This window comes from Hymenobacter glacieicola (genome assembly GCF_014640315.1).
GTDB classification, from domain to species: domain Bacteria; phylum Bacteroidota; class Bacteroidia; order Cytophagales; family Hymenobacteraceae; genus Hymenobacter; species Hymenobacter glacieicola.
Window position 1 is genome coordinate 1 of sequence record NZ_BMGS01000018.1, and the last position, 40,448, is coordinate 40,448.

A 40,448-nucleotide genomic window follows, 5' to 3' on the forward strand; every position below is an offset into this window, starting at 1 on the left:
TTTACCGGGCGCCAGAAGCTGCACTACGCCACCCTGCCCCTGTACTTCCTCTCCGGCCTGGTGACGCTCATTGATATTGCCGTGCCCATTGCCTCCCTGGTACTGGTGGAGTTTCCCTGGCATTTGTCGTTGCTGGAATTCGCCCTGCACCTCACCCCAGTGCTGATGATGTCCCTGCTGATTCGCTACAATGCCCAGCGGTGGCTGCGGGAACCCCACGAGGCAGGCCTGCACCTGGTAGGCGGGCTGCTGCGCACCAGTACCTGGTGGATATACTGCCTGGGTTTCGTATACACCTTGTTGCGGGTACGGGTGCCCTACATTCCAACCCCGAAAGAAGGCCACAGCCGCAACGAATGGCAGCTCAGCCTACCTAATCTGGTGCTGGCCGGCATCTGCATAGCTGCCGCCCGCTACGGCCACTACGTAACTCAAACGCCCTACGCTCTGCTGATGATGGCGCTGGCCCTGACGAATGCGGCCATCCTGTTGGCGTCGGTGCTGATGGCCCAGCACGCCCTGCTCAAGCGCCTACGGCAGCTGGCTATTTCCCGCCGCCCCTTGCAGTGGCTAGTGCTTAAGGCGGAAGAGCTACTGGTACATCAGGTGGGCGCCCGGCTGCCGCGGTTGCGGACTGCCGCCGTATTCATGGCCTTTTTTCTCTTTACAATTCACTCTCTCATCAGCCTGGGAATAAGCCTCTGGCAGAGCCGAAATACTCCTTCCGACACTTTGATTTGGGCCCACACGGGGGTAGGTGGCGTACGAATTGGCCAAGCTGCTCCCTCCCCAACGCCCACAATGTGGCCGGCTTCCGTCTCGGCCGGGACCACGGCAACTCCGGCCGTGCTGGAGCTGCACCTACCGCCCGCGCTAGGGCCGCAGGTAGCCCCAGCCACGTTAGCCGCGCTGGACAAGCAAGGCAGCACGCCCCTGCTGAGCTGGGAAGTGACGGGCAACAGCTTTCAGACCGCCGCGTGGCAGCGTAGCGTAACCGCTATTCGGGAGCGAAACAAACCGATTCTGCTGCGGCCCTTGCTCAAAGCCCGCACGCCGGCTGCCTACCGCCAGGCCTGGCGCGAACTGGTTACCCGGTTCCGGGCGGCCGGGGATACCAGCGCCGCCTGGGTCTGGACCCCGCCCCGCCCCGATTCTGTGGCCGCCTACTTTCCCGGCGCCGCATACACCGACTGGGTGGCCGCCGACTATCTTGCCTCCGAACTGGTTCACCCTGCGCCGCTAGCTCAGCAGTACCCAACGCTGCGGCTGCAACTGGCCGAGCGGGCGGAACTGAACAGTAAACCTATCCTGCTGCTGGTACCTAGTCGGCCTAACCACCCACTACCAGCTCAGGCGCGGCAGCTTGCACGCACGTATCCGGAGGTAAAGGCGGTAGTTTTTGGCCAGCCCCAACCCAAACAGCCCGAAGTAGCCGAAAGGTAGGCCAGCTACTGGTTAGCTAGCTTATTACCCCCTCTTAAACTGCAGTAGCGCGAACTGTTGAGCAATGAAAAGTCCCTCCGGAATAGCTCCGGAGGGACTTTTTACGCTGTAGTAACTGGCAAATCTAGAAGCTCTGCACGATACTATTGTGCAAGGTACGGGGGCTCCAGTAGCCGCTGGCAATAATGCGGCGGATGGTGTAGAGTGGATCCTGCTGGTCGCGCTTTTCAGCCAGAATGAAGGCCGCGTCCATGCCGCGCTTCTTCAGCTCCGGAATAGCCTCGGGGCGCCACAGGCCGAAGGGGTAGGCGAAGTAGTTGATTTTCTTGCCCGTAATTTCTTCCAGCTGCTTGGTAGGCTTCTCAATCTGGGTTACCCAATCCTCACCTTCGTACTTTTTCACGTTGTGGTGGTCCCAGGTGTGGGAGCCGATAACGTTGCCCTCGTCGGAAAGCTGCTTGACCTGGGCTTTGCTCATGTAGTTGGGTCGGCCCAGGCTCACGGTCATAATAAAGTAAACCGCCTTGAAGCCGTACTTGTCCAGGGTAGGCCGGGCCACCGTGAACTGGTCAAGGTCAGTGTCGTCGAAGGTCAGCATCACGGGCTTGCTGGGCAGCGGGGCGCCGGTGGTGAGGTAGGCGTAGAGCTGGTCGGGCAGAATGGTGTGGTAGCCCGAGTCGGCCAGCATCTTGATCTGGGCCTTGAACTGCTCCACCGGCACGATGTAGTCCTTGGCGCCTTTCGAGTCGCGGGGGCGCCAGTCGCGGATTTGGTGGTAGCACAGAATGGGCACCTGGGGCCGGGCCGTGATAGTGGCGGCATCGGCGCGCTGGGCGGCCGGAATAGTGGCCGGGCTGCCCGTATTGCCGGTGTTGGCGGCCGTGGCATTGCCCGCCGTGGTAAGGGTGGCCGTTTCCGCCGAGTCGGCAGCAATGGCGGTGGAGCTGGCGGCCGTTTCGGCGGCGGTAGCATTTTTAGCGTCGTTGCAGGCGGGCAGCGCGCCGAGGCTGGCCAGAGAAGCCGCGGCCAGCAGCGGGTAACGAGTGAATTTCATGAAGTGGGATAACGCAGGCGGCGAAGGAGGTAGCCGTACTTTTGAGGGAAACGGGCCGACCTTCGCCGCCGGTATTGTACCTTCGCCGCGGGTCTTCCCATTACAAATCAACCGCTAATTTCCCGCATGGACAAACTACGTGGCACCGGCGTAGCCCTCGTTACTCCCTTCACTCCCACTCCTGAGCGCGCCGTGGATTACGCCGCCCTGCGCCGCCTCGTCGACTTCACCCTGGAAGGCGGCGTGGAATACCTCGTTATCAACGGCACCACGGCCGAGTCGGCCACCCTGACCACCGAAGAAAAGGCCGAAGTGCTGCGCGTCGTGCGCGAGCAGGTAGCCGGCCGGGTCCCGCTCGTGTACGGCATCGGCGGCAACGATACGGCCGCTACCGTCCGTACCATTCAGCAAACCGACCTGACGGGTATTTCGGCCCTGCTTTCAGCTTCGCCCTACTACAACAAGCCCAGCCAGCGCGGCATCGTGGCCCACTACCGGCAGCTAGCCGACACCTCGCCGGTGCCCGTGCTACTCTACAACGTGCCCGGCCGCACCAGCTCCAACATGACGGCTGCTACTACCCTGGAGCTGGCCCAGCACCCTAACATCATCGGCATTAAGGAAGCCAGCGGCAACCTGGAGCAGTGCATTGCCATTGCCGCCGCTAAGCCCGCCGACTTTCTGCTGATTTCGGGGGATGATATGATGACCACTTCGCTGATCAGCTTCGGGGCCGTGGGCATCATCTCGGTGCTGGCCAACGCCTTCCCGCGCCGCTTCTCCGACATGACCCGCCACGCCCTGCAGGGCAATTTCCAGGCTGCCAGCCAGTTGCTGTTCGGCTTCACGGAACTGAACCCGCTGATGTACGAGGAAAGCAACCCCGTGGGCGTGAAAGCCGCCCTGGCCGCTCAGGGCCTCTGCGCCGACGCCGTGCGCCTACCCCTCGTGGAAGGCTCAGAAAGCCTGAAGCTACGGATTGGGCAGTTGGTATAACCTCAACCCAAGGCATAGAAAAGCGTGCCTCTTTACGTAAAGAGGCACGCTTTTTTTGTGCGCCTCTTACTGCTTACTGAAGTACGTTGCCGCATCGAATTCATTTACGACACCAACGGAAAGCAGCTGAAACCGCACCTGCCCGCCGTCGATATTCACGTAATCGAGCTCCACAAACCCATGTTGCGGATGAAACAGCAACGACACCTTAGCCTGCCCCGCTGAACACCGGGCTACAGCATTTACTTGCTGGCATTCGAGTTTTCCCAAAGGGGTAGCAACACGCTGCTGGCCTACCGATTTGTAATGGGTTTTCACTGGCATCTGGCCCTGCCACATCGCCCAGGCCGGGTTCGACCAATAGGAACCAACATCCAGTTCCCAATCCCACACTTGTCCGGGCTTGAATGGTAGCCGTATTTCGGGGAACGGACTGAGCTCCAGAATAGCATACTCGCCGAAACGCGGTGGATGAATCCAGACGCCGCGTGGACTTTCAGCACCGCCGGTGCCGCTTCTAGCCCCGGCGGTGCGGTTACTCCAACCAATGTTCTTCTGGGTAGCATCCCGGTCCCAGATTCGGCCCGTTGAAGTCAGCACAATGGTATCGGTGGGCACCAGCTGCTGCCCATCAGAGCGGCTGACCAGATACGTGAATTCCTTGTTTCGCGTGAAGATTTCTGTCTGAATTGCCCCTAGCGGCTGGCGTTCCGTTCGCCCGCATGCCACCACTGATAATGCCACGAGCCATACCCCAACACTGTATCCAGTAACGTGCGCGTTGCATATAGTATTTACCACCCCTAGAATCCGTGCAATCCGATGAATCCGTCTAAATCCGTGATTTACCAGCCACTAGCCAGCACATCGGCCACGTGCAGGGTTTTGAGGGGCTTTTTCTCGCGGCGGATGTAGGCGTCCAGGTGCATGAGGCAGCTGGTGTCGGTGCTGATGAGGTAGTCGGCGCCGGTGGCCAGGGCGTGCTCGACTTTCTGCTCGGCCATGGCCACGGAAATGGCCTCGAACTTCACGGCGAAGGTGCCGCCGAAGCCGCAGCAGGTTTCGGTTTCGGCCATTTCCAAGCGTTCCAGGCCCGCAATGGCGTCCAGCAGCTGGCGCGGAGCCTCCCGGATGCCGCACTCGCGCAGGGCCGAGCAGGAATCGTGGTAGGTGTATTTGCCGGTGAGTTGGGCCCGGGGAATGGCCGTTACGCCCAGCACATCCACCAGAAATTCCGTCAGCTCGAAGGCCCGGCGCTGCACCCCGTGGTAGCGGCCTGAGTCGGCGGTACCTTCAAACAAATCGGCGTAGGTATTGCGCACCATGCCAATGCAGGAAGCCGAAGGACTCACGATGTAGCGCTCCTGCTGGGTCGGGAAGTCGTCGAGGAATTTGCGGGCTACCTCGCAGCTTTGCTCCTTGTAGCCCGCGTTGTAAGCCGGCTGCCCGCAGCAGGTCTGGTTGGCGTTGTAGTGCACCTGGCAGCCCACCGATTCCAGCACCTTCACCATGTTCAGGGCGGTCTGGGGGAACAGTTGGTCTACAAAGCAAGGAATAAACAGGTCGACTTGAGGGGCTGGCATAAGGCTGAAGAGGAAATCAGGTCAAAACATCTGTCATCCTGGGCTGGTGAAGAACTTTGTCGCCGTAAACTGAAATCGGTTTACAGGAATCAATGCGCAAAAAATCCTTCGTTCCCGTTAACTGCGCGGCATACGCAGGATGACGGATGGCAAAGTACGGGTTAATGTCCCATAAAAATGCGCTGATTTAATTGCATTGCTGCCGGCAGGGCCTCCAGCCTGAGGCTTGGCTCGGCACCTACCTCGCGGGCAAAGTCCAGCAGCCGCTCGGTGGGCATGTTGCCGGTAAGCTGGTCGGCGGCCATGGGGCAGCCGCCGTAGCCGCCCAAAGCTCCGTCGAAGTGGCGGCAGCCGGCCTCGTAGGCCGCCTGTACTTTTTCGCGCCAGGTGTCGGGGGTAGTATGCAAGTGGGCGCCGAAGCGAATCTGGGGGAAAGCGGCCGTCAGCTCCCGGAACGCCGGACCGATGGTGGCCGGCGTGGACACCCCAATGGTATCGGACAGGGCCACGATGCCCACCTTTAGGTCGGCCAGCTTCTGGGTAAACTCGCCCAGCACGGCCGGGCTCCAGGCGTCGCCGTAGGGGTTGCCAAAGCCCATGCTCAAATACACTACCTGCTCCTGCCTGGTGCGGGCGCACAGCTCCTGCATACGGGCCACGTCGTCGAGGGCCTCAGCAATGCTTTTGTTGGTGTTGCGCTGCTGGAAGGTTTCAGACACGGACAGCGGGAAGCCAATAAACCGAATCTGAGGGTGTTGGGCGGCCGTTTCTGCCCCCCGCAGGTTGGCCACAATAGCCAGTAGGTGGGTAGCCGAATGCCCAAGGTCGAGGGCCTCGAGCACCTGGGCCGTATCAGCCAGCTGCGGAATGGCTTTGGGCGACACGAAGGAGCCAAAGTCCAGGGTATTGAACCCCACCCGCAGCAGGGCATTCAGGTAGGCAATCTTGTCGGCCGTCGGAATAAACGTTGACCAGCCCTGCATGGCGTCGCGGGGGCACTCGGTGAGATGGAGCATGGGAAGTTGGGTGGGTGGCAGGTATGCAGGTGCGAAGTTGTGAAATAGAATGGTGATTCGGTGAATGAGTGAGTTGGTGAATGATTTGGTGAATGAGTGAGCCGCGCGCCGCCATCCGTCCATCATTAGGTGCTGCCCTCCAAGATGTGCCCAGCCTGTGACGTCCGAGCGAGCGGCGCGGGCTGATCATGATAAAAGGCTCGTTACCAAGAAGTGGACGAACGGCGACGTGCGGTTCGCCAGCACAACTCACTCATTCACCGAATCACCAACTCACCGAATCACCGCAGCGAACTACTCGCGCTAGTCTGGGGTTTATCCAATTAGCTCTTCCTACCGATCCAACCTCGTTCAATGCTGCTTCGCTTTCGGGCCTTACCGGCCGTTTTATTCGTCCTATTTCTTACTGCTTGCAGCCAAAGCCAGACCCTGCAAGGCATCTTCCAGAAATCAACGCCTCACGAAGCCTACGCCCGCAAGCTGAAACAAGCAGGCCTGGCCGAAACAGCCCTGGGCCGCGACTGGCTGCGAGCCGCTGACCAGGCCCTGCGCGATTCGCTGGTGGTCACGCTGCCCTTCCAGGAAAGTGGCTTTTTCCCCGCCGACCGGGCCGTGGCCACCGGCCTGCGCTACCCCGTCCGGACCGGCGAAACCATCCACATCAGCCTGACCCTGGCCCCGGGCACGCAGGCGCCCAAGGTGTTCGTAGACGCCTATGAGCTCAGCCCTGACCGCCGCACGCCCCGCTACCTGGCCTCCGCCGACACTACCGACCTTTCCTTTCGCTACGTAGCCGAAGCAGACCGCCAGCACATCTTGCGGGTGCAGCCCGAGCTGCTGCGCGGCGGGCGCTACACGCTGCGTATCCGGCGCGAGCCGAGCCTGAGCTTTCCGGTGCAGGGCAAGAACGATGTGGCAGTGGGTTCCTTTTGGGGCATGCCGCGCGACGGGGGTGCCCGCCGTCACGAGGGCATCGACATTTTTGCCAAGCGCGGCACCCCGGCCGTGGCCTCATCGCACGGCTACATCACGCGCGTAAACGAAACCGCCCTGGGCGGCCGGGTGGTATGGCTGGCCGACACCGACCACGGCCAGCACCTCTACTACGCCCACCTCGATAAGCAGCTGGTGCAGCCCGGCCAGCAAGTAAAACCCGGCGATACGCTCGGGCTGGTAGGCAACACGGGCAATGCCCGCACTACGTCGCCTCACCTGCACTTTGGGGTGTACCGCAATGGAGCCGTTGACCCCTTCCCCTTCGTACGCCGCGCCGATGCCCTGGCGCCGGCCCCGAAAGTGCTACCCGCTCGGCTGGGCCAGTGGGTGCGGGCCAAGGAAACCCGCCTGACGCTCCGGCGCACGCCGGCCGCCACGGGTGTAGCAGCCGCTACGGCCTCGCGCCCTACGCCGCTGCTGGTGCTGGGCGCCACGGCGGAGTGGCTGCGCGTGCAGCTGCCAGCGGGCGGTACGGGCTTCGTGCCGGCCAAAGCCGTGCTGACGGCCACTCCTCTGCGGCGTGAGAACCTCACCGCTCCGGCTGACTTACGCGCCCTACCCTACGCCGGCGCCCTGATGATTGCCGCCCTGCCGGCCCAAACGGCCGTGGCCGTGCTGGGTGAATTCGGGGGGTTCCGGCTGGTGCGCCAGCCCGACGGACGCACCGGCTGGCTGGCTGCTTCGTAACTCACGCCCGAAATGTGCTACCCGGCCCAGTGGGCTTGGTGCCCAAAACGCCCGGGGTACGTTGTAATTCTTGGATGCCGCTCCTTTATTCCCAAGGAATCGGGCGTGCTTCAGTGAATAAAAAGAAGATGCGGAGTAGCTTATACGGGAGCTACTCCGCTTTTTTCACTTTTACGGGCAGGATAGTCCCTGTTTATTAGGTTCTGCTTGGAGTTTTTTCCGTCCTTCGCCCTACATGCGCACTCCCCTCCTCTCGCATGCCTGCTGTCAAGCAGTAGCGCACAAAAAAGCCGCCGGATGCACTATCCGGCGGCTTTTTTCTTATCTGGGTAATCTAAGGCGGGCTACTCAGCAATAACAACGGCGCGGCCTAGCTTTTTGGAGTAGGCTACGCGCCGCTCACGGCCATCGGCGGCGGGGTAGTCGAAGCCAACGGCACGGGCATCTTCCTTGACCGAGCTCCACGACTGCGCATCCACGTTTTCGGGTTGGGTGGCAGCGCGTGGTACGGCGGGCTGCACAAACCGGTCTTCCTTAAAGAAGGCATTCATGCCCTGCAAAATGGCAATTTCCTTGTCGCGCACGGTAGCGGCCTGGGGGTCGTCCAGGTCCCGCTCATTAATCAGGGCCGAAGCCGGAATAATTTCCTTGCGCAGCGTGTCGCCGGTGCTGCTGATAATCATGAAGTAGGCCTGGGCGTTGGCAATTTTCGGTCCGCGCAGCTGCAGCACGAAATTATCCTTGGTTCGGGCGTTGGAGAAGGCGTGGGTGGTGTTCACGGTGCGCAGTACCGTGCGCTCCGATACGCGGCCCCGGTTTGCCTCGGGAGTGGGCGTAAACACGCGGTCAGCGTTCTTGGAGGTTCCTACTTCGCGTTCCGTATTGATGCACGAAGCCAGCTGGAGTAAAAACAAAGCCCCGGCGGTGGGGAGTAAAATCTTTTTCATGAAGGGAAAGTCAACCATCATCTATTCGGTACGGCAAATTACGAAACTACCGACAGCTCAGAACTAAAGCGGCTGATTTCGGTGAGGTTCCTGTCGGGGTGGGGTAGTGACACATGTACCGCAAAAGCGGGCGGCAGGTTGTGCAGAAATTAAAGGAAATTACGAGGAAAAAACGCTCAACAGCAACCAGCCGACGTGCTTCCGCAATAATCGGGCTACGGGGCATGACTTGGGGTAAAAAACCGGAAATAGTGGCCCCACTCCTATCCAAATGTACGCGGCAAAACCAGGTTAAAAAAGGCCCAGCTCCAGCCCCACTACCCACCGGGGCAGCTCCACGTAGGCGGGGCTAGCCTGGGAAGTAAACGTGTCGGAAAGCCGGTAGTGGGCCGTAGCCACGTAGCGCCCGCACCCCAGGCGGGCGCCCACTCCAAAAGGCCACCGCCGCACGTAGCGCAGGTCGCGCTCCACTACTACTGTACGCTTGCCGCCGCCGGTGCCGGGCCGGTCTTCGAAGTGGTGAGAGGCGCCCATGGCCCAGCCCCCCCACCCGCTCACATCCAGGTAGTTGCCAATGACGTTGCCGCGGCGTCCGAAGCTGAGCCGCAGGTAGGGCTCCAGCTGCACTTGCGAGAACACCAAGGACTCGGAATGGTGAAGCGTGGCAGTGGGCAGCACTTTACGGCTGTTTTGGCGCAGATGGTAGGCCAGGCGGGCGTAGCGCACATCGAAGCCAGTGGCCAGGGCTTGGCTGAGGCGAAACTTATGCCGCACCCCCAGGAAGAACTCAGCGGATTTAACAGGACGCAGATCAGCCCCCGGCCCGGCTGGCGCGCCTACCACGGGAGCATACCCAATGAAAAGGTGGCGGTAGATAGCCCGGTTAGGGCCGTACCGGGCGCGGGCCGTGTCGGTGGCTGGGTCGGCCCGCAGTACCACCCGCTGGCCCTGAGCCTGCTGCCCGTGGCCCCACAGCAGCAGGCTCAGGCCGGCCGGCAATAAAAGTTGCTTCATGAAGCGGGGTAGGTTTGGGTATAACCACGATAATGCACGCGCAGGGCGTCGCCGGGGCGCAGCAGGCGCAACGGAATGCGCAGCACGGCGCGCTGCTTTACTTCCAACACTTCGTAGCGCCGCAGCTGGCCGCCGCGGTCCAGCAGCTGCCAGTACAGGTACTGAGGCGGCGAGGAAGGCACCAACTCCTCGGCGGGAGGCGCCGCCTCGCGCGGCTGCTCCTTTCCGACCGCAGCCACGGCCGGAGCCCCCGCCGCCGTAATGGCCTGCGCAGAATCGGCGAACAAGGGTAGCGTGTGGGCCGGCACGTAGGCCGCTTCCGGCCGAATCAGCACGGCCAGCATTGAATCCTGCCGCACCAGGTCAAACGAGGCCGGAGTGGGCAGTGGAGCGGATGTCGTGGTGAAGAAAGCGGCGCGCGGCAAACCATAGCCGTGGGCGTAATCAAAATACGGATACAGGCTGGCCGACTGCTGAAGCAGGGCAAACAGCTGCATGGCCGTGAGGTTGCGCTGCTGCTGCCAGACGCAGGCGGCAAAGCCAGCCACCAGCGGACTAGCAAAGGAAGTGCCTTCGGTGCGCACGTATCCGCCGGGGGCCGCCGCCACGACCACCCCAAACGCCGAGACGTTGGGCTTGAGCCGCTGCCCCGGCGCGGGCCCGTAACTGCTGAAGTCCAGGTGCAGGTAGGTGTCGGGGTCGATGCCACCAACGGCCAGCACGGAGTCGCCATCGGCGGGCGTGCCCACGGTGCGCCACTGCGGGTCGTCGCCGTCGTTGCCGGCGGCATTCACCACCAGCATGCCTTTGCGGACGGCCAGCTCCGCCGCCCGGGCCACCAGGCTGGTGCGGCCGTTCATCTGTTCAGGAAAGTAGCGCCGGGTAGTGTAGCCCAGGGAGGAGTTAATGATGTCAGCCCCGTTCCGGTCGGCCCACTCGGCGGCGGCCAGCCAGGCCTCTTCCTCGGCGTACTTTTCACGGTACATCTGCTCGGTGCGGGCCAGCAAAAATTCGGCGCCCTCCCCCAAGCCCAGGCGGGTGCTGTCCGGCAGGCGGCCGGCAATGCACGAAAGCACCTCCGTGCCGTGGTTGCCGCCCTGGTACACGGAAGTAGTGCGCCGCAAAAAGTCGTAGGTAGCAACAATGGCACCCCGGCGCCGCAAATGGGCAAAAGCCGGGTGCTCGTTGGCCCCGTTAAATCCCACGTCGAAAATAGCAATCCGAAGCCCCCGACCGTTGAGTTGAGCCCGCCGGAAGTCGGCCGCGCCCAGGCTGGCCGCTTGCCGCCGCGCCAACGACCGGTCGGCGGAGGTAAGCGGCCCGCCCGCCCCGACGGCGGTAGCCGGGCGGCGGGCGGCGGGCAGTAACGGAGCTTCCGGCCAAGGAGTTACAGTTTGTACGCCGGGTAGTTGCCGCAGGGCCGCCGCCTGGGCCGCGGTGGCTCGGCAGGCTACAGCGTTAAACCACCGGCTCACCAGCGTTACGGTGTCGGTGGCGGCGCGCACGGCTGCCACGTAGTCGAGCCGCACGGGAAAGTCGGTGCTATCGGCGGGCGGTAGGTGCTGGCGCTGGCGGCGGGCCTGGGCGGCAGCGCTGAAGTAGGCACGGGGCCGGAATTGCTGGCCGGCTTTGTCGCGGAAGGTAACCCAGTAGCGGGTGGCAGGTACCGTGGCCCGCACCGGTTTTTTTACTCCGACAACGATGGTGCCCGCAACCAGCAGCGCTAGTAATTGAATATGATAACGCAAGCGAAAATTAGAATACTGAAGAAACCATATAGCCTCCAAGGTACGATAAACCCGGCCCCAAACGATACTACCCGGAGAATTTCTGCGGGTGCTACGCGTGCCCGTAACTCCGAACTGTTGCGTTCCGTTTCATGGCTACTTCCATTGTCACTTCGTATTTCCGCTTCATGAAATATTTATTTGCTTCTCCCGTATTCGCAACATGGTGCAGTGCTACCCTACTGATTGGGGCGGCGGGCTGCGTTTCACAAAAAAAATACACCGCGCTGCAAACCCAATACACGGATGCCTCCCGTTCCCGCGATCAACTGCAAGCCGAAAAAAATGCACTGCAGGAGGAAAAAGCCCGCAATGAAGAAGCACTGCGAACTAGCCTTTTGACGAAAAATCAGCAGGTAAATCAGCTTAACGCCAGCCTGAGTGGGGCCCAGCAGGAAAACTCGCAGCTTTCAGCAGATTTGCGCGGCAAGGAGCAGCGGATTGCCGATATGCAGCGCATTCTGGAGCAAAAAGATGCGGCGGTAAAGGCGTTGCGCCAGAAAGTTGGTGACGCATTGCTAGGCTTTAATTCCCAGGATTTGCAGGTAAATGTTCGGAATGGTAAAGTATATGTGTCCCTTTCGGAACAATTACTTTTTAAATCCGGCTCTACCAAAGTAGACCCGAAAGGGCAAGAAGCATTAAGCAAATTGGCAACCGCCCTCAAAGGCAACCAAGATGTAAACGTACTGGTAGAAGGCCACACGGATAACGTCCCGATTGCGAAAGGCACGGCCGGTATGCGCGACAACTGGGACCTGAGTGTACTGCGAGCCACGGAAATTACGCGAATTTTAACGCAGGCGGGCCTGCCAGCCTCCCAGGTTACTCCTTCGGGCCGGGCCCAGCACGTACCGGTAGCCCAAAATGATTCGCCTACCAACAAAGCATTAAACCGCCGAACGGAAATTATTTTAACGCCGAAATTGGACGAGCTATTTCAGATTTTGGAACAGAATTAAGCGTTCCTGCGGGCGGCAATAATGGAAGCCGAGCGTTGGCTATTCGTAGCTGGCGTTCGGCTTTTTTATTCAAGCTACAGAAAACACCCTTATCAATCAGGCATTTATACTGGCGTTTCAGCGCACTAATTTTTTTAACTACTGTAAGACAAAGTAGCTGTTATGCAACAAGGCGCATAGTAATAAAAATGCTTTTCTTAGGCTAGCACCAACAAAGTTTAGCACCTGGTCGTATGGAATTCACCAGACTGCTATTTCTCGTGTTAATAATGTGCATGGTAGCAGCTGCTCGTAATCCAGAAAGTACTTACGCATTATTTAAAATTGGCGGAGTATTTAGTTGGGCCAAAGGAAAAAATTTTCAACTTTGAGTATTATTCGTCTTCCCAAAGATTTAAAACTAATCATGGCAACTGCTGACCTCAACAAATTGCAACAGATTTTGGCTAATGCCGAAGAAAACGACGCGGTTTTAACCCAAATTCGTAAGCACGTCGTGAAAGTAAATGAGCTGATGACGGAGCTGAATGCCATGCTGGAGCCCGGCTTCCGGGTAGAGAAAAAGGAGCGCAAGCCCCGCGCCGCCAATAGCACCGGCAAGCGCCCCGGCCGCCCCAAGAAAAACGCCAGCGCTGAGTAATTCAGCCTACACTAGAATATAGAAACTGCCGCCGCTTGATTTCAAGCGGCGGCAGTTTTGTTTACTCCCCAGCAGCATCCCCGGCCGGCGCCAAATGCACGGTTTCCCGCACCTGCCATCTGCGTCCATCGTGCTGGTAGAGTATTAGCTCACTCCACGCGGCAGTAGCGCTGTAGCGCCGCGCCGCAAACTCAGCGCGCAACTCCGGCACGGCAGCGGGCGGTAAATCACGGGTGGCGAGGGTAACATGGGGCACGAAGGGCCGGGTAGGCGTGGGCACGACCGGCAACTGCGCGGCGCACCAGTGGTACAGGGCCTCGTGCAGCTGCCGCACCGCTTGCGCCTGCGCCACGTGCACGTACAGCGTGCGACTCTGAAACCAAGCGAAGTTTTCCAGCCCAACCAAGCAGGCGTTTTGCGTGGGGCCAAACGCGCGCAAGCTGACTGCCGCGGCCTCGGCAAACTGCGCCGGCTGCCGCAGGGGCGGAATTAGGGTAATGTGAGGAGGTAGGTTTACGGCGTTGCGGCTACCCGTGCGCTGGTGCAACTCCTGCTTCATGGCCCACACCTCACTCCGGACAGGCTCCGGGGGCAGCAGCGCGACGAGAAATAAGTCCATACTCAACAGGAAGCGTAATGCGGCAAAGGAAAAAGTCCCGGTGAAAGGCAACAGCCTTTCCACCGGGACTTATACGAACGCGCGGGCACTAGTGCCGCAATTTTCCGGCGCAGTTTCCGACCCCTGTCCTACAGACCGTACTTGCTCAGCAAATAAATCAGGGCGGCCATGCTAGCCCCGCCTAGCTCCAGCTCACGGCGGTTCACCTTGTCGAAGGTATCGGCGGCGGTGTGGTGAATGTCGAAGTAGCGCTGGGAGTCACAGTCGTAGCCGATGAGGGCTTTGGCCTGGCTTTTCAGGGGGCCGATGTCGGTGCCAGCATGACCAGCCACGAATTCGCCGCTGCCGTAGGGATGTAGCAGCGGGGCCCACTGCTGCACCTTGCGCACGGTGGCGGGGTCAGCCTCAATGTTGAAGCCCCGGGGTGTAAAGCCTCCCCCATCTGACTCCATGGCGGCCAAGTGCTTTTCGCCGGCGGCCTTGGCAAGCTCGGCGTACTTGTTGCCGCCGCGCACACCGTTTTCTTCGTTCATGAACAACACGGCCCGTATGGTGCGCTCCGGCCGCAGTCCGGCCGCTTTCAGCAGACGTAGAGCTTCCATGCTTTGCGTGCAGCCGGTGCCGTCGTCGTGGGCACCCTGGGCTAGGTCCCAGGAATCAAGGTGGCCGCCTACGGCAATGATTTCGTCGGGATATTTCGAGCCCTTGATTTCGCCCACCACGTTGTAGCTTTTCACTTCGGGTAGCTGCTGGCAGCTCATTTCCAGCTCTACGGTCAGGTTAGGGTCGGCTTTGAGCAAGTGGCTGAGCTCATCGGCGCCGTTGGTGCTCACGGCGGCGGCTGGCACCTTGGCCACTTGGTCGTTGTAGCTCATGGTGCCGGTGTGGGGAAAGTCGTCGTGGGCCAGGGTCAGGCTGCGCACCAGTGCGCCCACGGCCCCGCGCTTGGCCGCTTCCACGGCCCCGATGCGGCGCTGGTCGCCGGCTTCGCCGTACGCGCGGCCAGTCTCCACGTAAAGCGGGTTCATGGGGCGGTTGAAGAAAACCAGCTTACCCTTCACTTTATCAGCGGGTAATGCGGCTAGCTCCTGCATGCTATGCACTTCCACCACCTCGGCCCTGAGTTTGCCGTTGGTCCCGACGGAACCGCCCAGGGCGCACACGTTCAGGTTCACGCCCTTGCCTTTGGCCGGCTTGATTTGGGCCTTCTCCTGGGCCCCGCGCACCCAATGCGGCACCATTACCTCCTGCAGGTACACCCGGTCGAGGCCCATCTTTTCCATTACCGTTTTGCCCCACTGCACGGCCTGTTCAGCCTGGGGCGAACCGCTAAGCCGCCCACCAATGGTAGTGGTCAGGTAGCGCAGGTTCTCGTAGCTCTGGCCGCGGGCCAGGGCTTCATCGTAAATTTTACGAATGACGACGGAGTCAATTTTAGAGCCGGCGGTTTGAGCAGTGGCGGCTCCGGCGGAAGTCAGTAGCAACAGGGCGCCCAGGGTAAGGCAGCGAAAGGAAGTGCGCATGAATAGGAAGAGAGAAACAAGACAACGCCGCCCGACAGAGCCAAGGCTCCCGCAGGCAGCTTAAAAGTAGCAGAAAACTACCGCAGGTTGCAACCCGAGCGAGCGGGGCTACCGCACCCCGTAGCGCCGGGCCACCGCCGTAGCCGCCTGGGTTGAATCCTGCGGAAGGCGCACTTCCAGCAGGTAATCATACTCACTGTCTTGCACGGCTGGCGCCGGACGCGGGGCCCCCAGCGCTTCCACGGTTTCCAGAATGGTATTGGAGTGGCCCACCACCAGTACCGCTTGGCCTTTATATTCCCGGCGGATGCGGGCCGCCAGGGCCCTCAACTGGCGGGCATCGTAGGGTTGCACCGTAAGCTGGCGGGCGGTAGCCAGGGGCTCGGCCGTGCTGCGGGTACGCGTGGTGGCCGTCGAGAAAATGGCCGTTATGGGCGCCTTGCGCAAGGTATCAACCAGGGTTTGGGCGCGTTGCTTTCCAGCGGCCGTGAGCGAGGGGTCGAGCAAGCTAGGGGCCGGGTCTTTTTCAGCGTGACGCACCACGTACACTGTAGTAAAAGTGGGCTGGCTGGCTTTCCGGGGCTCCACGGAAGCGCAGCCGCTACCCAGCAGCACTACGCACACAGGCAGGAGCCATTGCCACAACCGCAGGGAGAATAAAGACGAAAACAGCATACTTAAGCAATGAAATCAGGGTAGAAAAAATCAGTGAAACCGTGAGTAGTAGAGCCTTATTTAGCCGCCAGAATTTGCTTCAGTTCCGTCGCGCTGACGGTGAGCAGGCCGACCTTGGGCAGGCGCTGAGTTAGTGTGCGCCAGTTGGCATCTTGCCGGAAAATAGGCCCCAGCAGCTTGATGGCCTGGGGCACCTGCTGCTTATTGGCCAAGCTGATGGCGTGCCAGTACTTCATTTCCAGGTTCTGCGGAAACAGCTTTTCGGCGGCCTCGTACTCGCGGATAGCCCCGGGTACGTCATTCTTTTCCACGGCCAGGTCGCCGGCGTTCATGTGCTCGTAGGCGCGGTGCAGGCGCAGCAGGCGGGCCAATTCCTTGAGGGGCTCAGCGGCATCATCTACCCGCAAATCAATGGCGCGGTCTTCCCAGACGCCCGCGCCGGGCGTGGCCCGCACCACTAGCAGCGCCGCCGACTGCCGCCCCCGGATGTCGCCGCCGGCGGCCTGAGCCGCCTCCAGGGCCGCCACTACCCGCTCGGCGAAGGGGAGCTTGGTGTTTTGCTCGTAGGCCTTGGCCATGGCGGCGGGCACCGTGTTAGTGAGCATCATGTTGGCCTGCACCGAAAACTGCGCACCCTGCTGGTGGCCGGCCATGTCGATGCACTTGCTGCCAGTGTGGGTAGCAACGCGGCCCTGGTTGTCGATGATGGCCACCTGCCGCACGTCGCGGCCTTCGTCGGTGCGCAGCAGCTCATCCAGGGCCTGCTGGGCCGATTTTCCGCTTTTCAGCAGGGCCAGCCCCCGCGGACCAAAGGATTTGTTGGTGAAGGACTGGGTGGCCACGGCCCCTACCCCCGCCTCGGCCCAGCTAACGCTGGTACCCACTGAAAACCAATGGCTTTGCACGGCCACGGCCAGGTCACCGGTTTGTGGGTCACGGGCCACAATGCTGTAGGTGTGGGCCAGTGGATCGGAAGCGGTGTATACTTGGGCGGCCGCGGGGCGGGTTAGCAGCGTCAGGACCAGAGGAAAGAGAAAAGCGAGTCGTTTCATAGGCTAAAGCAAGGAAGAATAGCGGCACGGCGCAAATTCCAGAGCTCCTATCCTTCCCCGCAAGCAAACACCCCGTGTCAATGCGGCGCTGCACGCCTGAACCGACAACCTCTGGGCACTGAAACGGTAACCATTAGGGGCCGAGCTGTTTTCGCTACCTTCTGGTCTGTCGCGCTACTTCGTTGGCAGGCCCGAGCCAAGCTGCTGTTCACCCGTAATGCCTGCACAAGCTGGCGTATTTCTTGGGTAGTGGCGCTCACTGAGTTTCAGCCCTAAAGGCGCATTGTTGTGTTTTGACCCTACCTTGAGGCCATGCTCCCAATTACCCCCGTGATTGAGGCCCGAGGCCTTACCAAGCACTACGGTCCGCAGGTGGTGGTGCAGGACGTGTCCTTTGCCCTTCAGCCCGGCGAAACACTGGTGCTGCTGGGGCCGAGCGGCTGCGGCAAAACTACGTTGCTGCGCATGCTCAACCGCCTGGTGGAGCCCGATGCCGGCTCTGTGCTGGTGCACGGCCGGGATGTGCAGGCCCAGCCCGCCGAGCAATTACGCCGCGGCATCGGCTACGTGATTCAGCAAGTGGGGCTCCTGCCCCACTACACGGTAGCGGAAAATGTGGCGGTAGTGCCGCGCCTGCTAGGCCGGCCGCCAACGGAGGTAGCGACCCGCACAACGGAGCTGCTCACGCGCCTGCATCTGCCGCCCGAGCGTTTCGCCGGGTTGTACCCGCACCAGCTTTCCGGCGGGCAGCAGCAACGGGTGGGCTTGGCCCGCGCCCTGGCCGCCGACCCGCCCCTGGTATTGCTGGACGAACCCTTCGGAGCCCTTGACCCCATCACCCGGGCCAGCATCCGGCGGGAGTTCCGGGAACTGCCCGAGCTGCAGCGCAAAACCGTGGTGCTGGTCACGCACGATGTCACGGAGGCCTTCGAGTTGGCCGACCAAATTTTGCTGCTCGAGGCGGGCCGGGTACAGCAGCTGGGTGCCCCGCGCGACTTACTTTTTCGGCCGGCCAATGGCTTTGTGCGGAGCTTCTTCGCCACTGAGCGCCTGGGCCTGCAACTGCGCACTATCCAGCTAGCCGACATAATGACAGATGTACTTACGCAACCTACTACTCATCGTATAACTAATTATAAGTCAGATGTAAATATAGTTTCACCTAGTGTATCAGTTCATTCCATATTGGAGCTACTGAGCCAGCCTAGCGCCTCCCCAACCAGCCCCGAACTGTCGCCTACCACCCTCAGTCCGGGCGCGGCAACGGAGCCGGCCCAATGGTTTCAGCTTGCCCCACCGACTGATGTAGCGGGTCCGTTTCTGCTCTCCTACTCGAGTGTGATGTCGGCTTTTGGCCGCGCGCTCCACCGCCTAACCACCGCATGAACATTCTGACGGAGCTATTTACTTTCTGGCAGGCTCAGGCCGATAAGCTCGGTCAGCAAACCCTGCAGCACATCGGGCTAACGGCCCTGGCCCTGGTGTTGGGCGTAGGGGCCGGGGTGCCGTTGGGGGTGCTGCTCAGCCGCCGGCCCGGGCTGGCGCCCTGGGTGCTGGGCGGGGCCGGGGTGCTGCAAACAGTGCCGAGCATTGCCCTGCTGGGCTTCCTGATTCCGGTGCTGGGCATTGGGTACCGGCCGGCTCTGCTGGCCCTATTTCTATACTCCTTGCTGCCCATCATCCGCAACACCCTGGCCGGCCTGCGCGGCGTGGATGCCGCCGTGGTAGACGCGGCCCGCGGTCTGGGCCTGACGGAGGGCCAGATTCTGCGGCAGTTAGAGCTGCCGCTGGCTCTGCCGGTGCTGCTGGCGGGCATCCGCACGGCGGCCGTTATCAACGTGGGGGTTGCCACGCTGGCCGCCTACGTGGCGGCCGGGGGCCTGGGCGAGTTTATCTTCGGCGGCATTGCCCTAAACAACCCGGCTATGATTCTGGCGGGCGCCATTCCGGCCGCCGGGCTGGCCCTGCTGTTTGATGCGGCGCTGGCCGGCGTGCAGCATCTGACGGGCCGGCGCCTGGTGCGGGCCGGCCGAATTCTGCTGCTACTCTTACCCCTGCTGGCGGGCCTCTACGTGCTACCCCGGGCTACCAGCAAGCTGCTGGCCGGCTTCAGCCCCGAGTTTGTGGGCCGCTCCGACGGGCTGCCCGGCCTGCGCCGCACCTACGGGTTACGGCCCGCCTCGGTAGTGCTGGCCCCGGCCCTGGTCTACGAGGCCGTCCGCCACGGCGACGTGGACCTTATCGACGGCTACTCCACCGATGGCCGCATCCGGGCCTACGACCTGCAGGTGCTCCGCGACGACCGCCACGCCTTTCCGCCCTACCAGGCCGCGCCCGTGGTGCGGCAGCAGACGTTGCGGGCGCACCCGGAGCTGGCCGCCGTGCTGGGCCGCCTGGCCGGGCAGCTCTCCGATTCGGTGATGACGGAGCTAAACTACCGGGTTGACTACCGCCACGAAACGCCCCGGGCCGTGGCCGAAAGCTTTCTGCGCCGCCGCGGCCTGTGGCATCCGGCCCAGCTGGGCAACGGCGCTACCATCAAGCTGGGCTCCAAGATTTTTGGCGAGCAGTACATTCTGCTCGAACTGTATTCGGCTCTAATTCGGGGCTTTACCAACCTGCAGGTGGAAGCCAAAACCGGCTTGGGTGGCACCACCATCTGCGCCGAAGCACTCCGCACGGGCGCCATCGACATGTACCCGGAGTACACCGGCACAGGCCTGCTGGTGGTACTGCAGCCCTCCGCAGCCCTGCTCGACTCCCTGGGTCCCGACCCGGCCGCCGTGCTCAACTACGTCCGCCACGAATACCGCCGCCGCTACCACCTGGAATGGCTGGCTCCTATCGGCTTCAACAATACTTACGCCCTGCTCATGCGCCGGGAACAGGCTCGAAAACTCGGTATTACTTCCATTTCTGAACTGAGTGCGTTTTTAGGTAGTAGCAGGAAGTGAGTTATTCTGGCTCGGAGGCAAGACCGTTCACAGCTTACTTAGCACTACTACCTTTCTGCCTAATAAAACGTCGGTATAGCCGGATTAGGGTAGGTTGGGAAGCGCCTGCCCAGTGCAGAACGGTAATTAGCGTGAAAATGGACTGGAGGCGGAAAACCCCGTTTTCCCGGTACTTGCGGGCGGAGGTGACTACGGGCTGGGGCAATACTCGAAACGGGGCCTGCCGGCGCAGGCGGCCAATGATTTCCTGATCTTCCATGACGAGCAGCTGCTCCCGGTAGCCGCCGGCCCGCTCGAACACGGACCGTTCGGCAAACAGGCTTTGGTCGCCGAACCGGATAAGGTCCACATCGAAGCGGGTAAACCAGGCATTCAGGCGCAGAAACCAGTGCGCATCATCGAACTGGAGGCGGAAGCAGCCGCTGCCCACGCCCCCGGCCACCGCCGCCCGAATGTAAGACAGGAAGCCCGGCGGCGGGTAGGTGTCCGCGTGCAGGAAGTACAGGATCTGCCCCTGGGTGTGGGTCGCGCCGTGATTGAGCTGAGCGGCCCGTCCCCGCTGGGGGCACTGCAGCACCCGTGCCCCGGCAGCTTGCGCCACGGCCGCGGTACCGTCGGGGCTGGCGGCATCCACCACCAGCAGTTCGGTGGCTGGGCCGGCGGCCGCGCGCAGGTAGCCTAGCAGGTGGCTCAAACCCGCAGCTTCGTTGTAAGCCGGAATAATGATGCTGACCGAAGCAAGGGGCGTGCTCAAAAGAAAGGAAGCGGGTGAGGGCACAAGAACCGATATTTTGCCGTACCAACGCAAGCCCGCCCCCCTACCCTTGCGGACCGTTCGGTACGCCACCTTCTTGCTGGTTTCCTCACGACCGAAGCTTGTACGTTACGTTCCAGGCTTACCACTGCTATGCGCTGATTCTGAAAGACGATAGAAGCCTGCGCCTGGCAAGGCAGCCGTTTGGCTGCCCCAAATACCTCGCTAACTCGGCCCACGCCCCCATCGAGGCGACAGAAAAATTCTTGCGAATAGCTACCGTTTTGCGCCCCTGTATCTGGGCCTACCCAGCAACAACGGGCTGAACCTATACTTCGTTACTTACTGCATCCCATGTCATCCGGAGCCGCGCCAAGGACCCTATCACACGTAAACGGTCATCGTGACAACGACTCGTTCAGGCGTGATAAGGTCTTTCGCCCGGCTTCGGATGACAGCTTCCATAGGACGAGACCTACGAGAATGGGGCGGTAGTCAAGTTTAGTGCTTTATCGTATGCCTTGCACCCGCTATTCACTCCAACCAACGCTCTACCGCCCTGCTCAAGAGCATGTGCCAGAACTCTAGGCTGCAACAGGCGCCATTCAGGCTAACTAGCCTAACCCTTCCGCCGATTCGCCTGACTCGGGCTGGGCGCTGCCCAGGTGCGGGGCCTCAGCGGCAACGCCTTGCGGGGTGGCGCTGAGCTGCCAGGAGGTGTTCATTTCGCGCAGGGCGTAGAGGGCCGTGAGGTCGAACTGGCAGGGCACAATGGAAATGTAGTTGTGGGCCAGGGCGTACTCGTCGGTATCCTGGCCTTGGTCCTCGTTCACGAAGTTGCCCAGCAGCCAGTAATAGGGCCGTTTATAGGGGTCGTAGCGTAAGTCGAACTCTTCCTGCCACTTGGCCCGGGCCTGGCGGCACAGCCGTGCGCCGGCAATGGGCTCCGCCGACTTCTTCGGAATGTTCACGTTCAGGGCCGTACCCTGGGGAATGCCGTGCGCCAGGGCCTGGCGGCACAGGTGCTCTACCCACTCCTCCACGTGGGAAAAATCGGCCCCGTGGCCGTAGTCGCACAAGGAAAAGCCAATGGCGGGCAGCCCCTCAATGGCCGCTTCAATGGCCGCCGACATGGTGCCGGAATACAGCACGTTCACGGAGGAGTTCGAGCCGTGGTTGATGCCCGACACCACCAGATCGGGGCGGCGGTCCTTGAGTACGTGGTGTTTGGCCAGCTTTACGCAGTCGGCGGGCGTACCGCTGCATTCATAGGCTTCCACTCCTTCGAAAATAGTGTTTGGGTCGAGGCGCAGGGAGGAGCCGATGGTAATGGCGTGTCCCATGCCCGATTGGGGCGAATTGGGTGCCACGACCACCACCTCACCGATGCGGCGCATCACGCGCACCAGCGTCGCAATGCCGGGGGCCGTGATGCCGTCGTCGTTGGAAATCAGAATAAGCGGTTGGCGGGTTGCAGCAGACACGGGCAAAAACAGTCAGTGAAACAAGTGGCAAGAGCGGGTAAAAGTAGGCCGAGGCCGTTGATCGGCCCAGCTCATCTGAACGTGCTAACGCCCCTCACGCCCACCGGGTTTTCAACACTGCATTGTGCGCCTGCGTATAGCCCCCATGCAACACCGCCTAGTTCCAGCCGTTAGCACCTTGGCTATTAGTCTATTAGTCGCCGGCCTGACCGGGTGCGACTCTACCACCACGCGCAACGCTACCGACCCGGGCACGCCGCCTTTTACGTCGGCGACGGGGGCGGCCGGGGCCTCGCCCGGTGGCGCTTCTGTAGCGCAGCAGGCCAGCGCCCCTACCCCCACGCCCGGTGCTCCTGTCCCCGATTCCCTGCACCTGCTAAGTCCGGGGCGGGCGGGCCGGCTGCGGCTCGGGATGCGGGAGGAGCGCCTAAAGGAAGTGGTGCCGGCCAACCTGCTGCGCGCCACTACCTACCAGGACCAGGGTAAGACCCTGCCCGCCTACGAAATGCGCGACGCCCAGCGCCCCGAGGCACCGCCCACGGTTCTGCACCTCATCGGCGACTCTTCCGCCGGGTTTCGCCTGCGCCGCATCCGCATCTACGATCCGCAGTATCGCACGGCCGAGGGCATTGGGGTGGGTTCTCCGTTTGGGGCGGCCCGTCAGAATTTGGGCCTCACCAAAGTGCGCGACACGCCAGCAGGCTTTGCGGCCGTATCGGGCGAGGTGCAAATGGCCTGGCTTATTGACCCAAAGTCGTTGCCAGCCAAGCACCCGGCGGAAATCAGCTCGGCCGAAGTTCCGCCGGCCGCCCGAATCACAGGGGTATTACTTTACCAGTAGCTGCGTTGGCGGGGCAGTTGCATTCCGCTGCAAATATTGTACTTTGGCAACGCCGGATGTAGTCGCTTACTTCCCCATTGTTGAACTTATTCCGCCCCGGCTCGCTCCCAACTCGCCTATGGCACTGTTTGCAAACCGCTACCGCACCCACGACCTAGGCCTGCTGCTGCTGCGCGTGGGCATTGGCGTGATGTTCACTATCCACGGTTACCCCAAGCTAACGGGCGGCCCTGAAGCCTGGACCCAAGTTGGCGGGGCCATGAAGCTGGTGGGCATTAACGTTGCTCCGGCCTTCTGGGGATTCCTGGCAGCCGTAGCGGAAGCCGTGGGCGGGCAGCTGATTGCCATTGGCCTGTTTTTCCGCTTTGCCTGCGTGCTGCTGCTAGGCACAATGATTATGGCCACCATCATGCACCTGAGCAGCGGCCACGACTTCAACACCTACTCCCACGCCCTGGAAGCGGCTTTCCTGTTCCTGGGCCTGGCCTTTGCCGGCCCGGGCAAATACAGCGTGGATCAGCTGCTGTTCCCGGCCCCGCGCCGCTTGTACTAGTGCTTGCAGCGCGCCTGATTGCGTTGCCCGGTTGTCGTTGCTGACGACGGGCACAAAGCAACGACGATTGGCAACGAGGCGCGGGCAGTTGCGCGCTACCCGCCTGCATAACGAAGCAAACGGCGGTAACCAGCCGCCAGCACGAAGGCCCGTAAATCAGGCCCGCTATCCGACTAAGGGAGCGGGCCTGATTTACGGGCCTTCGTGCTGGCGGCTAATTACGCAGGCAACTACGAGGCTCAGGGGGCAAAGACGACGCGGATGCACTCGTCGGTTTTCTTTTTGAACATCTGGTAGCCCTCCGGGCCCTTGTCCAGGGGCCAGCGGTGGGTCAGGATGTAGGCCGGGTCCACGTCGCCGCGCTGCACGTACTCCAGCAGGCGGGGCATGTACTTCTGCGGGTGCTGCTGGCCCATCTTTAAGGTGAGGCCCTTGTTCATGGCCGCGCCCATGGGCACTTTGTCGATGTAGCCGCTGTACACACCCACGATGGACACGGTACCGCCCTTGCGGCAGGCCAGAATGGCTTGGCGCAGCACCGCTGGCCGGTCGGTTTCCAGCCTAAGCTGCTGCTTCACCAGGTCGTAGTAGTGCTCTGGGCCGGTGGTGTGGGCTTCCATGCCCACGGCGTCGATGCAGCGGTCGGGGCCGCGCCCGCCGGTCATTTCCTTGAGGGCTTCCAGAATATCGACTTCGGTATAGTTGAGGGTTTCGGCCCGGCCGTGGGTGCGCGCCATTTCCAGGCGCTCCGGAAACCGGTCGATGGCAATGACGCGGCTGGCGCCCAGCAGGAAGGCGCTACGGATAGCCATCTGGCCCACGCCCCCGCAGCCCCACACCACCACCACGTCGCCGGGCGCAATGTCGGCCATGTCGGCGGCCATGAAGCCCGTGGGAAACGCATCCGACACGAACAGGGCCGACTCGTCTTTGACGCCTTCCGGAATCTGAATCATGGTTTTATCGGCGAAGGGCACCCGGATAAGCTCGGCGTGGCTGCCGGCGTAGCCCCCAAACGCGTGTGAGTACCCAAAGATGCCGGCCGGCGAGTAGCCGTAGGTTTTCTCGGCCAGGGCGGCGTGGGGGTTGCTGTTGTCGCAGAGCGACCAGGCATTCTGCTGGCAGAACCAGCAGTCCCCGCACCCCAGAATAGAGCCCACTATTACCCGGTCGCCCTTGCGGAAGCGTTTTACGTTGGGGCCGGTTTCCACCACTTCGCCCATAAACTCGTGGCCGATGATGTCGCCCTCCCGCATAGTGGGCACGTAGCCATCGAGCAGGTGGAGGTCGGAGCCGCACACGCAGGAGAGGATGACCCGCACAATGGCGTCCTGGGGGTTGATGATTTCGGGGTCGGGGACTCGTTCGACGTTCAGGTGGTTGGTACCCACCCAGCACAATGCTTTCATAGTCTTGGGGTTATGGAGTGAACTAGTTCGACGAGGCACCGCTAGCCTTTATCGTGGCCGCGGCCCGAGGGCTGCCCCTGGATGGTGGCTATTTCGCCGGCTTCGAGCAGTTGCTTGAAGCGGCGCAGGTCGGAGCGGACCATTTCTGCCAGGGCCGGGGTCAGCAGCTTCGCCAGGCCCTGGCCCAGCCCGCCGGCCGGAGCCCGGTAGTGAATCACGGCCTGCACCTCCGTGCCTTTGTCGCCGGGCGCCTCCGTGAAGCGCACTTCCCCGGCATTGTCTACCTGCGAGTCGGGCAGGGACTGCCAGGCCAGCAGCAGGTTGGGCTCATCGGTCACGATTTCCGCTTCCCACTCCACCGTGCCCATGCCGCCGGGGATGGCAGCTTTCCAGCGCGAGCGGCGCGCGTCGAGCTGCTCCACGCTTTCCAGGTGCTGCATAAAGCGGGGCAGGTTTTCGAGGCGGCGCCAGAAGTCGTACACTTCCCCCACCGCCTTGTTGATGGTGAAAGTCTGCACGATTTCGATGGGCCGGGTAGCGGACGAGGCGGAGTTGCGACCCACCAACTGGTTTACCGGGCAGTAGCCCGTAGCTCCGCGCAGCACCAGGCTGCCGCCCAGCACCGCCAGCCCGGTGCCCAGCGGCCCAGCCGTAGCCCGTTTGCGCAGGCCGTAGTACGTGAGCAGGGCGCCCCCGGCGGCCGAGAGCAGCCGTTCGGTAGGGCCCACGTTTACCCGTGCCGTGCCCCTAGCCCACCGCGGCTCCGGGAGCTATTCGCCGCATTCGGTTCGGGGCCAGTGGGGCCATGGGGTGGTCGACGGCGCTTTTTCCGCGGTGGCCCTTCCTTACTTACCGGGCGCCGCCGCTGAGAGTTGCCGGGTTTGAAACTCACTTTTTAGCCCTAGTTTCGGGCGATTTTGCTGTTTCCCGCGCCTATGTTCGCCTTCCTGGTTTCCGCCCTGCTGCTGCCCGCCCCTTCACCCGCCGCCCCCGCCCCCGCCCCCGATTGGCGCACGCCCTTCGAGAAGGGCAACGGCAACACCACCACTACCCACGCCGAATGCATCAGCTACTACCAGCAACTGGATGCCGCCTACCCCGAAATTCAGCTGCGCGAGGCCGGCACTACCGACAGCGGCCGACCCTTGCACGAAGTGGTCGTATCCCTGGACGGGGATTTCGAGCCGGCTTCCGTGCGGGCCAAGGGGCGACGCATTGTGTTTATTCAGAACGGCATTCACCCGGGCGAGCCGGAGGGCATTGATGCCAGCATGATGCTGGCCCGCGACTACATGCAGAAGAAAGAGCTGCGCCGGCAGCTGGCCGATGTGGTGCTGGTTTTCATCCCGATTTATAACGTAGACGGGGCACTGAACCGCAACGCCACCACCCGTACCAACCAGAATGGCCCCGAGAGCTATGGCTTCCGGGGCAACGCCCGCAACCTCGATCTGAATCGGGACTACATCAAGCAGGACTCGCGCAACGCCCGCGCCTTTGCCCAACTGTTTCAGCGCTGGCAGCCCGACATCTACGTGGACACCCACACCTCCAACGGGGCCGACTACCAGTACACGATGACCCTGATTGCCACCCAAAAAGACAAGCTGCACCCGGCCCTGAGCCAGTACCTGCAGCAGCGACTGCTGCCCGCGCTCTACGGGGGCATGGACAAGCAGAAGTGGTACCTCACCCCCTACGTCGATTTTGAGGGCCGCACGCCCGATGCCCGCGGCCTGGTGGGCTTCCTGGAAACGCCGCGCTACTCCACCGGCTACACTACCCTGTTCAACACCATCGGGTTTGTGACGGAAACCCACATGCTCAAGGCCTACACCCCGCGCGTGAAAGCCACCTACGACTTCCTGGACTTGCTCATCAAAACCGTGCACCAGGATGCCGCGGCCATCGCCCAGGCCCGGGCCACGGCCGCCGAGCAAACCCGCACCCAGCAGCAGTTCGCCCTGGGCTGGCGCCTGGATACCACCCAGGCCGAGCGGTTCACGTTCCGGGGCTACGAAGGCAAAACCAAGCCCAGCGAAGTCAGCGGCCTGCCCCGCATGTACTACGACCGGAAAGCGCCCTACGTCAAATCAGTGCCCTACTACAACACCTTCCGCCCCACCGTGACGGTGCAGCGCCCCCAGGCCTACGTTATTCCGCAGGCCTGGGGTGAGGTAGTGGAGCGCCTGCGCCTCTCGGGCGTGCAGCTGCGGCAGCTGGCCGCTGATACCACCATTACGGGCGAGGTATACTACATCCAGGACTACAAAACCGGCCCGCGCCCCTACGAGGGCCACTACCTGCACTCCCAGGTGCAAGTGCGCCCGGTGCGCCAGGCCCGCCCCTTCCTGCGCGGCGACTACGTGGTGAGCCTCAACCAGCCCGCCGCCCGCTACCTCATCGAAACCCTCGAACCCCAGGCCACCGACTCGTTTTTTGCCTGGGGCTTTTTCGACAGCATTCTGCAGCAGAAGGAGTACTTCTCCGACTACGTGTTCGAGGACGTAGCCGCCGAGCTACTGCGCCGGAAACCCGAGCTGCGCGCCCAACTGGAAGCCAAGAAAAAAGCCGACCCCACCTTCGCCGCCAGCGCCGCCGCTCAGCTCGATTGGGTATACCGCCAATCCGACCACTACGAGGCCTCCCACCTACGCTACCCCGTGCTGCGGGTACTGTAACGCAGATTATACCCACATAAGCCCGTCATCCTGACCGCAGCGAAGGACCTTATTACGTCAGCGTAAGTCGTTGTTACGATTTATGTTGGCGTGATAAGGTCCTTCGCGGTGCTCAGGATGACGGGCTCAGTTATTTTTTACTTCCTCCCAGCGAATTGGCGTAGTTAACCAGGTAAGCCAGCTCGCGGGCTTCGGTGTAACTCAGCTTGTTTTCCTTGGCGTACTGCTCAATCTGGCGGGCGTGGGAGCGGAAGTAGGCTAGCAAGTCCTTCTTGGGGTTGCGCAGGCTAAGCACGTTGCCATTGGGTAGGCCCAGGAAGAAGTTGTCCTTCACGTCGGTGTAGTAGCCCATGGTGCGCCCGGGCAATCCGCCACCATAGCCATAGCCGCCGTAGCCATACGGGCCATTATAGGTGATGGGGCGCTCCACCAGGCCTTCACGCCGCAGCAAAATAATGGGGCCGCCGCTGAGCTGCTCGAAAAACCCCGGGGCCCGGAAGTCGCTGTAGTCATTGTCGCGGTTCCAGCGGTAGGTCCGGAATACGCGGGTAAGCGTAGTGTCGGGCCGCTCCCGACGGCGCGGGGGCGGCAGGGTATTGAAGTAGGGGCTACCGTAGTAGTAGCCCTGGCGCATGGAGTAGAAATCGTCGAAGTAGAACCGCTCCCGGCTCCGGTCGTACCGCTCGCCCTGCACGGCAAAACTCTGCACGTTCACGGCGGGTAGGGTGCGCACCGTGTTGTCGTTCAGGGTCATGGTGAGCATCTCCTCGGAGCGGTGCAGGGCCAGCGGGCCGGTAATAGTGTCGCCGGTGCTCAGCAGCACAGTGGCCTGGTTGAACTGCTGAGTGAAGCCCTGCCCGCCGCGCTGAGCCTGGGTGGCAAGGGGCAGCAGAAGCAGCAAAAACCCGCACCCAAACGCCCAGTCACGCGCATGTTTTCGGACCAACGCATTATTGCAACATGCTTTCATATCTGTAAATAAGAGAAGAACATCTTACTTCTCCATGACCAAATAGGAAAGCATCTGGTTCACGGTTGCGGCGCCAAAGAATTCGCGTAGTTCACGAGGTAGGCCAGCTCCTGCGGCTTTTTAAAGCTTAACTTATACTTCTTAGCATACTGCTCAATATGAGTTTTGTAGGCGCTGAAATAAGTTAGCAAATCGTCCTTTGGGTCGCGCAGGGCATACACCGTGCCATTAGGCAACCCTAAATAATACTCACGCTCATTGCTGAGGTAGCGGTTGCTACCGCCGCCAAACGCTCCGCCCATTGCACCGGAGTGGCGGATTTCCAGCGTCTCATGCCGGAGCAGCACCACGGGTCCCGCGCTGAGGTGCTCGAAGAATCCATAGCCCAGAAAATCGCTATAATCATTGCCCTGATTCCAGCGGTAGGCACCGTACACGCGGGAAAGCTGGGGGTTAGGCTTGGCTAGCCGGACGGGGACAGGCTGGTCTAGGAAGGTGGGGCTTTCCTGATAGTAGCCTTTGCGCATGGGCGCAAAATCGTAGTAATAGCTTTCCTTCTGGGCCCAGTCAAACGGACCGTAATGGTCGCCTTGCACCACAAACTTCTGTACCGCCGCCGCCGACAACGCCCGAACAGAACCATCAGTAAGGGTAATGGTGATGGTTTCCGTTGCGTGCTCCGACCGATGCAATACCAAGGAGCCGCGTAGGGTTTCAGCGGTGTTCAGCAGCACTTGGGCCCGATCAAAGTGCTGGGTATAATCCCGGTATTGTGTTTGCGCCAGCCCGGCACCACTCAAAAGCAGCAGGTTTCCAGTAATAAAGGTCGAGAAGTAATTTTTTATCATAGCTAACTGAATACATGATACCAGGACCGGTGCGCAACGTCCTGCACTCAGGAGCCTCACCAGAAACTATCTGGTGAGGCTCCTGAATTATACCATACCTAACAAATCTACAGCTTCGTCAGGGCCGCGTCTACGTCGGGGTGGGGAGCCCGGTCCTTGTGCAGGATGGTGTGGCCCAGCTTGTCGCGCTTGGTGGTGAGGTAGCGCTCATTGTGCTCATTAGGCTCCACCTCAATGGCTACCGATTCCACAATTTCGAGGCCGTAGCCCATCAGGCCGGTGCGCTTGCGCGGGTTATTGGAAAGCAGGCGCATCTTGCTGATGCCCAGGTCGCGCAATAGAGCCGCGCCTACCCCGTAGTCGCGCTCGTCCATACCAAAACCTAACTCAATATTGGCCTCTACCGTGTCGCGGCCCTGCTCCTGGAGCTTATAGGCGCGCAGCTTGTTTAAAAGGCCAATGCCGCGGCCTTCCTGGTTCATGTACACGACTACGCCGCGGCCTTCGCGCTCAATCTGCTGCATGGCGCGGTGCAGCTGGGGGCCACAGTCGCAGCGGCAGCTCCCGAAGATGTCGCCCGTCACGCAGGAGCTGTGCACGCGCACCAGCACGGGCTCAGGACCCGAAATATCGCCTTTCACCAGGGCCAGGTGCTGGGCGTTGGTGCTGCGCTGGGTGTAGGCAATTAGGTCGAAGTCGCCGTAGTCGGTGGGTAGCTTCACGGAAATTTCCCGCACAATCAGGCTTTCCTTTTCCAGGCGGTACTTGATCAGGTCCTGAACCGAAATCAGCTTCAGGTTCCACTTATTGGCAATTTCGCGCAGCTCGGGCAGGCGGGCCATTTCGCCGTCTTCCTTCAGAATCTCCACCAGCACGCCGGCCGGCTCGAAACCCGCCAGGCGAGCCAGGTCAATGGCGGCTTCGGTGTGGCCGGCGCGGCGCAGCACGCCGTCCTTGCGGGCTTTGAGCGGGAAAATGTGCCCCGGCTTGCCCAGTTCCTCGGGCTTAGTGTCGGGGTCGATGAGGGCCAGAATGGTCTTGGAACGGTCGGAGGCGGAAATGCCGGTGGTCACGCCGTTCTTCAGCAAATCAATGCTAACGGTGAAGGGGGTAGCGTGCAGGGCCGTATTGCGGCCTACCATCAGCTCCAGACCTAGCTCCTCACACCGCTGCTCAATAAGAGGGGCGCACACCAGGCCGCGGCCGTGGGTAGCCATGAAATTGATTACTTCGGGGGTGGCACAACGGGCGGCGCAGATAAAGTCGCCTTCGTTTTCACGGTCTTCGTCGTCCACGACCACCACTACCTTTCCGGCGCGGATATCAGCAATGGCGTCTTCAATGGAATCCAACATGGAATCACGGATTTAAACGGATTATTCGGATTTCGCGGATTCAGGAGGTGCAGCACCAGGGAGCCCCGCAAAGTTGCTGCTACAACCAGCAACAACGCCGCGAAGTTACGAAAGGTGGAATGGTGAGATGGTGAAATAGTGAGTTTGCCGTTTTATTGGCGCAAGAGGTGCGAGTAGCACGGCAAACTCACTATTTCACCATCTCACCATCTCACCATTTCCCTGCTTACTCCCGGGCCAGCTCGGTGGCGCGGTGCTGGGCGGCTTTGATGCCGGCGGCCAGGGTTTCGGCCAGGTTGCCGGCGCGGAACTCGCGCAGGGCCGCTTCGGTGGTGCCGCCCTTGGAGGCCACGGCGGCAATTAGCTCGTCGGGGTTTTTGTCGGAGGTGTTGAGCAGGTGGTAGGCCCCGAGCATGGTTTGCTTGACCAGCAGCCCGGCCACTGACTCCGAGAAGCCCAGCTCCTGCCCCGCCCGCATCATGGCCTGCACGATGTAGTAGAAGTAAGCGGGTCCGCTGCCGCTCACGGCCGTCACGGCATCGAGCAGGCTTTCGTCTTCCAGGAAAATAGAGCGCCCGGTGGCATTGAGCAGGTTCTCGACCTGGTGCAGGCGGCTACGCTCTACCTCCGGCGCGGCCGAGAAACCCGTGATGCCCATGCCCAGCAGCGCCGGCGTGTTGGGCATGGCCCGCAGCACCTGCTGGTGGGCCAGTTCCCGCTGCAAGCGCGCAATCGGGATGCCGGCCATGATGGACACGACCACTTGCCCGGGTTGCAGCACCTGGCGCAGGCCCTCGGCTACCCGGCCAAAATCCTGGGGTTTCACGGCCAGCAGCACCACGTCGTAGGTTCCTACCGCGGCGGTCAGCTCGCTGGTTGGCAGGCCCGGATGGGCGGAGGTCAGGCGCTGGCAGTGCTCCTGGTGGCGGCCCAGCAGCAACAAATCGGCGCGAGCTACCAGGTTATAGTGCAGGAAGGATTTGGCGAAGGCCATGCCCATGTTGCCGCAGCCCAGAATAGCAATCCGCAGGGTTTTCATGCGTTTTCGGGGTGATGAGGTGAAAAGTAATAGGTGATGAGGTAACAGGTGACAGGTAATAGGTGATAGGTGATAGGTGATAGGTAAACGGGAAGGGGTACTGGAGGATTTTTGAGGCAGGGAGGTTAAAATGTAATAATAGCGCGGCAAAATAGGTAAAGGCACTGACCAGCCCCAGCGGGGCGGCAGCTCGGTAGTCAATAGTTCGGTGTAGTAAGTCGAGCCCCCCCCCGCAGGGCGACACCACGTGGTTGAACGAGTAAATGCCGCCCTGCGGGGGCTTACGTGTGTTAAGTAGCGCTGGCTTCTACTGATATGCCACCCCACTGCCCCCCTCACCTGTCACCATTCACCATTCACCTGTCACTTTTCACCTCTTCACCTCATCACCTTTTATGCTGAAACCGTTGGGTCGGCTCCCACACGGTGGTTTTCACCCCACTTAAAAAGCGCCAGAGGCCCAGCAGCAGCGCGGCATTCATGCTATAGAAGTGGGTGATAAAGCGTAGCAGCCGCGCGTGTATGCCCACGCGGTGCAAGGCCCCGTCCAGGAGCAGCAGCAAAGGGGCGCCGAGCTGCCCCAGCAGCAGTAGCTGGTAAAACCACCCGCCCCCGCGGACTACCAACACCATGTTAGCCAGCACCATAACCAGCAGCAACAAGGGCGTGAGCCAGCGCAGCACCTTGTGCGACCAGTAGGCGAAACTCACGCCGCGCCAGGGCGGCCAGAGCAGGCGCCGGAACGCGACCAGGTTCTGGAAGTTGCCGGTGGAAATGCGGGCTTTGCGCCGGAACTCCTCGGGCAGCTTATCCGATACGTCCTCGTGGCAGACGGCCGCCAGCTCGTTAATGGCCTGGTAACCCTCTTGAAGCACGGCCATCGAGATAAAGAAGTCATCGACGATGAAGGAGGCCGGGGCCGGGTGGTAGCAGGCCCGGCGCACGGCAAAGCACCCGCCGAAAGCTCCAATCATGGTGCCCCACACCACGCCTTCCTGGTATTTAATCTGGTTTTCGCGCTCCAGGTAGGCTTTTTCCTGGCCGGAAATACCGTCGCGGCGGTGGTCGAGGTTGAGGATGTGGCCGCCTACCTGCCCGATGCGCGGGTTGCGGAAGTGTTTGACCAGGTGATAGAGCGTGTCTGGGGTGAAGAACACGTTGGCATCGGTGAGCACCAGTACCGGGGCGGTAGCTTCCGCCGACAAGGCTTCCATGACGCCGGGCTTGCCGGTGCGCTGCCGAAACGGCCGGAACTGCAGGCCCGGATACTCGGCCATCAGCTTCTCTACCAGGGCGTTGGTCTGGTCCTGGGAGTTATCGGAGCCGATGTAGAAGGTGAGTTTATTGAGCGGGTAGGTGGTAGCAAACGTGGAGCGGATTTTTTGCTCTATTACCTGCTCCTCATTGTACACGGCCAGCAGCACATCTACGCGGGGCAGCTCGGGGCTGGTGGGCGGGTACACCTCCGGGTTTTGCTGGCGGCCCCGGGCCAGGCGGGCCAGCAGCAGCGGAAACAGCACGTAGGTATGCGCCACCAGCAGCAGACTGCCCCCCAGCGCCCCGGCCGCTATACTATCAATGAGCGGCGGCACGGCGCTGGGGCGTCAGGATGGTGTACAGGTCGAGGAAGCTTTCCACTACCCGGCGGTTGTCGTAGAGGCGGGCAATGGTGCGGGCGGCTTCCTCCCCGATGGCCTGCTGGCCCAGCTCGCCGCGGTAGTAGCGGCCTAGGCGCTCCACCCATTCGGTGGGTTCGTCGCAGAGCACAATATCAAAGTTGTCGCGCACGTGAATGCCTTCGGAGCCCAGGCCGGTGCTGATAATGCACTTGCCCAGGGCCATGCCCTCAATAATTTTAATGCGCATGCCGCCCCCACTGAGCAAAGGCACCAGCATCACCTCGTACTGCTGCATAAACTGCGCCGCCGACTCCACGAAGCCGTGAACGGTAACGCCGGGCAAGCTCAGGTTGCGAATGTGGGCCGGGGTTTCCTTGCCGGCAATGTGCAGTTCCAGCTCCGGGTAGAGCTCATGGGCCTTGGGCCACACCTCCCGCAGAAACCAGTCGACGCCTTCTTGGTTGGGCAGCCAATCCAGGGAGCCAATCATGAACAAGGTGCGGGGTTTGGGCTTGAGGGCCAGGTTGCGCTGAAACCGGTTCAGGTCGACGCCGGCGGGCACGAACACCACCGGCTCCTGGCAGCCCAGCAGGCGCAGGCGGCGCTGGTCGGGCTCGGTAATGGCGGCCACGGCATCGAAGCGCGGCAGCGTGCGGTGCTCAAAGCGCCGCAGGCGCTTGGCCAGGTGGGTCAGGTAGAGCTTCTTCAGCGGATTTGCTTCGCGCTCGGCCAGCATTTGCCAGATGGTGTACTCCACGTTGTGCGCCCGTAGCACCACCGGCACACCCGGGGCCAGCCGTTTCACCGCGTCCACGTACCACGATACCAAGCCGCCTTCTACCTGCACCATGTCAATGCTTTCGGTGCGGAGCAGCTCCTGCAGGCGGGCCTCCACGGCCGGACTCACAAACCGCTCAATGTTGTAGGGCAGCTCACTGAGCAGCAGGTTGCGCAGCGCTTTTACCGGCGACAGGCGCGTGTCTACGTCCACGGGCACAAGGCGCACGTTGGGGCCCAGGTGGTCGAGCACATCGGCGGGCTGGTGGTGCTTGGGCGTGTTCAGGGCTAGCACGGTTACCTGGTGCCCCGCCCGGCTCAACCCCGCCGTAACATCATACATGGCAATGGCCCCACCATCAGTAGGCGGATACGGAACGCGCGGACAAAGCTGAAGAATATGCACGGGAAGCAGTGGGTTAGGGCCGGCAAAGCTACGAATGTAGGCTGGAGAACCACTGAACCAGCCCAACCGGTAGCGCGCAGCGCCGGCGGCGCGTGTGGTTACCCGACCCTCATCACGGCAGCACGGCAGCCAGCAACCGTACGCGCCGCCGGCGCCAGGCGCTGCCAACCGGCAAACCGCCTACCCAACCTGCCGGAACTGGTCAAGGAGGCTGGTAATCTGAGCGTCGGTGCCCAGAAACAGCAGCACGTCGCCGGGGTCCGGCACCAGATCGGCCGCCGGACTTACCGTGAAGCCGCCTACCTGGTGCTTGAGGCCGATAACGGTGGCGCCGGTGCGCGAGCGGATGTCCAGCTCCCGAATGCTGCGCCCGCGCCACTCTGGCCGCAACTCTTCGGAGCGCAGCTCCTCCAACCGCAACTTATTGGGCCCCAGGCCGGAAATCATATCCAGAAAGCGGATTACCTCGGGCCGGGTAATGAGGTTGGCCATGTGGGAGCCCCCAATTTCGTCGGGCATCACCACGGAATCGGCGCCGGCGCGCAGCAGCTTGGTTTCCGAGCTTTTGAGGCTGGCGCGGGCAATGATGGTGATGTCGGGGCTTAGCTCGCGGGCGGTCAGGGCCACGAACACGTTGTCGGCATCCTTGGGTAGGGCCGTGATGAGGGCCCGGGCCCGGGTTACGCCGGCCGCGCGCAGCGTCTCATCCAGGGTTGCGTCGCCGAACACGGTCGGAATGGCCTCGCCGGTGGCATCCGCGTCCTCTTTCAGCAAGGTTTCGTTCTGTTCCACTACCACCACATCGGCCCCGCTGGCGCGCAACTCGTGGTAGGCCTTGCGGCCGTTGCGGCCAAATCCGCAGACGATAACGTGACCCGAGTAATTGCGGATGGCCTGGTCGTTTCTCAGCATGGTAAACATGGTCCGCAGGCCCCCGTCGAAGATGTAGGTGGTAAGCACCGACAACAGGTAGGCCAGCATCAAGAGGTTAAAGAAGATATAGAACGAGACGAACAGCCGCCCGGCCGGCGCCAACGGGTGCAGTTCCCCGAAGCCCACCGTCGAGACGGTTATCATGGTCATGTAGAAGGCATCGACGAAGGTGAATTTTTCAATCCACATAAAGCCGACTACCCCCACAGCAAAGCTGAACGCCGTGAGGGCCAAGGCTCCCACAAACCGGCTCAAATTGAAGCGGTGCCAGATGTTGCGCACGTAGCGCAGGGCATTCGGGCGCAGCGGTGGAGGTAAGGATTCAGGCATGCTCAAAGGTACACCCCGCAGCTTGGGGCCGCCAAACGCCGCACGTTTCATTCTGCCCAGCTCTCATGCCGAACATGCCGTGCATCAAGCGGCGACGAGGAAGCTAGGTCAAGTGAACATTTAGGGTTGATGTATTGCGTAATTCAGAACGTCATGCCGAGCGCCGCGAAGCATCTCGCTCGGCTGATACTGTGGCAGTAATTCAACGAAGTGGTAGAGATGCTTCGACAAGCTCAGCATGACAGATAGTTTGGCAACCTCAGCCGAGCGAGATGCTTCGCCTGTGGCTCGGCATGACGGCCTTCAAGCCACCTGTTAACAGCTCCTAATTACTAAAGGCAAAGCCCCTTCGTCGCCGTTTAATGCGCGGAATACTCAGCAGAACAGTTTCTTAACCCGTGTTTGTTCTTGCCCAACGTTTACAGGGAAGCGCGCGGAATGACGGTGCCCAGCATATTGGCCAGCTGGTTGTCCATCTGTTTGAGCAGGCGAATGTTGGTCAGGTGCTCATCCAGGGCGGCCTCGTCCATGGGGTGGCGCAGGGCCTCCATGTGCTCGGCCAGGGCACGCTCCACGTTCACTTTATTGAAGCGCAGAATGGCGTTGTCGCAGGCGGTTTGCAGCAGGTCCAGCTCCCGGGGCACGTAAATCTGGTGGGTGGTCCAGTTGGGGCTCAGCTCGTACTTTTCGGTGGCCAGCTCCGCCACGAGGTTGCGAATATCACTGCGGCCGTGCTGAATAAGGGTGCGCACCTCGGGCCAGCGGCCCTGGTGGAGCTCCTCCCGGCACAGGTGCAGCAAATCGGCGTAGATGCCGGTTTTAAAGGGCGTATCGTCGAGTTGCTGCAACAAGTACTGGGCCACGCTCACGTCGGGGGCCAGGGGCTGGGGCGAGTAGAGCAGCAGCAGGCGTACTACCTCCCGCTCGCACTGTTCCAGCACGTCGGGGATGGGTTCGAGGTCTTCCTTGGTGAGGATTTGCAGGTCGCCGCCCCCGCCCATCATCAGGTCCTCGGGCGAAGCGCCGTACATCAGGGCCTCGGCTTCCTCCTCCGGGCTCATGGGCCGCGGAGCCGGACGCGGCGCAGCCGGCGCGGACTGCGCGGTACTCGGGGCGGCCCCATTCCCTACCCCACTGCCGCCGCCCGAACTGCCGCCGGGCGCCTTCTGCGTGGCGTTGCGGACAATTTTGTTGTACTCCGTGATGAGCACCTGCTCATCGATGCTGAAGGCCTGGGAGGTTTGCTGCAGAAACACCTGGCGCTTAATCGGGTCGGGCACTTTCCCAATGCTTTGCAGCACCTCCCGAATGGCCTCGGCCTTCCTCACCGGGTCCTGGGCGGCCTCGCGGCTCACCAGGTCGGTTTTAAACTGAATGAAGTCCTGGCTGGCCTGCTCCAGGTGCTCCTTAAACTTCTGGTCGCCGACTTTGCGGATGTAGCTGTCCGGGTCGTCGCCGTCGGGAAACAGCACCACGCGCACGTTCAGGCCGCCTTCCAGCAGCATGTCAATGCCCCGCAGCGAGGCCCGGATGCCGGCCGCGTCGCCGTCGTAGAGCACCGTCACGTTGTCGGTGTAGCGCTTGATGAGGCGAATTTGCCCGTCCGTGAGCGACGTCCCCGACGAGGCCACTACGTTCTTGATGTCGCCCTGGTGCAGGCTCAGCACGTCGAGGTAGCCCTCCACCAGGTAGCACAGCTCCTCGGTCCGGATGGCCTGCCGGGCCTGGTAGAGGCCGTAGAGTACGTCGGACTTGTGGTAGATTTCCGACTCCGGCGAGTTGAGGTACTTGGCCGTCTTGTCGTTGGGCTTGAGCGTGCGCGCCCCAAACCCAATCACGCGGCCCGACACGTTGTGAATCGGGAACATCACGCGGCCCCGGAACCGGTCGTAGCGGCGGCCAGTGTCCTGGCCCTGGTCGTCCTCGCGCCGAATGATGAGGCCGGTTTTTTCCAGGTACTTCTGCTCGAAGCCCGCCGCCGTGGCCGACTTCAGCAAGTCGTCCCACTGATCCAGCGAATACCCCAGCTCGAAGGTTTTGATGGTGGTCTGGTTCAGGCCGCGCTGGCGCAGGTAGCTCAGCCCGATGCTCTGGCCCTCGTCGGTAGAGAGCAGCAGCTTGTGGTAGTGGTCCTTGGCCCAGTTCGAAACGATGAACTGCGAGTCTTTTTCGTTTTGGGCCAGCTGCTGCTCCGGGGTCTTTTCCTCCTCCTCAACGTCGATGCCGTACTTTTTGGCCAGGTACTTCAGGGCCTCCACGTAGCTGGTGCCCTCAATGTCCATGATGAACTGCACCACCCCGCCGGCCTTGCCGCAGCCAAAGCACTTGTAGAGGCCCTTGGCCGGGGCCACCGAAAAGCTCGGCGACTTTTCGTGGTGAAACGGGCAGCAGGCCCACATGTTCTGGCCCTTGCGCTTCAAGCTCACAAAATCACCGACTACCTCTACAATGTCGGCATGGTGAATGATTTGATCAACGGTTTCCTTCGGGATGCGGGCCATACTATCCGCAAAGGTAGGCAGGAACCCGCGCGAAGTTGCACTTGGCGCACAAGGGTAGCGCCTTCCTATGCGTTGGTGCGCCCGGCAGTACAAGCGCGAGCTACTCGCCTTGCTCGTGGGCCAAGCGGGAACTCAGCGGTACATTCTTTCCAACTTCCGACCCGGTTTCCGGGTTATCTTTGCGCTTTGCTTTCGCACTTTCTTCCCCTGACTATAATGGCAACCATAACCAAAGAAGACGTCCTCAAGGCGCTGAGCTACGTGGAGGAACCCGACCTGGGCAAAGACCTCGTGACCCTCAACATGATTGAGGACGTAGCCATTGACGGTAACCGCGTGTCGTTTACGGTCGTCCTGACCACTCCGGCTTGCCCGCTTAAGCAGCTCATTCACGATGCCTGCGAGCGGGCTATCCATACGATGGTGGATAAAGAGGCGGAGGTAGTCATTGTGATGACTTCGCGCGTGACCACCATGCGCCAAAACCAGGACGTGCTGCCCGGCGTGAAAAACATCATTGCCATTGCCTCGGGCAAGGGCGGCGTGGGTAAGAGCACCGTTACGGCCAACCTGGCCATTGCCCTGGCCAAAACCGGCGCTAAAGTAGGCCTCGTGGATGCCGATATTTCGGGCCCTTCCATGCCCCTGATGTTTGGGGTGGAAGCTGCCCGCCCCCACGTGTACCAGAACGCGCAGGGCCGCAACCTGATTCAGCCGGTAGAAGCCCACGGCGTGAAGCTGATGAGCATTGGCTTCCTGGCCCCCGCGGAGTCGGCCATAGTGTGGCGCGGCCCCATGGCTTCGTCGGCGCTAAAGCAGTTTATCACGGAAGTGGAATGGGGCGAGTTGGACTACCTGCTCCTGGACATGCCCCCCGGCACCTCCGACATCCACCTGACCATGGTGCAGACCGTGCCCGTCACGGGCTCGCTCATCGTGACCACGCCCCAGAAAGTAGCCCTGGCCGACGCCGAGAAGGGTTTGCAGATGTTCCGCCTACCCCAGATTAACGTGCCGGTGCTGGGCATTGTGGAGAATATGGCCTGGTTTACCCCCGCCGAGCTACCCGACAATAAGTACTTCATCTTCGGGGAAGGCGGCGGCCAGCAGCTCGCCACCAAGCACGACGTACCGCTGCTGGGTCATATTCCGTTGGTGCAGAGCATCCGCGAAAATGGCGACCAAGGCACGCCCGCCATTCTGCAGGATGGCTCGCCCGCTGCGGCCGTGTTTGAGCAGCTGGCCGAGGACCTGGCCCGCCAGGTATCCATCCGCAATGCCGTAGCGCCCCGCACCAACGTGGTGCAGATGCAGTCCTAGCGCCGCGGTGCCGGGCGGCGGGTCGTGGGCGACTCGTACGCCCGGCCGTTGTGCTACGGGCAACTTTACTACCCCGCGTGGTGTTGCCTTCATACGCGCCAAAAGCCTTACCTTTGAAGAAGTACGCTGCTGCTACCTACCTGGGTGCCCGCCGCTGCAGCAACTCAATCTGTGATTCATGACGCATTCCGCTGCCGTAGAACATCATCCGCTCCTGCCCCGCATTGAGCAGGCCCTGGACACCATCCGGCCCTACCTGGCCGCCGACGGGGGCAACGTGCGCGTGCTCGACATAACCGCCGATATGGTGCTGCAGCTGGAGCTGCTGGGCGCCTGCGGTACCTGCCCCATGTCGCCGATGACGCTAAAAGCCGGCGTGGAGGAATCGGTGAAGAAGGCCGTGCCCGAAATCCGGGCTGTTGAAGCCATTAACTCCACTCCCATGGGCGAGCAGCCCGCCGGCCAAGCCGGCCGCCCCGTGCAGCCTAACCCGGTGCCTACCCCGCAGTTTTAATTCCTGATTTTTGATAAACGAAAAAGCCGGCCTCTCTTGCGAGAAGCCGGCTTTTTCGTTGAGTTATTTGCTATTTTCCTTCTGTCCTCGTTGGCTATTTTTTGGCAGTGGTAAAATAGCAGGTGAATGTTATCTTGATGGATGCTTCAGACGACTCTCACCTGCC

General features: G+C 61.6%; 35 protein-coding genes. 12 read left to right on the forward strand and 23 right to left on the reverse strand.

The genetic code is table 11. From position 1 onward, the window contains the following. On the forward strand, positions 1-1,443 hold a 1,443-nt coding region (locus tag IEW18_RS21035; RefSeq protein WP_505671426.1), incomplete at its 5' end, for a glycoside hydrolase family 26 protein. Positions 1,444-1,567: 124 nt separating this feature from the next. Here IEW18_RS21035 and IEW18_RS21040 read toward each other — a convergent pair. Further along, the gene (locus tag IEW18_RS21040; protein ID WP_188559864.1) at positions 1,568-2,497 is read right to left on the reverse strand and encodes a polysaccharide deacetylase family protein; all 930 of its coding nucleotides are present in this window, start codon (positions 2,495-2,497) and stop codon (positions 1,568-1,570) included. 126 nt (positions 2,498-2,623) lie between these two features. Here IEW18_RS21040 and dapA point away from each other — a divergent pair, with 126 nt between their 5' ends. Then, complete coding sequence (dapA, locus tag IEW18_RS21045; RefSeq protein ID WP_188559865.1) at positions 2,624-3,493, forward strand: 4-hydroxy-tetrahydrodipicolinate synthase; 870 nt, start codon at positions 2,624-2,626, stop codon at positions 3,491-3,493. 66 nt (positions 3,494-3,559) lie between these two features. Here the strand turns inward: dapA and IEW18_RS21050 are convergent, their stop codons facing one another. The 3 genes from IEW18_RS21050 to IEW18_RS21060 all read right to left on the reverse strand — a co-directional run bounded on the left by IEW18_RS21050 (position 3,560) and on the right by IEW18_RS21060 (position 6,092). Continuing rightward, positions 3,560-4,111 carry a hypothetical protein gene (locus tag IEW18_RS21050; protein ID WP_229728898.1) on the reverse strand — a complete coding sequence of 184 codons (552 nt, stop codon included), beginning with the start codon at positions 4,109-4,111 and terminating at the stop codon, positions 3,560-3,562. 227 nt (positions 4,112-4,338) lie between these two features. Continuing rightward, positions 4,339-5,076: a (Fe-S)-binding protein gene (locus IEW18_RS21055; RefSeq protein ID WP_188559867.1), complete on the reverse strand. Its 738-nt coding sequence runs from the start codon at positions 5,074-5,076 to the stop codon at positions 4,339-4,341. 161 nt (positions 5,077-5,237) lie between these two features. Then, complete coding sequence (locus IEW18_RS21060) at positions 5,238-6,092, reverse strand: hydroxymethylglutaryl-CoA lyase (protein WP_188559868.1); 855 nt, start codon at positions 6,090-6,092, stop codon at positions 5,238-5,240. 354 nt (positions 6,093-6,446) lie between these two features. Here IEW18_RS21060 and IEW18_RS21065 point away from each other — a divergent pair, with 354 nt between their 5' ends. Next, positions 6,447-7,775 carry a M23 family metallopeptidase gene (locus tag IEW18_RS21065; protein ID WP_188559869.1) on the forward strand — a complete coding sequence of 443 codons (1,329 nt, stop codon included), beginning with the start codon at positions 6,447-6,449 and terminating at the stop codon, positions 7,773-7,775. A 344-nt stretch (positions 7,776-8,119) separates the two neighbouring features. Here IEW18_RS21065 and IEW18_RS21070 read toward each other — a convergent pair whose 3' ends face one another. From IEW18_RS21070 to IEW18_RS21080, 3 genes are all read right to left on the reverse strand, one after another. Next, complete coding sequence (locus IEW18_RS21070; protein ID WP_188559870.1) at positions 8,120-8,722, reverse strand: hypothetical protein; 603 nt, start codon at positions 8,720-8,722, stop codon at positions 8,120-8,122. A gap of 291 nt (positions 8,723-9,013) precedes the next feature. After that, positions 9,014-9,736, reverse strand: a complete 723-nt coding sequence (locus tag IEW18_RS21075) for a hypothetical protein (RefSeq protein ID WP_188559871.1) — start codon at positions 9,734-9,736, stop codon at positions 9,014-9,016. Further along, positions 9,733-11,484, reverse strand: a complete 1,752-nt coding sequence (locus IEW18_RS21080) for a S8 family serine peptidase (protein WP_188559872.1) — start codon at positions 11,482-11,484, stop codon at positions 9,733-9,735. Before IEW18_RS21080 ends, IEW18_RS21075 begins: the two co-directional genes overlap by 4 nt. Before the next feature lie 167 nt (positions 11,485-11,651). Here IEW18_RS21080 and IEW18_RS21085 point away from each other — a divergent pair, with 167 nt between their 5' ends. Together IEW18_RS21085 and IEW18_RS21090 are read left to right on the forward strand one after the other, a co-directional pair. Then, positions 11,652-12,485, forward strand: coding sequence for an OmpA/MotB family protein (locus tag IEW18_RS21085; RefSeq protein WP_188559873.1), 834 nt, complete (start codon positions 11,652-11,654; stop codon positions 12,483-12,485). A gap of 406 nt (positions 12,486-12,891) precedes the next feature. Beyond that, positions 12,892-13,125, forward strand: a complete 234-nt coding sequence (locus tag IEW18_RS21090; protein WP_188559874.1) for a hypothetical protein — start codon at positions 12,892-12,894, stop codon at positions 13,123-13,125. 61 nt (positions 13,126-13,186) lie between these two features. Here IEW18_RS21090 and IEW18_RS21095 read toward each other — a convergent pair whose 3' ends face one another. The 4 genes from IEW18_RS21095 to IEW18_RS21110 all read right to left on the reverse strand — a co-directional run bounded on the left by IEW18_RS21095 (position 13,187) and on the right by IEW18_RS21110 (position 16,994). Beyond that, positions 13,187-13,744 (reverse strand): 2'-5' RNA ligase family protein, encoded by a 558-nt coding sequence (locus tag IEW18_RS21095; protein ID WP_188559875.1) that lies wholly within the window; start codon positions 13,742-13,744, stop codon positions 13,187-13,189. Between the two features lie 128 nt (positions 13,745-13,872). After that, the gene (locus IEW18_RS21100; protein ID WP_188559876.1) at positions 13,873-15,267 is read right to left on the reverse strand and encodes a M28 family peptidase; all 1,395 of its coding nucleotides are present in this window, start codon (positions 15,265-15,267) and stop codon (positions 13,873-13,875) included. A 108-nt stretch (positions 15,268-15,375) separates the two neighbouring features. Further along, positions 15,376-15,942 carry a histidine phosphatase family protein gene (locus tag IEW18_RS21105; RefSeq protein ID WP_188559877.1) on the reverse strand — a complete coding sequence of 189 codons (567 nt, stop codon included), beginning with the start codon at positions 15,940-15,942 and terminating at the stop codon, positions 15,376-15,378. 56 nt (positions 15,943-15,998) lie between these two features. Further along, positions 15,999-16,994, reverse strand: a complete 996-nt coding sequence (locus IEW18_RS21110; RefSeq protein ID WP_188559878.1) for a DUF1028 domain-containing protein — start codon at positions 16,992-16,994, stop codon at positions 15,999-16,001. Positions 16,995-17,306: 312 nt separating this feature from the next. On the opposite strand from IEW18_RS21110, the gene IEW18_RS21115 reads away from it, so the two are divergent. Continuing rightward, the gene (locus IEW18_RS21115; protein WP_188559879.1) at positions 17,307-18,380 is read left to right on the forward strand and encodes an ABC transporter ATP-binding protein; all 1,074 of its coding nucleotides are present in this window, start codon (positions 17,307-17,309) and stop codon (positions 18,378-18,380) included. Further along, positions 18,377-19,948, forward strand: coding sequence for an ABC transporter permease/substrate-binding protein (locus tag IEW18_RS21120; RefSeq protein WP_188559880.1), 1,572 nt, complete (start codon positions 18,377-18,379; stop codon positions 19,946-19,948). The genes IEW18_RS21115 and IEW18_RS21120 overlap by 4 nt, the downstream gene beginning before the upstream one ends. A 34-nt stretch (positions 19,949-19,982) precedes the next feature. Here the strand turns inward: IEW18_RS21120 and IEW18_RS21125 are convergent, their stop codons facing one another. Beyond that, positions 19,983-20,702 (reverse strand): TIGR04283 family arsenosugar biosynthesis glycosyltransferase, encoded by a 720-nt coding sequence (locus tag IEW18_RS21125; protein WP_188559881.1) that lies wholly within the window; start codon positions 20,700-20,702, stop codon positions 19,983-19,985. A 614-nt stretch (positions 20,703-21,316) separates the two neighbouring features. Next, the gene (gene surE, locus IEW18_RS21130) at positions 21,317-22,186 is read right to left on the reverse strand and encodes a 5'/3'-nucleotidase SurE (protein WP_188559882.1); all 870 of its coding nucleotides are present in this window, start codon (positions 22,184-22,186) and stop codon (positions 21,317-21,319) included. 145 nt (positions 22,187-22,331) lie between these two features. Between surE and IEW18_RS21135 the strand changes: the two genes are divergently transcribed. Next, the gene (locus IEW18_RS21135; RefSeq protein WP_188559883.1) at positions 22,332-23,027 is read left to right on the forward strand and encodes a hypothetical protein; all 696 of its coding nucleotides are present in this window, start codon (positions 22,332-22,334) and stop codon (positions 23,025-23,027) included. 118 nt (positions 23,028-23,145) lie between these two features. After that, positions 23,146-23,580, forward strand: coding sequence for a DoxX family protein (locus tag IEW18_RS21140; RefSeq protein ID WP_188559884.1), 435 nt, complete (start codon positions 23,146-23,148; stop codon positions 23,578-23,580). A 239-nt stretch (positions 23,581-23,819) separates the two neighbouring features. On the opposite strand, the gene IEW18_RS21145 is transcribed toward IEW18_RS21140, so the two are convergent. Then, a complete protein-coding gene (locus IEW18_RS21145) occupies positions 23,820-24,989 on the reverse strand; it encodes a zinc-dependent alcohol dehydrogenase (protein WP_188559885.1) in 1,170 nt (389 codons plus the stop codon). 41 nt (positions 24,990-25,030) lie between these two features. After that, positions 25,031-25,717, reverse strand: a complete 687-nt coding sequence (locus IEW18_RS21150) for an SRPBCC family protein (RefSeq protein WP_188559886.1) — start codon at positions 25,715-25,717, stop codon at positions 25,031-25,033. A gap of 207 nt (positions 25,718-25,924) precedes the next feature. Between IEW18_RS21150 and IEW18_RS21155 the strand changes: the two genes are divergently transcribed. After that, positions 25,925-27,670, forward strand: coding sequence for a M14 family metallopeptidase (locus IEW18_RS21155; RefSeq protein ID WP_188559887.1), 1,746 nt, complete (start codon positions 25,925-25,927; stop codon positions 27,668-27,670). A 130-nt stretch (positions 27,671-27,800) separates the two neighbouring features. Here the strand turns inward: IEW18_RS21155 and IEW18_RS21160 are convergent, their stop codons facing one another. From IEW18_RS21160 to dnaG, 8 genes are all read right to left on the reverse strand, one after another. Further along, a complete protein-coding gene (locus tag IEW18_RS21160) occupies positions 27,801-28,640 on the reverse strand; it encodes a hypothetical protein (RefSeq protein ID WP_188559888.1) in 840 nt (279 codons plus the stop codon). Positions 28,641-28,699: 59 nt separating this feature from the next. After that, a complete protein-coding gene (locus IEW18_RS21165; RefSeq protein WP_188559889.1) occupies positions 28,700-29,488 on the reverse strand; it encodes a hypothetical protein in 789 nt (262 codons plus the stop codon). Positions 29,489-29,595: 107 nt separating this feature from the next. Further along, positions 29,596-30,843, reverse strand: a complete 1,248-nt coding sequence (locus tag IEW18_RS21170; RefSeq protein WP_188559890.1) for a bifunctional 3,4-dihydroxy-2-butanone-4-phosphate synthase/GTP cyclohydrolase II — start codon at positions 30,841-30,843, stop codon at positions 29,596-29,598. Positions 30,844-31,069: 226 nt separating this feature from the next. Next, entirely contained in the window at positions 31,070-31,873 is an 804-nt protein-coding gene (gene proC, locus IEW18_RS21175) for a pyrroline-5-carboxylate reductase (protein ID WP_188559897.1), read from the reverse strand. Positions 31,874-32,268: 395 nt separating this feature from the next. After that, positions 32,269-33,474 (reverse strand): glycosyltransferase, encoded by a 1,206-nt coding sequence (locus tag IEW18_RS21180; protein ID WP_188559891.1) that lies wholly within the window; start codon positions 33,472-33,474, stop codon positions 32,269-32,271. Further along, positions 33,458-34,684: a glycosyltransferase family 4 protein gene (locus IEW18_RS21185; RefSeq protein ID WP_188559892.1), complete on the reverse strand. Its 1,227-nt coding sequence runs from the start codon at positions 34,682-34,684 to the stop codon at positions 33,458-33,460. Before IEW18_RS21185 ends, IEW18_RS21180 begins: the two co-directional genes overlap by 17 nt. Before the next feature lie 180 nt (positions 34,685-34,864). Continuing rightward, positions 34,865-35,947 (reverse strand): potassium channel family protein, encoded by a 1,083-nt coding sequence (locus tag IEW18_RS21190; RefSeq protein ID WP_188559893.1) that lies wholly within the window; start codon positions 35,945-35,947, stop codon positions 34,865-34,867. Positions 35,948-36,366: 419 nt separating this feature from the next. Beyond that, complete coding sequence (gene dnaG / locus IEW18_RS21195) at positions 36,367-38,448, reverse strand: DNA primase (RefSeq protein WP_188559894.1); 2,082 nt, start codon at positions 38,446-38,448, stop codon at positions 36,367-36,369. A 216-nt stretch (positions 38,449-38,664) separates the two neighbouring features. On the opposite strand from dnaG, the gene IEW18_RS21200 reads away from it, so the two are divergent. Both IEW18_RS21200 and IEW18_RS21205 read left to right on the forward strand, forming a co-directional pair. Beyond that, positions 38,665-39,768: an Mrp/NBP35 family ATP-binding protein gene (locus IEW18_RS21200; RefSeq protein WP_188559895.1), complete on the forward strand. Its 1,104-nt coding sequence runs from the start codon at positions 38,665-38,667 to the stop codon at positions 39,766-39,768. Between the two features lie 178 nt (positions 39,769-39,946). Then, a complete protein-coding gene (locus IEW18_RS21205) occupies positions 39,947-40,282 on the forward strand; it encodes a NifU family protein (protein WP_188559896.1) in 336 nt (111 codons plus the stop codon). Positions 40,283-40,448: the final 166 nt, after the last annotated feature.

Coding starts and splice junctions, on each gene's coding strand:
- IEW18_RS21165 (WP_188559889.1), bottom strand. CDS start 29,488: ATGATAAAAAATTACTTCTCGACCTTTATTACTGGAAACCTGCTGCTT.
- IEW18_RS21110 (WP_188559878.1), bottom strand. CDS start 16,994: ATGAAACGACTCGCTTTTCTCTTTCCTCTGGTCCTGACGCTGCTAACC.
- IEW18_RS21040 (WP_188559864.1), bottom strand. CDS start 2,497: ATGAAATTCACTCGTTACCCGCTGCTGGCCGCGGCTTCTCTGGCCAGC.
- IEW18_RS21070 (WP_188559870.1), bottom strand. CDS start 8,722: ATGAAAAAGATTTTACTCCCCACCGCCGGGGCTTTGTTTTTACTCCAG.
- IEW18_RS21155 (WP_188559887.1), top strand. CDS start 25,925: ATGTTCGCCTTCCTGGTTTCCGCCCTGCTGCTGCCCGCCCCTTCACCC.
- IEW18_RS21105 (WP_188559877.1), bottom strand. CDS start 15,942: ATGCTGTTTTCGTCTTTATTCTCCCTGCGGTTGTGGCAATGGCTCCTG.
- IEW18_RS21065 (WP_188559869.1), top strand. CDS start 6,447: ATGCTGCTTCGCTTTCGGGCCTTACCGGCCGTTTTATTCGTCCTATTT.
- dapA (WP_188559865.1), top strand. CDS start 2,624: ATGGACAAACTACGTGGCACCGGCGTAGCCCTCGTTACTCCCTTCACT.
- IEW18_RS21120 (WP_188559880.1), top strand. CDS start 18,377: ATGAACATTCTGACGGAGCTATTTACTTTCTGGCAGGCTCAGGCCGAT.
- IEW18_RS21170 (WP_188559890.1), bottom strand. CDS start 30,843: ATGTTGGATTCCATTGAAGACGCCATTGCTGATATCCGCGCCGGAAAG.
- dnaG (WP_188559894.1), bottom strand. CDS start 38,448: ATGGCCCGCATCCCGAAGGAAACCGTTGATCAAATCATTCACCATGCC.
- IEW18_RS21055 (WP_188559867.1), bottom strand. CDS start 5,076: ATGCCAGCCCCTCAAGTCGACCTGTTTATTCCTTGCTTTGTAGACCAA.
- IEW18_RS21135 (WP_188559883.1), top strand. CDS start 22,332: ATGCAACACCGCCTAGTTCCAGCCGTTAGCACCTTGGCTATTAGTCTA.
- IEW18_RS21115 (WP_188559879.1), top strand. CDS start 17,307: ATGCTCCCAATTACCCCCGTGATTGAGGCCCGAGGCCTTACCAAGCAC.
- IEW18_RS21205 (WP_188559896.1), top strand. CDS start 39,947: ATGACGCATTCCGCTGCCGTAGAACATCATCCGCTCCTGCCCCGCATT.
- IEW18_RS21085 (WP_188559873.1), top strand. CDS start 11,652: ATGAAATATTTATTTGCTTCTCCCGTATTCGCAACATGGTGCAGTGCT.
- IEW18_RS21145 (WP_188559885.1), bottom strand. CDS start 24,989: ATGAAAGCATTGTGCTGGGTGGGTACCAACCACCTGAACGTCGAACGA.
- IEW18_RS21190 (WP_188559893.1), bottom strand. CDS start 35,947: ATGCCTGAATCCTTACCTCCACCGCTGCGCCCGAATGCCCTGCGCTAC.
- IEW18_RS21060 (WP_188559868.1), bottom strand. CDS start 6,092: ATGCTCCATCTCACCGAGTGCCCCCGCGACGCCATGCAGGGCTGGTCA.
- IEW18_RS21140 (WP_188559884.1), top strand. CDS start 23,146: ATGGCACTGTTTGCAAACCGCTACCGCACCCACGACCTAGGCCTGCTG.
- IEW18_RS21090 (WP_188559874.1), top strand. CDS start 12,892: ATGGCAACTGCTGACCTCAACAAATTGCAACAGATTTTGGCTAATGCC.
- IEW18_RS21075 (WP_188559871.1), bottom strand. CDS start 9,736: ATGAAGCAACTTTTATTGCCGGCCGGCCTGAGCCTGCTGCTGTGGGGC.
- IEW18_RS21095 (WP_188559875.1), bottom strand. CDS start 13,744: ATGGACTTATTTCTCGTCGCGCTGCTGCCCCCGGAGCCTGTCCGGAGT.
- IEW18_RS21160 (WP_188559888.1), bottom strand. CDS start 28,640: ATGAAAGCATGTTGCAATAATGCGTTGGTCCGAAAACATGCGCGTGAC.
- IEW18_RS21200 (WP_188559895.1), top strand. CDS start 38,665: ATGGCAACCATAACCAAAGAAGACGTCCTCAAGGCGCTGAGCTACGTG.
- IEW18_RS21100 (WP_188559876.1), bottom strand. CDS start 15,267: ATGCGCACTTCCTTTCGCTGCCTTACCCTGGGCGCCCTGTTGCTACTG.